The following is a 47,166-nucleotide window of genomic DNA, read 5'->3' as shown; positions in this document are numbered from 1 at the left end:
TCGGCGGCTGCTTCAGTTCCGAGATCACCGGCAAATCCGTCAACGCGGCCGCTTCCAATCGCGGCGAGTTCGGCGACCGCGCGATCGACGGCGTCTTGGGTCCGCCCATTGACGATGACATGGGCGCCCTCGCGAACAAGAGTTGCCGCGATTGCATGACCGATGCCGGCGGTGCTGCCGGTAACGAGAGCCAGTTTACCGTTGAGTTCGAGGTTCATAAGAATTCTCCGATGAAAGACACAACAGATGGAATGAGCATAAAGAGCGCGTTACCCGAGAGGCGGCGTCGCCACCTTAAGGCAGATCCGGTTGGTGGACCAGTTCGCCTTCTTTGGTAACGATGGTCGATCCATAGGGCTCGCGAGACGTGACAATCAGCGTATCATCCGGGAGTGCTTCGGCCAGATGCCTTGCCTCTTCCCATGGTGCTTGCATCCAAACGTCGGTTCTCGACACCGAAGATCGGTAGGCTTTGCAATTCTGACCGGACAGCTTCACCCGGTACTTGCTCTTGTCGTCGGTGACTTCGGCGATCATCCCCGTACACGCCATTCGGCAATCGACCCAAATCAGCCGCTCCTTCCAGGCAAAGTCGATGTCCGCTACTGAGGAATTTCAGATCGATGGCATTTGCAAGAACTGGTCGTCGGTTCAGATCCTTTCAAATTCGCTCAAGGTGTCATTTGTTCGAATACTGTTCCGGACAGATCGATGTCGGGTAATCTCGCTATGATCGTACCTTCGGTGCGGATTTGCATCAGGGACAGCCAGAGCAGCCTGCATATTCATGAGCCGATGCCACTCAAACTCGCAACAGCGACCTGCACCAGCCCTGCGGTGGCGGCGAATGCGAGGATACACAGTATGAGGCCGACCAGAGTCACAAGCCCATCTCGTGCCATCAGGGCGATGGAAATGACGACGAGTGCAAGAACCGGCAGAAAGTTGCCGAACGGGATTGGCAGCGCGATAACAACCGCCAACACGAAGATCGGAAATGCCAGTAGCCATTGCATCGTCCTGCCCGTGAACATTGCCAGTCGGCCTGGGCGGATGATCGCCTCAACTCTGGCAATGATCGGAACGCTGTAGCGGACGATGAGATCGACGACTGCCGGCGACAGTCTGCGCCGGTTGATGAAGGCCGGAAGCCACAGCGTCTGACGTCCCATGGCGATTTGTACCGCAACAAGGGCAAGCGCGCTCCCGAACACCATCCCGAAAGGTCCGGGTATCGGCGTGAGGGCAGGCAGTGCCAGAAAAAGAATGGTGAAAGCCATGCTGGTCCGGCCAAGACCGGACAGCACGTCCCTCACGCTGACGCCGCCTTGCGATTGCGCAAGCCGCGCCAATTCTTTCAAGCGAACGGATGCCATCTCTTCCTGAGGTGCCGCGCCGGTCGCCTGCTCAGTCATGTGATTTCGCCATTCCAAATCCGGGGAACGATCTGCTTTGCAATTTATCAGGTGGCAGCAGCGCTTTTCTCTTTGATGAGGCCAATGATGGCCAGGCAAGCCGGATTGTTCTTGTCGAGCAGGTCCGCCGGGTTGCTCCAGCCGGTTGCCACGCCGACAATGGTGGTGACGGTCCAGTAATTATCCTGCGATGCACGTTGCACCAGCAGCGGGACTTGCGATGACAAACAGGTCCGTGATTGCTGGACGATCTCCACCGGCAGGTTGGCGGCGGCAGCATATCGCTCGATCTCGGCCTGAATGGGAGCGATGGCGAAAGTGGCAAAGAGCCATGCGATGAAATTGGAGAGCATGTCCGTTCCTTGTTGGGCGGTTGTCGGGAGATGAGGGGCAGCGCACCTGCCGCATCGGCAGGTGCGCGGCGGGCTTTAAGCGTTGTTCGCCTGGTCGCGCGTCTTGAACAGGCTCCAGACCACGCCGCTTGCGATGATCGCGAAGGTGATCCCGAGCGAGAGGGCAGCCGGAAATTTTTCCAGGCCCAGCATGTCGGCAACGAAGATCTTCGAGCCGATAAAGACCAGCACGATGGCCAGAGCCGGCTTCAGATATTTGAAGCGATGAATCATGGCCGCCAGCGCGAAATAGAGGGCGCGCAAGCCGAGGATGGCGAAGATGTTGGAGGTGTAGACGATGAAGGGATCGGTCGTGATCGCGAAGATGGCGGGAACCGAGTCCACGGCGAAGATGACGTCAGCCACTTCGATCAGCACCAGGGCCATGAAGAGCGGGGTGATGAACCAGACGGTCTTGCCGGTCTTCGGATGGGCCTGCTTCACGAAAAACCGCTCGCCGTGATGCGTGTCGGTGACGTTGAACCGGTTTCGCATGAAGCGGACGAGGGGATTGTTGGAAACGTCGGGTTCCGCGTCCTTCATCACCAGCATCTTGATGCCTGTGATGATGAGAAACGCCGCGAACACGTAAAGCAGCCACGAAAATTCGGCCACCAGCGTCGCGCCGACACCGATCATGATGGCACGCAACACGATCACGCCGAGAATACCCCAGAAGAGTACCCGGTGCTGGTAGAGGCGCGGAACGGCAAAGAAGGCGAAGATCAAAGCGATGACGAAGACGTTGTCGAGCGCCAGGGTCTTTTCGACGACGAAACCTGTCATATAGGCAAGGCCGGAGTCAGCGCCGAGGTACCACCAGACCCAGCCGCCGAAGGCGAGGCCGAGAGAAATGTAAAGGGCGGAGAGCTTGATGCTCTCGCCGACGCCGATCTCCCTGTTTTGCTTATGCAGAATGCCGAGATCGAACGACAGGATGGCGATGACGAGGGCAATAAAACCTGCCCACATCCAGAGCGGCTTTCCCAGCCACTCGACGAAAAACAATGATGTTTCCACGAAGGACAACCTCAGTCGGCGCACGGTGTCGGAAAAGGTCCGACATCGCAAGAGCGCCGACGGCTCTCACCAGAGGGGCCCGGACCAGCGGGTTGAGCCGGAGATAGGTGCCGTGTTGCCGCAGTTCAAGGGCGAAGGTAGATGCCACGCAGAGCTTGTGCATCGGCAGGTCAAATATCTGAACAAAGTCGTCGAGGCCGATCATGGCAAGTTGAAACAATTGATCAAGCCGGTGAGAGGGTTCAAGACGTTGAAAACGGCCTATGCGACGATCAAAGGTTTCAAGGTCATGCGGGCTTTACGCAAAGGTCAGGCTGCAATCTTCAACCTGACAAACGACCTTCGTGGGGAAGCGCGGATCGTTGAGCGTGCCTTTGGCATCGGACCGAATGCGCTGACAGAGGCAGTAACTTTGTTCGCTCAGGAGCGCGAAAGCCGGGAGGCCGCTGGATAATCGATGTCCCGATAGACGGCATTCATAACCAAAATGGAAATTTGCAACAGAGCCATCTGCAATGCCAGCTTAAAAAAGCGCCGAATCCAGATCGAGATCCTCGGTCGCGCTGACATCAGCGGCACCGTCATTGATATTCGCATCGAAGACCTGTGCGTGGACCGTGCGCTCCGCAGCCATCGTGTAGATCTTGGCGATCATCGGGCCGATGTCCGCCATCGCCTCCTCGATGCCCGTCAGATCCGCATGGGTCGGGCTAGCAAGCAGGCTCGCCTCTTTCGTACAGTCGCTCAGGACATCCCCCAGCCCGGATTTGAAGTCGAGCGTTGAGAGTGACGACAGAACCTTGGTGCTGACATCCTGCCCACAGGTGCGAAGCGTATCTATATGATCCTCCATTCGGCCGGCGATGCCGTCTATGGAAGAAAGAGCGTCATTGAGCCGGTCTCCGAGGGGGACTTCGGACACCCCATTTGCAGCGCTCTCTCCAAGCTTGCGCGCATCCGCTTCCAATCCTTGCAATTCTTCAATGACACGCTGGGCCGAGTCATCAAGATTTGCGGAAAACAGACGCAGCTCCGATGTCACGACGTTGATGGCGCGACCTTCCTCTCCGAGTTTGCCGCAGCGCAGATTGGTATTGAGTGCCATATAGTGGATATCGGTCCGTACCTGTTTGATCGTTGCGACCTCGTCGAGAAGGACGTGGATCGTCTGGATCGTTTCTTCGCTTAACCGGTTTGCCTCACTGGCCGCTTTGTCGATATCGCGGACGATGCCGTGAACGGACGTAATATCCGCACCCACCAGTCGCATGGCGCTCGCAGCGGTCGTGCCGTCCTGCCGGTTCATCCGTTCATGGAGAAGGAGCAGCGCCTCGATATCCGCATTGAAGCTTAGAAGCGTACTGACGACAGTGGCGCATTCCCGATCGAAATCACTTGTCAGCTGTGACAGCTGCGCGTGCACGAGATTGTGTACGGCGCCCCTGAGGGTCTCCCGCTGCTCCTCATCAAGGGCACTGCCCCTGGAAGCGGCGAGATAATCGTCAAGGATGGCGATCGCCTGCTGGCAATGCTCGATGCGTTGGCGCGTGATATCTCCGATCTGCATCGCTGAAAGGGTGATGCCGATCTTCGTCTGCACCTTGCGCGTCTGGGCGTTGACTTCGACCGCAAGTTTGGAAAGCTCGCCCTGGCGTTCGATAAACTCCGCTATATTCCCGTTCAACCGGCCGACCAAGGCAGGAACCGCCTGCCGGTAGTCGTTCAAGGTTTGTTGTCCGCTCGTCGACGCACGGCCAAGAATGCCGTCCAGTGCTGAAATTGTATCGGAGAGGAAACTGATGTGTTTGGTGCCCTGCTGTACGCGCTCGATGATCTCGTCTGCGAATGTCGAGAAATCCGGGATGTGTGAACCGGTGATCTTCGCGGTGGTCGCAAAGGTTCTCAGATAGCGCAATGTCTCCTGCATGTCGGCGACATGCGTGCCGAGCGCCTGCTCGCACTTGGCGACCGTCGCGACCCGCAACTGCCGCTCCTGCTCAAACTCGGGCAAGGCGGATACGTCATTGACGGTGCTGCCGAGCTGTTCGAGGCTCGAACGCGCGGCCTCGTCGTCGAGCAGCTTGGAAAAGTCGTCAAGAGCAGAAATCAGTCGATTGAGGACATCGAGGACGGACAGCAGAGTGCCTCCGCCATCGAGAAAACGCTGCTCGATCCGCGAGCTTACGCCGTCGAGTCGATCGGCAAGCGATGGATCGGCGGAGGGGCGGGGAAGATACGCAATACCAGATTTGCCAGCCACGTTTTCACTCTCGATGTAAGTCCAGACACCGCACACTACCGACCATTTGAGAATGGCCGGTAAATAACATTGAGGATTCTGCTTTCCTGTCGCGATTTGATGCCAATCCCGTCAGGAATTTGCGACAAGACCGTTAGGAGTGTGTTTCCGTTAGCTGGGTGTTAACCTTAACATCCTAGTCTGAAACCGACCCACCATGCCCGAACGGTGGCGCTCAGAGCGATGATAAGGCTCGATAATTCCTGTGGAGCAGGGACGATGCCCGTCATCACATTTGCGAACACCAAGGGCGGTGCGGGAAAGACCACCGCAGTTCTGCTGATCGGCATTGAACTGGCGAGAATGGGGCATCGAGTGACGATACTCGATGCGGATCCGCAGCAATGGATCACGCACTGGAAGGAAGCGACGGCCGAGGGCCTCGCTCACATCAACGTAATTCCATATGTAACAGTCGCCAATATCGGCCGGTACATTCTCGAGGAGCGCCAAAAATGCGACTACCTCCTGATCGACCTGCCGGGCGCGCGCAATACCCTTCTTGCGACGGCGGTGGGCTATGCCGACCATGTGCTGATCCCGATCCAGGGATCACACATGGATGCGCAGGGTGGCGCCCATGTCATCGAGCTTCTACAATATCTTCGGGAGAAATCCGGCATTCGGATTCCCTTCTCGGTGATCCTCAGCCGCGTTAATCCGATGGTGACGACACGCGCACTCGGCGCGGTCAAGGACCTTCTCAGCGAGCGCGGCGTGCATATTCTGGATACGCCGATCATCGAGCGCGCGGCCTACAGGGATGTCTTCGGCTCCGGCGGTACGCTCTACACAATCGATCCCGGCAAGACCAGCAATCTCATCAAGGCACAGGACAATGCCCGCATGCTGTCTCTCGAGGTAGCGCGCCTCGTACCCGTGCGGAATTACCCGACGGAGTTGACCGGTGAGCCGTTCTCGTCGGCAGCGTAAGTGGAACTGGCGAGCTTGAAGCTCGCCTCGGAATTCTCGTTTCGATAGCGAACTATCGCCTCCTTGAAGCGGCAGGCGATGACTTCAACGGTTGCCTGTAATGGGTCGCGCACGCTGAGCGGGCAATGCATCCACGGGAAACCTATGCCCCTCGGTGTGAGGGACGAATCGTGGGAAGGCAAGGAATTGAGCAACGGCCATCAAACACTGCTTTTGACCGGTGATCTGACGATAAAGTCGTCGAAGCAGACAAAACAGCGCGTCGAAGAGGCGCTTGCCGGAGCCGCGGTCGGCATGGCGACGCTGCTGGTCGATATCGCCGATGACCATGACGCCGATCTGACGCTGGCGCAGCTGTTGCTGTCGGCGAAGAAAACGGCGGAGCGGGCGCAGGTCACCTTTCGCCTGAGGCGCCCCGTAGCCGGCAGCTTGCTCGCGGTGCTAACGCGCGGCGGCCTGATCGACGCTGGCTCCCCTGACAATGAGTTTTGGTTGCATGAAGGAGTAACACAATGACCGCCAGCATTCTCACCGTAGACGATTCCGCAAGCATCCGGCTGACGACCAAGATCGCGCTGTCGAATGCCGGCTATACCGTCACCGAAGCCATTGATGGTGCCGATGGACTGGCGAAAGCCAAGGCCGGCCGGTTCGACATCATCGTGACCGATCTCAACATGCCGAACATGAACGGCCTGACGATGATCGAGGAGCTGCGCAAGCTGCCGGCCCATATGGGGGTCCCGATCATCTTTCTGACTACCGAGTCGGACGCTGCTCTCAAGAGCCAGGCCAAGGCCGCCGGCGCAACCGGCTGGCTCACCAAGCCGTTCGATCCGGAAACCCTCGTAAAAATTGTACGGAAAGTGCTAGGGCGATGAGCACGCTTGACCCGATTGCCGTCTTCCGCACCGAAGCTGCCGAACTCTTCGAGCAGATCGAGGCTGGACTTCTCGACCTTACCCATAGCCTGGATGACCGGGACCTTGTCGACGCCGTCTTTCGCGGCCTGCACACCCTCAAGGGCTCCGGCGCGATGTTCGGTTTCGAGGCGCTTGCCGCCTTCACCCATCATTGCGAAACGGCCTTCGACCGTGTCCGAAAGGGCGAGGTTCCCGCAACGAGCGAACTTGTCGCCGCAGTCCTTGCGGCGCAGGATCATATGCGGGCTCTAGTCGACCAGCCGAACGCGGATCATGGTGACACGGGTCAAACTCTTCTCGCCCAATTGCAGGCGGCGGTTAGCGGCAAAGGCGAGCCTCGGCCCGCGACTGTGCCTGTTCTCCCGGCTGCCCCACAGCCGCCTGCCAAACATTTGACCAGCTGGCGAATTCGCTTCAGCCTTCCCGCCAACAGCATGGTCAATGGCACCAATCCGCTTGGTCTTCTCGACGAGCTGCGCGATCTGGGAGACTGCATCATTCGCGCCGACACGGCTGCCATTCCTCTGCTTGATGCGCTAAACCCGACTGATCTCTATCTTGCCTGGGACGTCACACTGACGAGCGAACAGGGCCGCTCGGCGATCGACGATGTCTTCATCTTCGTGCTCGACGACATGGTGCTTGACGTTCAGGAGGATGACACATCGCCGCCTGCCAGCATCGAACCGCTCGCGCCCTCGGCTGCGCCGCAGCTCGTGGCGGCCGTCGCGATAGCTGACGTCAGCGACGTTGCCGTTCCCAAACGCGAATCGCAGCCGGTAGCAGTCGAAACCCGCCAGACGAAGGCGGCGGAAAATGTTCGCGTTCCCGCCGAACGTCTCGATGAGCTGATGGATCGTGTCGGGGAACTCGTTATCGCCCAGTCCCGCCTCAGCCAGCTTGCGAATACCAGTGCTGATCTTGCCCTACGCGCCGTGTCGGAAGAAATCGAACGGTTGTCGGGTGAGCTTCGCGACACGATGATGGTATTGCGTATGGTGCCGGTTGCGACCTTGTTCAGCCGCTTTCGCCGGCTCGTTCACGATCTGGCGCGCGAAACCGGCAAAGTCATTGAGCTCGTCACCGAAGGCGAGAACACCGAGGTCGACAAGACCGTCATCGAACGATTGGCGGATCCGCTCATCCATCTCGTGCGTAACTCGATCGACCATGGCCTCGAGACATCGCAGGATCGCGTTGCGGCCGGCAAGTCCGAAGCCGGCACCGTGACGCTGTCGGCCAGTCAGGCCGGTGGCGAGGTCATTATCGCGATCAGGGACGATGGCCGAGGCATCAATCGCGAGCGGGTCCGTGCCAAGGCCGAAGCCTCAGGCCTCATCCAGCCGGGCCAATCGCTTTCCGACGCCGAGCTTTTGCAACTGATCTTTGCGCCGGGGTTTTCGACCGCTGCCCAGATCACCAATCTTTCCGGCCGCGGCGTCGGCATGGACGTTGTCAAAAGGACCGTCGAAGCTCTGCGAGGCACGATCGATATTGCCAGCGTCGCCGGCCAGGGGTCGGAAGTCACGTTGCGCATCCCGCTGACACTGGCGATCATCGATGGCTTGCTCGTCCGCGTCGGCGAGGGGCGGTATGTCATACCGCTATCCGCCGTCGAAGAATGCCTCGAGCTGTCGCTCGAAGAGGACCTGCGCTCACGCGGTCGCAGCTTCATCTCGCTGCGCGATGCCCTCGTTCCCTTCCTGCGCCTGCGCGACCTTTTCCGCACCGGCACGAAGCCGGACGTGCATCAAAAGGTGGTCGTGATTTCGACCGGAGCGGAGCGGGTGGGGCTCGTCGTCGACCAGATCATTGGCAACCATCAGACCGTGATCAAGTCGATGTCGAAACTGCACAGCGACGTCGCGACCTTCTCCGGCGCCACGATCCTCGGCGACGGTAGCGTCGCCCTGATCCTCGATGTCGGACACCTTGTCGTGGCCGGCCAGAAACAGGAGGCGCAATTGCGGGTGGCAGGATGAGCAAGATAGCTGCTGAAAGAGATGTCAGCCATTGGCACTATCCCGAGGAAGTCGAAGTTTTGACCTTCGACCTCAACGGCGAAACCTTCGCCCTGGAGGCGGTTCTCGTCCGGGAGATCCTGGATCTGTTACCGGAGACCACGGTCCCGGGCAGCCAGCCCTTCGTCGCCGGCGTCATCAACTTCCGTGGAAAGGTCATCCCGCTCGCCGACCTGCGCCTCGCCTTCGGCATGGAGGCGACCGAGACGACAAGCGACAGCCGCATCGTCGTCATCGAACTCGATCTCGATGGCGAGCCGACGCTGGTGGGGTTGCGGACAGACAAGGTGAACGAAGTGACCACGCTTGCAAGAGCGTCAAGTGAAGCGCCGCCCCGCATAGGGATGCGGTGGCGTGCCGACTATATCCGCTGCCTGGTCAGGAACGGAGGCGAATTCATCATCCTCCCAAATCTCCAAGCCATATTTTCCGCCCGAGACGATAGAGCCTTGTCCGCCTAATTGCGGCGAGCTGTGAAGAACGAGAGGATTTTTGCGATGCGCCTAACCATCAAAACCAAACTGGTCGGGGCTTTTGCCTTCATTATTCTCATGCTGATCGGCACCGCCGCTTACGGTATCCTGAGCCTCAGTGCGTTCAACGAGACGATCAGCGATGTGCTTGAAGGACCGGCAGCGCGCCTCGAACTCACCCAACAGGTCAATATCTCGCAGCTGCAGGTGATCCGTCAGCAGAAAAATCTCCTGTTGGCCCTCACCGACGACGACGCAAAGGCCGCCATCGCGGCTGGCGATAGTGCTCGCGTGGCCCTGACGAACGCCCTGACCGCCGTCGACAAGATCGCCACGGGAGAGAACCGGGCGCAGTGGACCGAGATCGAGACCACGGTGACACGCATCTTCCAGTCGGATGACAAGATCCGCCAGCTGCTCAATGCCGGCGACAAGGCTGGCGCGAATACCGTATCGGTCACCGATGCGCGCAAGACGGCCAACGACATTGACCATGCGCTCGGCCAAATGCTGACGATCGAAAAACAGAAGATGAAGGACGCCGACGATAACTCGGATACTCAGTACGCGAACACCCGAAACATGATGGTGGGCGTGGCCGCTGCCGCGCTCCTATTCGCCGCCATCACGGCCTACTGGATCGCCAGCACCATCAGCAAGGGACTGGCGCGCGCCAATACCGTCGTCCGGGAGGTTGCGGAAGGTGACCTCACAAAAACGGCGCAGATCACAAGCCAGGACGAAATCGGCACAATGCTTCGCAACGTCAATGTGATGATCGAGCGGCTGCGTGGCGTCGTTGCCGATGCGCTTGGCGCGTCCGACAATGTCTCTTCCGGCAGTCAGCAACTGTCGGCAAGTTCCGAGCAGGTCTCTCAAGGCGCCACCGAACAGGCGGCTTCGGCCGAGGAAGCCTCCGCGTCGATGGAACAGATGGCCGCCAACATCAAGCAGAACGCCGATAATGCCGCCCAGACGGAGAAGATTGCCCGCCAATCCGCCCGCGATGCGGAGGCAAGCGGTGAGGCTGTGACCCGTGCGGTCGGCGCCATGCGTACCATCGCCGAGAAGATCGGCATCGTTCAGGAAATTGCCCGCCAGACCGACCTTCTCGCCCTCAACGCGGCGGTCGAAGCCGCACGCGCCGGAGAACATGGCAAGGGCTTTGCGGTCGTTGCCTCGGAAGTGCGAAAGCTCGCCGAGCGCAGCCAATCCGCCGCCGCCGAAATCAGTGCCATGTCGAGCGATACCGTCAAGGCAGCCCAGGACGCCGGCGATATGCTCGGCCGGCTCGTGCCCGATATTCGCAAGACCGCGGAGCTTGTTTCCGAGATCAGCGCCGCTTGCCGGGAGCAGGATATCGGCGCCGCCCAGATCAACGAGGCGATCCAGCAGCTCGACAAGGTGACCCAGCAGAACGCCGGCGCGTCCGAGGAAATGTCGGCGACCTCCGAAGAGCTGGCGGCGCAGGCCGAGGAGCTTCAGGCGTCGATTGCCTTTTTCAAAGTGGAAAACGGCAACAAGACCACCAATCGTGCGGCTGCGGCCAAACCGATCGCGCGATCATCCGCCCCACTTTCTCGCGGCAAGACCATCGTCAACCAGGCGAACACCGTCAGCGGCCAGCAGGCCCGGCTGAAAGGCTACGCACTGGATCTCTCCATGGGCGGCCCCGACGCGGGCGATGCCGAATTCAGGGAAAGCGCCTAGCGCTGCCCCTACTAACTGATGCGTCGGTCCGCTCCGGTGGACCGGCTAACCTGCACGTCTAGGGCATTCAATAGGGTGCCCGATCGGAAATATCCGGCGCATGTAGCGCCTCAGAGATTCATGACGAGTCCCGTTCGACAGCAGCGGTAAAGCTGTCGCAATGATCATGAATTCTCCGGAGGGGAACCTCCAAACAGAGGACAACCAAATGCGGCTCACCATCAAACTGAAACTGGCATTGGCATTCGGATTGATCATCCTGATGACGTGCGGCATGTCGGCGATCGCGATCGTCAATCTTTCGTCCCTGAACGATGCAATCAGCGACATCGTAGCCGGGCCAGCCACGAACCTGCGCCTCTCGGGCGACCTGTCCGATGCGGTCTATCTTTCGATCCGTGCTGAAAAGGACGCGATTATCAATACGGACGCCAAGGAAATCAGCAGCTATGTTGACGAGATACAAAAGCAGCGCTCTGATATAACGGACATACTCGCGAATCTGGACAAAGAGACAAACCCCGCCATAAGGGCAAAGTTGGCCGACTTCCGCGGCGCCTATCCCGACTGGATGAAGATGCAGGACGGCATCATCTCCCTGGCGAAACAGAATTCGGCGGAGTCGAATACACAGGCAGGCGTCCTCTCCATGGGTGACGGAGCGAAGATAACAGCTCGACTGCTCAAGGCATTGAACGAGCTGAACGCCGAGGTCGTCGCCGATCTGCAGCAGACGGACCAACTGACCAATGTGCAGTATGATACCTCGAAAAACCTCCTGATTGGTGCGGTTGCTGTGCTGCTGGTCTTCTCGGCCGCGATGGCGCTGTGGATTTCGCTCAATATCAGCCGCGGCCTGAAGCGCGCCGGCGAACTTGCCGATGCGGTGGCGATCGGCGACCTGCAGAAAGAAATCGAGCACAAGACGAACGACGAAATCCGCGATCTCGTCAACGCCATGCGCCAGATGACATCCAATCTGCGCAACACCGCCGAGATTGCCAACAAGATCTCGAACGGCGATCTGACGATCTCCCCGAAGCCACTGTCGGACAAGGATACGCTCGGCATTGCGCTGCAGCAGATGGTCGAACGTCTGCGCGGCGTCGTGGCCGACGCCCTGTCGGCCTCGGACAATGTTTCCTCGGGCAGCCAGGAGCTGTCGTCAAGTTCGGAACAGGTCTCGCAGGGCGCTACCGAACAGGCATCGGCCGCCGAGGAGGCATCGGCCGCCATGGAGGAGATGGCAGCCAACATCAGGCAGAATGCAGACAATGCCGCCCAGACGGAAAAGATCGCCCGCCAATCGTCAAAGGACGCCGAAGCAAGTGGCGAGGCCGTCAATCGCGCTGTCAACGCGATGCGGATCATCGCCGAGAAGATCGGCATCGTTCAGGAGATTGCCCGCCAGACCGACCTTCTCGCCCTCAACGCCGCAGTCGAAGCCGCACGCGCCGGCGAACATGGCAAGGGCTTTGCTGTCGTCGCCTCGGAGGTGCGCAAGCTTGCAGAACGCAGCCAGTCAGCGGCGGCGGAAATCAGTGCGATGTCGGCAAATACCGTTACGGCGGCGCAGGACGCCGGTGACATGCTGGGCCGCCTCGTGCCCGATATTCGCAAGACAGCGGAGCTTGTTTCCGAGATTAGCGCCGCTTGCCGGGAGCAGGATATCGGCGCCGCCCAGATCAACGAGGCAATCCAGCAGCTCGACAAAGTGACCCAGCAAAATGCTGGCGCATCCGAGCAGATGTCGGCGACCTCCGAAGAACTGGCGGCGCAGGCCGAGGAATTGCAGAGCTCGATTGCCTTCTTCACCGTCGAAAACGCATCGGCCCGGCCCGCCACAAGGCAAGCCGGTCGTCCGGTCCAGGTCAGACAAGCAGCTGCGACCGTGCCGGCCGGGCGTGCCGCAACGGCGCGCCAGCCGACGGCCAACACCGTGTCGGCCCAACAGGCACGATTGAAAGGCTTCGCGCTCGATCTCGCCATGGGCGGACCCGATCAGAACGACGACGACTTTCGCGAAATAGCGTAACCGCGACAGGCGGGGCGCAACGGTGCCCCGCCCTCTACTGTGTCTGGATATCGCTCTTCCCCCTGCTATGGAAAAGGCCAATGGAAACAACCTCTCTGGAAGCTCAATTCGTGACCTTCAGCCTCGGTGAGGAAATCTTCGCCGTCACGGTGGATGTGGTTCGCGAGATTCTCGATTACGCGGAAGCCTTCAAGATACCGAACGGGCCGGACTACCTGCTTGGCCTTCGCGACGTGCGCGGCCAGGGCGTCCCGACGATCGATCTTCGCATGAAGCTCGGTATGTCCAGAACGGTTCCGACGCCGCACACCCGCGTCCTTGTCCTCGACATTCCGATCGAAGGTCGCATCCTTACCCTCGGACTTGTCGCCGATCGGGTTTTCGAGGTCACGCCCTTCCGGCGAGACCAGATCGAGGCGGCGCCCGATATCGGTGTTCGCTGGCGGTCCAACTATATCGAAGGCGTCGTTCGTCGGGATTCCGGCTTCGTCGTCATCGTCGATCTCGCTCAGCTTCTGTCTCACGAGGACGTCTCACTGCCGCAGTCGGCGGCTTAAACCGGAGTGCTGCGTTCATGAGTGCTGTAATGGCGGAGATCCAGCTGCCGGGCGATCGTATAAGCCAGCGTAATTTCGATCTCCTTTCCCGTTTCATATACGACTATAGCGGCATCAAGATGCCCTCGAGCAAATTGACGATGCTGGAAGGGCGGCTGCGCCGACGCCTTCGCGCAATGCATTATTCGACCTTCGACGATTATTGCGACTTTCTCTTCAATCATGGCGGATTGGAGCAGGAAGGGATCCATCTGATCGACGCGGTGACGACGAACAAGACCGATTTCTTCCGGGAAGCCAAGCATTTCGACTATATGCAGACTGTGGCTCTGCCGGCACTCGTCGGCAAGGGAGCAAGAGTCATTCGGTCATGGAGCGCCGCCTGTTCGACAGGGGCCGAACCCTATACGATGGCGATGGTGCTTGCCGAATTCGCCGAGGGTCGCAGCGACGTCACCTATAATATTCTCGCAACCGACCTCAGCACCGATGTTTTGAAGGTGGCGCGCACCGGTATCTATGCGGAAGATCTGCTCGCGCCGGTCCCCAATGCGCTTTACCGCAAATACGTCATGACGGCACGGCATCCCGAGAAGCGCGAGGTGAGGATCGTGCCGAAACTGCGCAGCCGCATCGGTTTTGCCCGTATGAACCTGATGGATCGCAAGTACCCCATCGGCGAGCCGATGCACATGATCTTTTGCCGCAACGTCCTGATATACTTCGACAAGCAGACCCAGGTGGGCGTTTTGTCCCGGTTGTGCGATTGCCTGGCGAAAGGGGGCTATCTGTTCATCGGCCATTCGGAATCGGTTGCTGGTTTCGACTTGCCCCTGGTGCCGGTTTCGAACACCGTCTTCCAACGCGTTTAAGACAGGCTGACATGGGCAAGAAAATCCGCGTCCTCATCATCGACGACTCCGCCAGCGTCCGGCAGACCTTGAGCCGGGTGCTGACGGAGGATCCGGATATCGAAATCATGGGCGTGGCCTCCGACCCATTCATGGCGGCGCGCAAGATCCAGGAGGAGATCCCCGACGTCATCACGCTCGACGTCGAAATGCCGCGCATGGACGGGATCACGTTCCTGCGCAAACTGATGTCGCAACGGCCGATCCCGGTCGTCATGTGTTCATCTCTTACTGAAACGGGCTCGGAGACGTTGCTGCAGGCACTCGAAGCCGGGGCCGTCGATATCATCCTGAAGTCGAAGATCGGCGCGGCAGATAGTATTGCCGACGACGCGATGCGGATACGTGAAGTGGTGAAGAGCGCTTCGCACGCCCGGCTCGGAGGTGTGCGCCATGCGCCAGGCACGGTCCGGACCGCCTCAGCCTCCGCTCCGACTGCCAAGCTGACCGCCGATGTGATGCTGCCGCCTCCGACAGGACGCGCCATGGCAAAGACGACGGAAATGGTGACCTGCGTCGGGGCCTCGACGGGGGGAACGGAAGCACTCCGCCAGTTTCTGGAAGCGTTGCCCGCGAACGCGCCGGGCATGGTGATTGTCCAGCATATGCCGGAGAAATTCACTGCCGCTTTCGCCAAGCGTCTCAATGGCCTTTGTGCCGTCGAGGTCAAGGAGGCCGCCGACGGCGATCCGGTGTTGCGTGGTCACGTTCTGATTGCTCCCGGCGACAAGCATGTCCTGCTGGAACGTCAGGGCGCGCGATATCATGTGGCGGTCAAAACCGGTCCGCTCGTTTCTCGCCATCGCCCCTCGGTGGACGTCCTCTTCCGCTCGGCCGCCCGCGCGGCCGGGGCGAACGCCATGGGCATCATCATGACTGGAATGGGGGATGATGGGGCTCGCGGATTGCTGGAAATGCACCAGAGCGGCGCCTATACGGTTGCCCAGGACGAGGCGACGTCCATTGTCTTCGGCATGCCGAAGGAGGCGATCGCCAAGGGTGGCGTTGATCGTGTCCTGCCGCTCGATCAGATCGCGCGCGAGGTGCTGATCACCCAATCGAAGTTCCGGGGAGAGTAGTCGAGCTGCAAGTTTCCTATGATCCATCCGGATCACAGGCATTCAAATGAGCCGTTATGCATTTTCCTTCTCGGAAAGCGGTGCACCGCGATTGGCTCATCAGCACGTTGACGGCTGAGCCGCCGTTGGGAATCTTCGCATGGTCGTAACAGCGGGGATGAGCGGGGCGCACCGTAGTTGAGTATGCACCAACATTAGATCCGGATTGTCCTATGGAGATAATGTTGAGTTCCATGTCCTTTTCACCCCGATTATCATTTCGCGAGGATCCATCAAACCAGCCGCGAACCCCTACTGCGCTTTGCGTGATTCATATCGGTCGTGGTTTGCCGTAGACGGAAATATGGATGAAAAGGACATGGAACTTAATATACGCGGTTTTCGCGGAAAATCTCAGTGGTTCAACGGAACGGTGGACCGGAAGTTCAAATCCGCTCAAGAGCAGCGAGTGAACCTCTAATCTGGGCCGCTATCCAAGCGGCGCGCGTCGCCGAAGATGAAACCTTCACCGTCGAGTTTGCCAAGCAGAATCGCGGCATCGAGGTCAGGCCCAACCAGACAGTCCTCTCTTGCGCCAAGAAATCGGGTACGAGATCCCGTCCTCGTGTTCAAATGGCCTTTGCGGCACCAGCAAGTCAAAGCTAGCAAGCGGAGCCGTTGATATGAAACACAGCGGTGTTATCCGGTAGCGCGAGAGCGACACCGGATTCTTCCTGCCGTGCTGCTCGCGGCCGCTCAGCGACTTGGTGATCGACCGCTAGTGCAAGCTTTCATAAATTTCACGAGAAGTCGTCGCCGACGCAGATAGCCATCGCTTCGCCCGAGGAGACTGTGTTTTTCCAGAATAATTAATGTGTACTTAGATTATACAATTTTGTTGACTCGTTCGCTGTCGGATGTAAGTTCGCCCCAACGGCCGCAGACTTCCTTCCGCGGCCCTTGGCGAGCGAACCCGGAGTTCACGGTGAAAAGCAGCAAAAATAGTCTCTATGACGATCTGAAGCGTCAGATCCTGACGATGGAGCTCGATCCGGATGAAGACCTGGACGAGGTTAGTCTGAGCGAGCGCTACGGGCTTTCGCGCACGCCGGTCAGGGATATTTTTCGTCGTCTCGCTGGCGAAGGATACATCGATATCCGGGAGAACAGGGGCGCGCGCGTAAGCCCGATGAACCATTCGACGCTCCGGAATTTCTTCCAGGTCGCGCCGATGGTCTACGCCGCTATCGGCCGCCTGGCTGTTCAGAATTTCAAGCCGAAGCAGCTGGTCGAGCTGAAGAATACCCAGTCATTATTCCGAGACGCGAGTGAGACTGCCGATCTGGAAGCCATGGTTCTGAAGAACAATCGTTTCCATGAGATCATGGGAGAGATGTCCGGAAACGTCTACTTGCAGCCGAGCCTCGGTCGCCTGCTCATCGATCATGCCAGAATCGGCCACACCTTCTTCCGCCCGCGCAATGACGACATGAAAAGCCGCCTCAGGGCTTCGGTCGATCACCACGATGGCTTCATCGCGGCCATCGAAGCCCATGATGAGGATGCGGTCGTCGACCTCGTGTTCGAGCACTGGGAGCTGTCGCGCGAGAACATGGAAATGTTCATCGCTCCCGAAGGAATGAAAGCTGACGCGCGTGTCGACGGAATGGTCGCCGCGTTGATGGAGAAGTCGTCGTGAAGTTCCAAGGTATCTATCCCCCGGCTGTTACGCCCTATGCAGCGGATGGCACTGTCGACAAGGCGGCATACGCCGATGTCCTCGAGTCCTTGATCGAAGCGAAAGTCCACGGCATCATCGTGGGTGGTTCGACCGGAGAATACTACGCCCAGACGACGCAAGAGCGCTTCGACCTGGCATCCACGGCCAAGGACATCGTCGGCAGCAGGATGCCGCTGATCATCGGGACCGGCGCGACGCGCACCGAAGATTCGATCGAATATGCCAAGGCCGCCAAAGCCATCGGCGCGGATGCGATCCTGGTCTCGTCACCGCCCTATGCGATGCCGACCGAGCGCGAGAACGCCGTCCATGCCCTGGCGATCGACCGTGCGGCCAACCTGCCGATTATGCTCTACAACTATCCCGCCCGCATGGGTGTCTCCATGGGTGAGGAATACTTCTCCCGCGTCGGCAAGTCGAGGAACGTCGTCGCCATCAAGGAGGCCTCGGGCGATATGGCGCAGGTGCATATGCTGGCCCGCGAGTTTCCGCACATCAACCTTTCCTGCGGTTGGGACGACCAGGCCCTCGAATTCTTCGCCTGGGGTGCTCAGAGTTGGGTCTGCGCCGGTGCGAACTTCCTCCCGAGGGAACATGTCGCACTCTACGAAGCCTGTGTCCTCGAAAAGAACTTCGATAAGGGCCGCAAGATCATGTCGGCAATGCTGCCTTTCATGGCTTTGCTCGACGGTGGCAAGTTCGTGCAGTCGATCAAGTTCGGCTGCGAGCTCGCCGGCCTGAAAGTCGGTCCTGTGCGGGCTCCGCTCCGTCCTCTCAATTCCGAAGAAAAACGCGCCCTGCAGACGGTCATCACGAATCTCAAGCGCACCATCGCGCAGATCACCTCGGGAGCCAACAATGCATGAAGTCCTGACCGCGGGCGAGTACGCAGCGATAGCCGAAACCGTCATGCTTCCCGGAAACGCCTTCATTAACGGCGCATTCCGTCCGGCTGCATCCGGAAAGACCTTTGATACGATCAACCCTGCCACGGGCAAGGTACTAACTGCGGTCGCCGCCTGCGATAGCACCGACGTCGACTTCGCAGTCAGCAAGGCGAAAGAAGCCTTCGACGACGGGCGTTGGCACCGTCTTTCGCCGAACGAGCGGAAGACTGTTCTTCTCAAGTTCGCAAAGCTGCTCGAAGAAAACAGCCACGAACTCGCCGTGCTGGAAAGCCTCGACAGCGGCAAGCCGGTCCGCGAGTGCCAGACCATCGATGTTCCGGATACCATCCACACAATCCGTTGGCACGCCGAACTGATTGACAAGATCTACGACAGCACCGCCCCGGTCGGCGCAAACGCTTTGGCGCTCGTCGTTCGTGAGCCGATCGGCGTCGTCGGCTGCGTGCTGCCCTGGAATTTTCCGCTGCTGATGCTTGCTTGGAAAATTGGACCGGCTCTTGCTGCCGGCTGCTCGGTCATCGTCAAGCCAGCCGAGCAGACGTCGCTGACCACGTTGCGTGTGGCCGAAATTGCCTATGAGGCGGGCGTTCCGGCCGGCGTGCTGAACATCGTCACCGGCACCGGCAAGGACGTCGGCGAGCCGATCGGCCTGCACAATGACATTGCCATGGTCAGCTTCACTGGCTCGACCGTGACAGGGCGACGCTTCCTTCGTTATGCAGCCGACAGCAATCTGAAGCGCATCGTCCTTGAATGCGGCGGTAAAAATCCCGCCGTCGTCATGAACGACGCGGAAGATCTGGATCTGGTTGCCGAACAGGTCGTCTCCGGAGCCTTCTGGAACATGGGTGAGAACTGCTCGGCGACGTCAAGACTTCTCGTCCATGCCTCGATCAAGGACGAATTGCTCGGCCGCATCGGCGCATACCTGCGAGACTGGAAGATGGGCGATCCGCTCGATCCGGAAAACCGCGTTGGCTCGCTGGTCAGCCCTGAGCACTTCGAGAAAGTGAAGTCCTATCTCGACCAGGCCATCACGGAAAAGCTGTCGGTGGTCCACGGTGGCCAGACGGATAAATCGATCTTCGTCGAGCCGACCGTCATCGACGGCGTCAGCTCGGAGAGCCGCCTTTTTCAGGAGGAAATCTTCGGACCGATCCTGTCGGTGACGACGTTTACCTCGATTTCGGAAGCCATTGCTCTTGCGAACGACACCCCTTATGGCCTGGCAGCTTCCGTTTATACCGGGAGCCTCCGGAACGCGATCAAGCTGTCCCGCGAGATCCGCGCCGGTGTCGTGACCGTCAACTGCTTCGGCGAAGGCGACGCCACGACACCATTCGGCGGGTTCAAGGAGTCGGGCTTCGGCGGCAGGGACAAGTCGATCTTTGCCCACGACCAGTACACCGAGCTGAAGACCATCTGGATCGACACCTCCGAACGTTCGATCGACGAGACGGTCAGATGAACTCGTCGGTGAGGCGATTGCCCGTCGAAAATGGCAGGTCGGGATGGGAGGCCATCAGTGATCGCAGCGCTCCCGTCCGTTGTCTCGATGGCAACGTCAAGGCCGACTGGCTGATCATTGGCGCGGGCTTCGCGGGTCTTTCGGCAGCGCGCCGGCTTCGGCAACTTCTTCCGGGCGACAAAATCGTCGTCCTGGACGCAAGCGAGGTCGGCAAGGGCACGTCCGGCCGAAACTCCGGCTTCATGATCGACGTTCCGCACAATCTGTCGTCGGGTGAATACTCGAGCGCAGGTGCGGCCGCCGCCAGACTGGAGATGGCCGAGAACAGATTGGCGATCGCCTTCGCGGCAAACGCTGCAGCCGAATATGGAATGTCGAAGGAAACCTTCGATCCCTCTGGCAAGATCAACGCGGCAGCGACGGCGCGCGGCCTGGAGCTCAACAGAGCTTTTGGCGCATCGTTGCAGGGCGCTGACGAACCACACACCATCCTCGATGCCCGAGAAATGCGCGAGTTGACAGGATCGGACTATTATCTCGGCGGTCTTTACACACCGGGCGCAGTGCTGATCCAGCCCGCCGACTACATCCGCGGCCTTGCTGCGGGGCTTGCGCCCAAAGTCGACATCTTCGAACGGTCACCCGTCACCTCGCTGAAGCGGGAGAGCGGTATCTGGACCGCATCCTCGCCGAACGGCACCGTAAAGGCATCCAAGGTGATCCTCGGCGTCAACGGTCATATCGACGACTTCGGGCATTTCGGTGGGCGGCTGATGCACATCTTCGCGTATGCGTCGATGACAGCGGCAATCGATGCCAGCCGTGTCGGAGCGAAGGCTTCGGGCCGCGAACGGTGGGCGCTGCTTCCGGCCGACGCTATGGGCGCGACGCTTCGAAAGATCACATCACAGGGCCAATCACGCCTCATCATCCGCACCAAGTACACCTACGAGACCTCGGTCATCGTCAGCGAAAAGCGTATGGCGAAAATGGCGGAGGAACACCGCAATTCGCTTGAAGCCCGGTTTCCTGGTCTCAAGGGAGTGCCCTTCGAATATAGCTGGGCCGGGCGCCTGTGCCTCAGCCGAAATCACGTGCCCGCATTCGGTGAAATCGAGGAGGGCCTGTTTTCCGCTTGCTGCGAAAATGGCCTTGGAACCGTCAAGAGCACGCTCGCCGGCATGATGGCCGCCGATCTGGCGACCGGACAGACGTCCGACAGCCTTCAGAAATATCAGGATCAGCCGATGCCAGCCAAGCTTCCGCCGAAGCCTTTGGCGTGGCTTGGAATCAATTCGGTGATCCGATGGCAGGAATTGCGTGCCGGCCGCGAGGGATGATCCTTCAGGCAACGTGATAACGGGGACCCAAGCAGAACCGCAGGTCTTCGACAAAATGGGAACAGAAAACTAGGAGATCAACCGTGAAGACATTGTGGAAAGCATTATGCGCTGCTGCCATGGTCGCGATGACCATGCTGCCGGCGCACGCCGAAGAGAAGACCATCACGATGGGAACTCTGTCCTGGGAAGACCTGACGCCGATCACCGGCATCACCAAGAAGGTTCTCGAGGATGCAGGCTACACCGTCAAGGTGACCGAGTTCTCTGAATGGGGCATCGCCTACGCCGCGCTCAGCAAGGGTGACATTCAGGTTCTCGCCTCCCAGACCGACTACGTTGCCCAGGACTACTGGGACAAGAACAAGAACCGTCTCGAAAAGCTTTCCCCGGTCTCCCACGGTCTCTTTCAAGGACTGGCCGTGCCGAAATACGTGCCAATCAACTCGATCGATGAACTGAACGCCAACGCCGACAAGTTTGGTGGCAAGATCGTCGGCATCGAGCCTGGCTCCGGTCTGATGCGCGACACGGCCAACGTTGTAAAGGCCTATGATCTGAAGCTTCCGCTAGTCGAGGGCAGCACCGCCGCAATGACCGCAGCGCTCAAGTCCGCGGTCGACCGCAAGGAATGGATCGTTGCGACAGTCTGGACGCCATCGTGGATGGCACAGAAGTTCGACATGAAGTTCCTCGCGGACCCTAAGGGCGTGTATCCTCCTCCGCAGGGCTACTACTGGATCGGCCATAAGGGCTTTTCTGCCGATTACCCGCACGCACGCGAAGTGATGGCCAGCGTCTACATCCCGATCGACGACATCACCAACATGAATAGTGAAGTCAAGGACGGCAAGACCATGGACCAGGCCGTGAAGGATTGGACGGATAGCCATGCCGATCTGATCAAGCGTTGGGAAAACATAAAGAAGAACTAAAGGACAAAACGACCGCTCGGCTCGAAACCGAGCGGTCGTCTCCCATCAATCGAATTGAGAAGCCGGCATCGAACTGGCTCCAGGGGATCGAGATGAGCGTATCCGATATCGCAAATGGCGAATTGCTGATTGATTGTCAGTCGGTCTGGAAGATTTTTGGCGACAAGGCCAACGCTGCTGTAAAGGCCGTGGTGGAAAGAGGGCTGACCAAGAAGCAGGTCCTTCAGGACTACAACTGCGTGGTGGGCGTCGCCGATGCGAGCATTCAGGTCCGTCGTGGCGAGATCTTCTGTATCATGGGATTGTCCGGTAGCGGAAAATCCACGCTCATCCGGGTTCTCAACAGATTGATCGTACCGAGCCTCGGCAAGGTAATCGTAAAAGGGCACGACCTTGCCACATTGAGTGCCGCGGACCTCCGTCAGACCAGAGCTCGTCACATCGGAATGGTGTTTCAAAGCGTAGCCCTTCTACCGCACCGAACGGTTCTCGAGAACGCCGCATTTGGGTTGGAAGTTCAGGGAATCGGCAAATCGGAGCGCAACAAAACAGCGACCGAAGCACTTGAGAAAGTGGGGCTTGCCGACTGGCTGTCTCGTTATCCTGCAGAGCTTTCGGGTGGCATGCAGCAGCGCGTGGGACTGGCGCGCGCGATTGCCGCCAACCCGGAAATCATCCTTATGGATGAGCCGTTCAGCGCACTTGACCCTTTGATCCGCCGCCAGCTTCAGGATGAATTTCGGCAGCTTACCAAGGACCTCGGTAAATCGGCTGTCTTCATCACTCATGATCTTGATGAGGCGATGCGGATCGGTGACCGGATCGCAATCATGAAGGACGGCATCATCATCCAGGTCGGTACGGCCGAGGAGATCGTTCTCAATCCTGCGGATGACTATGTAGCGGAATTCGTGGCTGGGATATCACGCCTCCATCTCATCAAAGCGCATTCCGTCATGGGCTCCGTTGCCCAGTATCAGCAGGCCCAACCGAATTCCGATGTCAGGACATTGATCACCACCACACCGGAAGCGGATATCGATGAATTGATCTTGCTAACCATGCAATCGGATCGTGATGGCATCGCAGTCGTCAACGACGGCGCGGTCGTCGGGGTGGTCACAACCCGCGATCTTTTGCGCGGGGTCAAAGGTACGCAAACTGGTGAACTGGCTACGGCATAGTTGACCTCTTTTATTGGAGCGTTCCGAAATGGACAGTTCAGGCTTTGCAGATGCTTTCGATCTGACAACCGATAGTGCTCTCGAATGGCTCGGTGACAATGCACAGTTCATATTCGACTTCGTGCGGGCAGTGCTCGAAGGCGTCTATGGAGGTGTCCTCTGGGTGCTAAACGTTTCGCCATTCTATACTGTTGCAATCGTCTTTGCTGTGCTGGGATGGCGAGTGGTAAATCTATGGTTCGGCCTGTTTGCGGGCTTGGCCCTAACGTTCTGCGCAGTGATTGGCTTATGGCCTGAAACCATGAGCACGCTGGCTCTCGTTATCACCGCCACGTTCATTGCATTATTTCTGGGAATTCCAGCGGGGGTCGTTGCGGGGTTCGTACCGGCGTTGGACCGAGCACTCGAACCAGTGCTCGACCTCATCCAGACACTGCCACCGTACATCTATCTGCTGCCGGCAATCGCGCTTCTTGGATACGGACCGGCAACAGCCTTGGTCGCCACCATTATCGTTGCCGTTCCGCCGGCCTTCCGTCTGACATCTCTTGGCATCCGGATGACACCGAACGAGTTCTTGGAGCTCGGTCATGCAAGCGGCATTACGGGCGTGAAAATGTTCTTCAAGATCCGGCTCCCGTTCGCAATGCCGAGTATCATGGCGGGGATCAACCAGAGCCTGATGATGGCCTTCGGCATGGTCGTGATCGCCGGCATCGTCGGGTCTGGTGGACTTGGCGAGACGATCTATGGTGCGATCCGCACACTCGACATCGCCAAATCCATCAATGCTGCCATCGCAATCGTCATTCTGACTATGGTTCTCGATCGGCTAGCGCAAGGTGCGGCGACCCTCGGCTATGGAGCGAAGACATGAATCCGAACATTCTCGCATATTCGCCCGGTGTTCTACTCGCTCCATGGGTTGACTGGCTCAACACGAACTTTCATCCGGTGTTTGAGGCGATCAGTATTGTTATCGAGGCAGTTCTGAACACAATCGAGAAGGCATTACTCTATCTCCCGCCATATGCCGTCATCGTCGTGGTCGTTTTGCTGGCAGTCGTGCTGGCAGGTTGGCGCGTCGCAATCCTCGCGGTTCTCGCATTGGGGTTTTGCCTGGCTGCGAACCTCTGGACACCCTCCATGCAGACGGTCGCGCTGGTCACGGTGTCGGTGTTTATTTCGGTGCTGATCGCCTTTCCGCTTGGCATCATTGCCTCGCGCCACAAGGCGATAGAGGCTGGCATTCGTCCCATTCTTGATATCATGCAGACCGTGCCGCCTTGGGTCTACCTGATCCCTGCCGTCATGATCTTCAGCCTGGGCCGCGTGCCGGCGATCATTGCCACGATCGTTTACGGCGTGCCACCCATGCTGCGGCTGACGACGCTGGCGTTCAAGCAGGTGCCAAGCGATCTGAAAGAACTCGGCCAGGCGATCGGTGCTTCGCCCATGGCAGCCCTTGTGAAGATCGAAATTCCCTCAGCCAAGCCAACGCTCGTCGTCGGGCTGAACCAGTGCATCCTGCTTTCCCTGGCGATGGTCGTTCTGGCTGGCCTCGTCGGCGCCGGCGGCCTTGGGGCCGAGGTGACGAGAGGTCTGACCCGAATGGAAATGGGTCTCGGTCTTCGCGCTGGTCTCGCCATCGTGGCGGTCGCTCTTCTTCTTGATCGGCTTTCCAGGGGCGCGCTGCAACGTAACCGTGACCCAGGTCCGGCCTGACCCGACAAAGCAAATAAGAACGTGGCTGACACGTCACGCACCTTAATGAACAGAAGACGACGGAGATTGAAATGAATGAGATCGGACGCATTGGTATCATTGGTGGCGGCGGATGGCTTGGTTCGGCCTTGGCCAAAGCGTTGATCGGTGGCGGGACGGTTGCTCCGAATGAGCTGACCTGCTCATACAGGAGTGGAACGCCTGACCCAGCGATCGGATGCCATTGGACGAAGAACAACATGGAGTTGGTGGCCCAGTCCGATGTCGTCATTCTTTCCGTTCGGCCGGCCGACTGGAAAGCCATCAAGATCGCTGCCGCCGGCAAGTTGATCATCTCGGTCATGGCGGGGGTCACGCTGGATCAGATTCGCCGCGACACAGGAGCAGACAGGATCGCCAGGGCTCTGCCGAATGCCGCCGCCGAGCTTGGTTTCTCCTATACGCCCATTTACCTCGCTTCCGATCGAGATGACGATTTGCAAATCGCCCGCACTATTTTCGAAAGCTGTGGGCAAGTCGACATCGTCGATCGAGAGGATCATATCGACTACTTCACCGCAATGTCGGGTTCCGGGGAAGCGTTTCCTGCACTGCTGGCGAATGCGATGGTGTCAGACGCGGTATCGCGAGGCATTTCGGTCGCGATGGCCAACCGTGCCGCCCAGCAGGTCGTCATCGGTGCAGGTCGCCTTCAGGAGCGACACGGGCAGGCTCCTGCCGATGCTGTCGAAGCATTCGTGGCCTACAACGGCACGACGGCCGCGGGCATCGTGACGATGCGAGACAAGGGGTTTGAGACAGCCGTTCACGCCGGCCTCGAAGCCGCCTATCGAAAGGCGCTGGCGCTTTCAGAAGGTTAAGTTCCGCGATCTGAAGGCCGCTCATGTCCGAGAAGTGCAATCTATCAATCCGATAGAGCAGGAGTTCCAAATGCGATCGGCAGAAAAGAAGGACGACAATCGCCTTACGATAGGTTTCATTCTGGCGCGGTCTTTCACGCTGTCTGCTTTCTCCATGTTTGTGGATGCGATCCGGCTTGGCAGCGATGAGTTTGACAGATCCGGCCGCGTGTTCGCGGACTGGCAGGTGATGGCCAGTACCCCGCACCTGATAACGTCGAGCTGCGGCGTGAAGGTGGCGCCCACGTCCGCCCTCAGTTCGCCCGACAAGTTCGATTACATCGTCGTGGTCGGCGGATTGCTCAACGTCGAGTCTCCTCTCGACGCTGAGACCCGAGCCTACCTAATGCGGGCAGCCAAGCTTGATGTCACGCTGATCGGTGTGTGCACGGGATCGTTCATCCTCGCAGACCTCGGGCTGATGCGGTCCCACAAATCCTGCGTAAGCTGGCTGCACTACAAGACCTACCGGGAACGATTTCCGGAAAACCCGGTCGAGTCCGAGCGGATATACGCTCTCGACAAGAGCCGCGGTTCCTGCGCGGGTGGCAGCGGCTCCGCCGATATGGCCGCCCATCTGATCCGGTTGCACATCAGCACGGACGCCGAGCGCAATGCGCTGGAAGTGTTGCAAATCCAGAGAGCTCGCGGGAAGTCCGATGTTCAACCCCGACGGCCTTTGGCGGAAAATTTCCAGGACCCTCGCCTTTGCTCGGCGTTGATCTTGATGGAGCAGCACATCGACGACGAGCTCACCATCGACAACATCGCCGATGCCGTCGGGCTCTCTCGTCGCCAATTGGAAAGATTGTTCATGGTCGAGGCCGGAACCTCGCCCGCGCAAGCCTATACCAAGCTACGGATGAAAAAAGCCCAGTCTCTCGTGAAGCATACGAATGCAACTTTCGTCGATATCGCCAATGACGTCGGCTTCAACAACGCCTCCCATTTCAGCCGCGCCTTCAGGCGGCTCTATGGAATATCACCTTCGAAAGTCAGGGCTGAGGCCAAATTGCGGGAAACACCACTATGAATCAGAGAGGCAAGGACCTGCAGCAGTTCGTAGACGCGTGCTCCGCGGCTTACGACCGGTTTGCACCCACGGGCGAGGGGCAGCGGTCAATCTCCGAGATCTTCGGCCTGCTGAACGAGCCGCAATTGCCATCTGAGCGATCAGGCAGTCGATTGCCGGCTTGTGCATACCTGGAGGCCGCCCTCGATTTGGGAACGGAGGATCCCGTACTACAAGAGCTAGTCGATCGGTTCAGGGTAATCGAGCCCCTCCTGGAATGGCGTAGGCGACCCACCTACGACAAGCTGACCGCCAGCGAGAATTTCGTCGATGGGCATGCCAATGCCATGATCCTTGGTCCTGGCGGGATAGAGGAACGGCAGGATATCTGGCTGGGCGTAACACTGCTTGCGCCAAACGTCCGCTATCCGGATCACACTCATACCCCTGAGGAAGTCTACCTCGTTCTGTCAGAAGGCGAATTCCTGCAGGACGAGCGCGGCTGGTTTACACCCGGTGTTGGTGGATCATTCTACAACGTGCCGCATATCCGCCACGCCATGCGGTCCGGCGACAGGCCGCTTTTTGCATTCTGGGCGCTCTGCGTTTCGACGGGTATATAGACTTTGTGAAAGCTCCGAAAACTGCGTGACCCCAGTGTCGAAGTAGCCAATATGCCGGGCGGACGGCTCGATTATTGTGATTATGGCATGCGTTCTTGCTTCGTCGGATGTCGTCCGGTCCGCGACAAACACCCGGCCTGCCCGTAGGGAATCTCTCGCGTCCAGCTTTCACAACGCCCCTGGCAAAGTGTGAAAAAGCATCCAAGAGTGACCCGTTGATGATGGGCTCTAAGCCGTTGAAATATATTCCATTCTGTGAAGAAAGTGGCGGTCACGCCAGCATCACACATGACCCCGTGAGTGTTCCGATTTTCCTATCAATTTCAAATTGTTGCAGAGTATATCAACGGGAGCATTGTTCAGAGCCGGTTCACAGCCAAAAGGCCATAACGGGAATGAGCTTTCCCTTGCTTCCTTATCGAACCACAGTTATACCTTTTCCGATAAAAGGTATAGTTTGACCGCGAAAGCAATGCATCACGGCATTGGATTATGCAATGCCGCTTCGGCCACTTGGCATCTTCTGCGACACAGCATTTCATGCAAAACGGCGAGGCACTTAACCAGCTAGCGTGGGTAACGCACGTCTCAAGCTCCAGGAAGCAAACCGGCAATGAAGCTTGTCGATCTCATGTACCAAACGATGCTAGCCGAGCTTGACCAGCGCTCACTCGACGCCGCATGGACCGCCGACTTCCCTTCAGAGGGGCGCTTCACACCTGTGGCCGTCAAGGGGCGCCGATATTGGTATTTCGATCTACCTGACGGGCAAGGAGGTAGGACCCGTCGCTATGTTGGGCCGGACAATGATCCGGACATTGCCAAACGGGCTCAACTCTTCAGGCGAGAAAAGGACGATCGCCGCGCCCGCCGCCGCCTGGTTTCATCGTTGACGCGCGAAGGTGGCCTGATTGCCCCGGACAAGATGTCAGGTGACGTTGTCGAGGCGCTGGCGGCCGGGGGCCTCTTTCGGCTCCAGGGTGTTCTAGTTGGCACGGTAGCGTTCCAGACCTATGCGGGTATCCTAGGGGTTCGGCTCCCGATGGCAGCACTCTTGACTGGAGACGCCGATCTTGCGAAGGACTACGCCATCTCATCAGAGGTTGAAGACAGCCTTCCGCCCGTTCTCACATTACTCCGTAACGTCGATCCAACCTTTCGGCCGGTGCCTCATCGATCCGGAGCGGCGGCGTCCTCGGCGTTTGTCACGGATCGCGGCTATCGCGTCGAGTTCCTGACATCCCATCGCGGATCTGACGATTACACCGACCAGCCAGCCAAGGTGCCGGCCCTTGGGGGCGCCAGCGCCGATCCGTTGCGCTTCCTCGATTTTCTAATTCGAGATCCTGTCCGAACTGTCCTGCTCCATAAGAGCGGCGTCTCCGTGACCGTGCCGGATCCGTCTCGGTACGCCGTCCATAAGCTCATTGTGGCGTCTCGCCGTCAGGCTGACGGGCAGAGCATCGCGAAGCGAAGCAAGGATATCCGTCAGGCTGCGCTTCTTTTCGAAGCTTTGCTGCTGACGAGGAGGGCATCAGACCTGGCTCTCGTCTACAACGAAGCCTGGGAGCGTGGTCCGGCATGGCAAGACGGCATCAGGGCGGGAGCAGGGATGCTCAGCGAGTCCGACAGGCATGTTCTGCGGGACTGCCTTACTGCCGGCGCGATAGAGAACCGTGAAGACATCACTATGCCGTTCTAAGAGTAAATTGCTGTCTCTTGGATTTTGGCTATCCGCTACGCGCGTGATCTCCAACACCGATATGACGGCGCTTGGCGCGGCGGAGAAGAAGTCATCGTGATCGAGAGCAACGATTTCATCTTTAGGCTGGCTGGGAAGATTGACGACCTCATCGTCACCTATGATGGTCTGCGGCGGGTAATAATCCGCAGCGCGATTGAGAGGTAGCATCACGCCCTGCATGCGCTAACGATAGTTCTCCCTGTGCGTGATTTCGGATCTGATCACCATGGCGATATCCTTTCCGCCAGAAGGGGATAGGCAGCACCGCCTACGGTGCCATCACACGTCGTCACTATTTGGAAATGTGCTTCGGACAGCACATGAATCTATCAATCATATTGGCTGAAATGCTTCTGCAAATTCTGCAGGCTCTCGTCCATCGCATATGTTTTCGACAGATAGGGGATGCCGAGATGGCCATAGGTGATGGAAAGCTGCTGTGCGGCCGCCTTTGCATCCATGCCGGCAATTTTCTGGCTGTATATAACGGCGACAAGACCGGTTCTGTCCGCGCCCGCCTGACAGTGGATGAGGATGGGCTTTGGTGCCGAGCGCAGGATATCGACCAGTTGCTCGGCCCTGTCGGGCGTCATGATTTTCCGTGCGGACATTTTAAAGTCGATATGTTCGATTCCCAGGCGCTGCGCTGTTTTGACCTCCTTATTGTACCAATCATGTTTGACGTTCTCGCCACGCAGATTGACGATCGAGCGAATGCCGTTCTCGCGCACGTAAGTCTCGATCTGCGTCGGCGAAAGTTGAGCCGAGCGATAGAGCTCGCCGGGGATGACGGCGTGAAAATTGCCGTCCCAATGCAGCACGGCGAGATAGATGCCGAACGCCGCGGCCGGAGCGGTTAGCATTGCGGTCAGGAGGCCGGCTAGTTTCGCATTGCGTGATCGCAGCCACTGCCATCTTGTGCTCGCCTTCCTTGTCAGCGTGACACCGGGATCTTCCGTTGGACAGAGAGCAGTGCCGACCGCGGGAGCGATCGCTGCGGATGACGGACAGTCGATGCCAAGCACGGACCTGATGCGGGAGGTCAGCTCGCCAAGACCGAACGGCTTGACCAGATAGTCGGCCGCGCCGAGTTGGCGGCTCTTCTGTCTGTCGGCGATGTGATCGCCGGCGGAAATAATGATCGTGGATGTCGTGAATGAACGTGCCCGCAAATGCTTCAACAATTCCAGCCCGCAGCCGTCAGGCAAGCCAGGATCGAGAAGGGCCAACGAATAGGAGGTCGCGTCCACTGCACGCATTGCCGCGTGGAGATCGACCACCCAGTCGATGTCCCAGCCTTCGGCGGCGACATGATCGCGCAAGGCATTCCCCAAGATCGCATCGTCCTCGACCAATAGTATTCGCACGTCCATCTCCAGCTCGCAGACCTGCGTGATCCATGCCGCTCTTTGCTGACATGCACCTGAATTACATGTTGAATTGTATTATACTAAAGTAACTAAAGGCTTATATTTCTGAGGGTGAGTTGCAACCGGCAGTACGGCTCACGAAAGATGCCAGGCGTCATGACAGGGACGATCCCGCCGGGGTCAGCAAAGCCCCTTCAACCGATTGCGGCTCAAGGGACCATGCTGATCAAGGTGGGCTGTCCTACATCAGGGTATGGATGCTCGATACCGTCGCTCTGCCGGTTTTCGAGGTGAAGTAGTGGACCTTGACCTTCTCGCCAGCCTTAAAGCGTTCCACTTCGATCTGCTCCGGCAGTCTGAGCACTTTCCCGCTCATCAGCGTGATCGTGTCGGCTTTTCTGTCGACACTCTTGATCGTGCCGGTAACGCCCTGAGCGAGGGCTCCCGTTGACGATGCGACCACAAGGATGACCGCAGCGATGATGACTGATCTTTTCATCTTCTTGATCCAGTTCGAGTTGATGGTTTCAACAGGGACCTTACCGGTATCAACGGCAAAGCCGGCACTTCGCGCGCTTAATCTCGATGGGCATGCCGAGGTGATCAGCCCAAGCTAAACGGGCTAATTCTCTGCCAGATTGCCTGGATCATACGGATGCGTAACCCCGTAGGATCGCGCGCGCGCCGTACAGCCGTCGACGACGGGCAACAGTCTGCTTTTTCACCGTAATGCTGCATCGGTCGGATCGGAAATCTTGCTGTGAAGGAACAATAGCGAGCCTCGCTCGCGTCGGCATGACCTTCGGCATCTCGAACCTTACGAAATCGTATCCTGACGGCAAGGCCGTTGTAGGAGCACTGGGCTAGATCGTTAGCCCACCGGCAAGAACGATATTGCCGGGCGATCGATCGGGCTGCCGGCCTCGACGATTGTCTGCGAAAACACGAAGGACTCTCCGATGAAAAAGCTTATCGCCGCTACGTTTATTACCGCCATCGCAAGCCTTGGATCCATCGTCCCCCAGGCCCATGCCGCAGCGGCCGCCCCTTGCGAGGATACGCTGAAGACCATGCGTGCCGCCAAGGCAACGGCCAAGCTCAGCGACGCCGACATGGCCAAGGTCAACGACCTCGAAGCCAAGGCCATCGAGCGCTGCAATGCCGACGACGACGTCCGCTCGGACAAGTTTCTGGCCGATGCGATGAAGATCATGGGCAAATAGGCCCCGCGAACTGGAGATATCCTATGACTCATATTCAAACGGACCCGGTTCAGCAGAACCGGGTCCCCGAGGTCACCGTCGAATTCTGGCTGATCAAGCTGATGGCCGTGACCATGGGTGAGACGGCCGCGGATTATCTTGCGGTCAATCTCGGTCTTGGCCTGACCGCCACATCCTTGCTGATGACGGCCGTGCTGATCGTGGCCCTGGTGTTTCAGTTCGCGCAAAGGCGCTATGTCCCACCCTATTATTGGGCCGCCGTGGTTCTGATCAGCATCGTCGGCACGTTGGTGACCGACAATCTCGTCGATAATTTCGGCGTGGCGCTCCAGACAACGGCCATCGGCTTCACCATCGCACTCGCCGTGACCTTTGCGGTCTGGTACGCGGCCGAGAAGACACTGTCGATCCACTCCATCTTCACGACACGCAGGGAAGCCTTCTACTGGCTGGCCATCCTCTTCACCTTCGCACTCGGAACCGCCGTGGGCGACCTGGTGGCGGAAGTCTTCGCCCTTGGCTATCTCACCACGGGCCTCCTCTTTGGAGGCATCATCGCGGTGATCGCGATCGCCTATTATGTCTTCAGACTGAACGCCATCCTGGCCTTCTGGCTGGCCTATATCCTGACGCGGCCTCTCGGCGCCTCGTTCGGCGATCTCTTGTCGCAACCGCAGGAATATGGCGGCCTGGGTTTCGGCACGATCGTCACCAGTGCGCTCTTCCTTGCTGTGATCATCTGCCTGGTGATTTACATGACGCTTGCCCAGAAACCTGACGAAGTGAACCTCGAGGCTTCCCGCCAAATCTGACCGATCGCTGGTCATACTGCGCTGTCCTCCAAAGGCGGCCCGGCAACCGGACAAGTGCGGCTTACGAAACCGTATGGTTTCGGAAAAAGACCGGCGATGTTCCCCCGATACAAACACCAAGCTCTGCCGCCGCCTTCGTGGCCTGCATCCAAGACGAGGACGCGGCAGGGCTTCGTGCAAAAGGAAATCGAGCGGCTTTGGAAGGAATATTATGAACGCTGCCAGCCTTCGTCTGAATATATCCGCCAACTTCGAAAACCTTCCCGTCGAAAATCCTCCCGATATGCATTGGTCGGATCCGGTCACCCTTCGACTGAAGACCTATCTCATCAATCTCGACCGCGCCGAGGATCGTCTCGCCTTCATGAGCGAGGAGTTGTCCCGCGCGCGGCTGCTGTTCGAGCGTGTGTCGGCGATAGACGGCCGGAATATCGCTTTCCCGATCCCGGAATTTGACGCGGCGGCATACCGTAGATGTCATGGGAGACAGGCAAACCCATCCGAAGTGGGTTGCTACCTCAGCCATATCGAGTGCGCGAAACGTTTCCTCGCCTCCGGCGAGCCACATGCCCTCATTCTTGAGGACGACCTGACCTTTCCGGAGGATTTCGGCGATCTGCTGCGTGCCTCGCTGAACGCCGCGGCGACATGGGACATCCTGCGTCTCTCGACAGTCAACACCGGCCGGAAATATCCCTTTCTGGATATCACGCAGAAGCGGTCTCTTGCCGTCGCGCTGACACGGGAGAAAGGGTCCGGTGCGTACATCATCAACAGGCGTGCAGCCAGATGGATGGTCGAGAAACTGGTGCCGATGAGGTTGCCTTACGATCTCGCCTACGATCTTGAACATCTCGCCGGATTGCGGGCAGTTTTCGTCACCCCGGTGCCGGTCGACCAGATGACCAATTTCCCGACACAGATCCAGCAGGGACGACGGCAATATCGGCTGCCATGGTGGCGTCGCCTCGGCATCTACCCATATCGTGCCTGGTTTGAAGCAACACGCTTTCTGTTTCGGGCAGGAATTCTGCTATACTTCAGGTTGATGAAATGAGTTTGCAGTATCCTCGCAGGCATAAGATTGCACCGCGACGGACGGGGTCGCTTCAAAGCGATGCCATTTCACTGCCGGCATGGGGAACGGATTGTCTTATGCGTATACTGCTCATAGAGGACGACATCAAAACGGCGGATTTCATCGGGCGCGGCCTGCGTGAAGCGGGTCATGTATGCGATGTATTGCCGGACGGGCAGGACGGACTTTTCCATGCCATCCGCGAGACCTATGATATTTATGTCGTCGACCGGATGCTGCCGGGTCTCGACGGCCTGTCGATCGTGCGCTCGATGCGCGCCGCCGGCGTCAAGACGCCGACGCTTTTCTTAAGTGCTATCGCCGGCATCGACGACCGGGTAGAGGGTCTCGAGGCGGGAGCCGACGACTACCTCGTCAAGCCGTTTGCGTTTTCCGAACTCCTGGCCCGCGTCAACGCGCTTGCCCGCCGCCCGCCTGCGGTTGCCGAGAAGACCGTGCTGCAAGTCGCCGACCTGACAATGGACATGATGAAACGCCGCGTCACCAGGGCAGGGGTCGAGATCGAACTGCAACCGCGCGAATTCACGCTTCTGGAGGTGCTCGCCCGTAACGAGGGCAGGGTTCTCACCCGCACGATGCTCCTCGAGCGCGTCTGGGATTTCCATTTCGATCCGAAGACCAGCGTGGTCGAAACGCATATCAGCCGGCTGCGCGGAAAGATCGACAAGCCCTTCGACGTTCAGCTCCTTCATACGATCCGAAACACCGGTTATTCGTTGCATGCGCCGCGATAGCATTCTGCGCAGCTCATCGTTTCGCCTGGCGCTGATCTTCTCGCTGATGTTCATCAGCGCCTTCATCGTCACGGGCATGATCGTCTATCAGCTTGTCCGATGGGAACTCCAGCAGCGCCAGGACCAGACCATTCAGGAGACCTTTGCGGTGATCGCCGCCGCCTATGGCGATCAGGACATCACGGACCTGCTCGATACGGTACAGACCTATATCAAGGCGGCCGGCGACCGCCAGCGGGTGTTCTCGCTCGTCGACCCCTCGGGAAAGGTTCTTGCCGGCAATATCCCAGACCTCAAGTTTCCAGAGGGCTGGAGCAGCATCGATGGCGATGAGATGCAATTGCCCGACGACCGGCAATACCGGATTTTTTCGGGCGCCGTCGATGGAAATCGCCTGACCGTCGGTCTCAGCCGACGGGAAACCGAGAACATCGAAGCGATCATGCTGCAGAGCTTCGGCTGGGCCTCCATCATCGTGCTGCTGCTGGCGGTTTCCGGCGGCGGATTGATTGCGCTGCGCGTGCAACGGCGCTTTGGCGCCGTGCGAAGCACGATGGAGCATGTAGCTCGGGGAAACCTGAATGCCCGGATTCCGATTGTCGGGCGTGGGGATGACGTTGACCTGCTGTCCCATGACATCAACGACGCCCTTGCGCGCCTTGCGGCCACCGTCGAGGGCATGCGGCAGGTCAGCACCGATATAGCCCACGACCTGAAATCCCCGCTCAACCGCCTCAAGATGACCGTCGACGAGGCGCTCGCCAAGCAGGAGAGCGGCCAGGCGGTCATCGCGGAGCTCGAGGCTGCAAGCGCCGAGGCAGACCGCATCAACGAAACTTTCGAGGCGCTGTTGCGGATTGCCCAGATCGAGGCCGGGGCGCGTAAGTCGAGATTTGGCAGGGTCGACCTCGGCGATATCCTGCAATCTCTTGCCGATATCTATTCCAGCGTCGCCGAGGATAACGGCCAGCGGCTTAAAAGCAGCCTGGACCAGCCCGGCGAGATTATTTTGGGCGATCGCGAACTGCTGACCCAGATGTATGCCAATCTCATCGAGAACGCCATTCGCCACTGCCCCGCCGGAACCGATATCGTGATCCGCAGCAAGGCGGATGCCGAGATGATCACGACCTACGTCGAGGACAACGGCCCCGGCATTCCTGAACGGGAACATGGCAATGTCTTCCGCCGCCTCTACAGACTGGAAAAAAGCCGCACGTCCCCCGGCAGCGGGCTTGGGCTCAGCCTGGTAAAGGCCGTCGCCGACCTGCACGGCGCGCGGATCCTGATGGAAAATTCCGAACCCGGTTTGCGGATAAAGATCGTGTTTCCGAGGGTTGATCAATGAAGGCTGACATGGACTGCAACTTTCGCGCCTGGCATTCGAAACATCGCTCACGCGTAACCATCGTCTTGCTGACATTTATGGTTCTGCCGGCGACATCATCCATGGCGCAGGACGCCACGAAGTCCACGTCGGACACCTGGGTCGTGACACTCGGCGCCACGGTGGAATACGGTCCCAATTATGAAGGCTCGAAGCATTATTCCTTCAGCGCCTTGCCTTCCTTCGACTTTTATCGCTTCGGTGAGACCCCTGAATACAGCGCCCCGGACGACAATTTCGACTATACGCTCTTCGATCTCGGCAATCTCGAAATCGGCCCCGTCGTCGGCTTGAGGGATGATCGCCTGGATCTCAACAATCTGCATCTGCAGAGTGAGCGTAGGGTGCGCTGGAATTTCGATGCCGGCGGCTTTGCACAATATTGGCTGATGGACAATCAGCTTCGGTTCCGCACGGAAGTGCGCCAGTCCCTTTGGGGCGGCGACGGCCTGGTCGCTGACCTTGCGCTCGATTGGTTTCAGCCGGTTGGCGACAACTTGGTTCTGTCCGCCGGACCGCGCATGTCGCTGGCAAACTCGACCTACATGCGCAGCAACTTCGGCATCTCTGCGGGTCAAGCCGCAAGAAACGGCCATGTCAGGGCCTTCGACGCCGGTGGCGGCCTGAAATCGGTCGGCTTCACGGTGGCTGCGACCTATACGATCACGCCCGAGTGGAGCGTGCAGGTCTATGAGAAATATAACCGTCTGGTGGGCGACGCCGCAGACAGCCCGATCACCTCGCAGTTCGGCTCACCCAACCAGAATATGATCGGCTTTACCCTCAACAGAACCTTCAACATCAACTTTTGAGGCGCTACGCGCTTCACGGTCGGCGATGTCGTCTATGGAAACGCTCCTGACATGCACCGGCATTTTGTGGATGACGGCTGGCAATGAGCGATATCCCAGCTTTTTACCGGTCAGACATGAGAGGTTTTCCAGGGTTTCTCTTCACGAGCCGCCCTTCAGCTCACTGAAAGGTTGCTGGTGCAAGTCTCTCCCGCTTCAGGAGGGAGCATCTGCCGATGTGGTGCCTTTTTGGTGCCGCCGGCAGCAAACGGGAGGAGACATCAATGCGTTCGACAGGCATTCTCTTGTATTCTGCGGCCCTTTCCCTTGCAACGACCGCTGTCTTGCTGACGGCGACAACGACACAGGCAGCCGACAAGATTTCCATCATGGTTGGCGGCTATGAAAAGCAGATCTATTTGCCGGCCAAGCTCGCTGAATCGCTCGGCTACTTCAAGGATGAGGGTCTCACCGTCGAGCTTCTCAACGAGCCCGCCGGCGTGGACGCGGAGAACGAAATGCTTGCCGGTGCCGTCCAGGGTGTCGTCGGCTTCTACGATCACTGCATCGATCTTCAAGGCAAGGGTAAATTCGTCGAGTCCGTCGTGCAGTTCAGCCAGGCGCCCGGCGAAGTCGAGCTGGTGTCCAGCAAACATCCCGAGATCAAGTCGCCCGCCGATTTCAAGGGCAAGAGCCTTGGCGTCACGGGTCTCGGCTCGTCGACCAATTTCCTGACGCAGTATCTGGCGGTCAAAAACGGCCTGAAGCTAAGCGATTTCACCTCGGTTCCGGTCGGCGCCGGCCAGACTTTCATCGCTGCCTTGCAGCAGGATGCAATCCAGGCCGGGATGACCACCGAACCGACGATCTCGCACCTGCTGAAGACCGGCGAAGCCAAGGTCCTGATCGATATGCGCACCATGGCCGGCACCAAGGCCGTCCTCGGTGGCACCTATCCGGCCGCCTCTCTCTATATGCAGGCCTCGTGGATCAACGATCACAAGGCGGAGACACAGAAGCTTGCCAATGCCTTCGTCAAGACGCTGCATTTCATCAACACCCATTCCGCCGCCGAAATCGCCGACAAGATGCCGAAGGATTTCTACATTGGCGACAAGGAAGGCTATGTGAAAGCGCTCGAAAACGGCAAGGCGATGTTTACGCCCGATGGCGTCATGCCGGAAGACGGTCCGAAGACCGTTCTTACCGTTCTTTCAGCGTTTTCGAAGAACGTTCAAGGCAAGTCGATAGACCTGTCTAAGACCTACACGACGGAGTTCGTCAAGGCCGCCAAATAAGCCGGCTGTGCTACGTGAGAGCAGACGGAAATAGTTTCAGTGCCACCGCGAAATATCGCCGCGGTGGCCGGAACCACCCATTTCCTGCGGAGAAAAGTCAGGACCTGCGGGCGACACCGCTCGCGATCACCGGACCGGTGGGTAAGCCAGTCGGCGAGCCGCCATATGGTTCGAGGCTGACGGCAAATGTCGCGCCCTCGGCCATACTACCCCGGAGATCGGCCGGGATCACAATTTCGCCGTCCGCGCCCGGCTGGAAGACGCCGAGCGACCTTGGATTGCCGCTGCCCGGCACCAGCCAGAGCTGCAGTGACTTCTCCCCGGTCCCGCTGGCTGCGACCGGCACGATGCGCAGACGGCCGCTTGCGGCATCATAGGACGCCAGCAGATTGACCTGATTGTTGGGGGCGGAAAGTTCCGCCACCAGTGGCGTCGCACTGTGCGTCGTTGGAACGACACCGGACGTATAGACCAAGGCGATGACGGCGATGGCAGATGTCGCGAGCCACAGCCGGCGCCAGAAAATAGCGGAATTCCAAAAGCCATGAGATGGCGCGGCCGACGCGGCAGGACCGAACAGGCGCCGCTCGATCTGCGTGAAGACGGCGGCACTCGGCGCGACGTCCTCATAATCGTCGTTGAACGAGCCAAAATCCATCTGCCATCGCTCAATGACAGCGGCAAAGGCTCGATCGGTCGCGATACGCTGCTCGACCCGGCGCCGCGCGTCGATCGACAGCACGCCGAGTACATATTCGCCGGCCAGGATTTCGTCCTGCGCGCGTCCACCTTGACCTTGATCGCCCGATGTCATCGCTGCATGCACTCTCTGAGTTTGAGTAGGCTCCGGCGCAGCCATGTGCGCACGGTATTCAAGGGAACCTTCAATTCCTCCGCCAGCTCGAGATAACTCAAACCGTCGACATAAGCGCTCCGAACCGCGCGGGCGCGCACTGCATCCAGTTCCCGCATGCAGCTATCGATCCGACGGCCTTCGTCAGCGATCACCACCTGCTGCTCCGGATCGGGGCTATTCTCGTCCGCGAGATCATAGGCCTCGTCAAGATCGTCGGCCACAGGCTTTCTTGCCCTGATAGTATCGATCGCATGATTGCGTGCGATCGCAGCCAACCAGACGGATGGCGCCCCTGCACTCGTTGCAAAGGTTTTCGAGCGCTGCCAGACCTTGATATAGATTTCCTGAAGAGCTTCCTCCGCGTCCGTTCTGTCCTTCAGAATACGAAGACATATCGAGAAAAGTTTCGGGTTCGTCGCCCGATACAATGTTGCAAAGGCCGCGCGATCTCCCATCGCGACGTGATTGATCAGAGCTGCGATCTCATTGCTTTGCATTCGGAAAGAACCTTCTCGCTCTCTGTATATAGAGACCGGAGATCTGGAAAAACAAGCCGCACTCGTCGTGAAAACACGGCGTTGAGGGATGGCGAAGACTGGCTGCGTCAAGTCGCGAGCGTCAGCCATCAAGGTTGTCCGCGTGCTGTCTTATAGCACCGTCGATCCCACTCGTAATCCATTGGCCGGCGCCGGAGGCGAACGCAGAAAGAAGAGTGCCCCAGATGAGATCCGCCACCGTGAGTGTCGTCGACCAGTTCTTCAGCGTCGCCTGATTGGTAAGATCATAGGCGGCGTAGGCCGTGAAGCCGAGTACCGCGCCATGGAGAATTGCCTTACGCAACGAGCCGGATACCAGCCCCGGCCGAACAGCAAGGAACGTCAATCCGGCGACATAGACGAGATAGAAGAGCACGGCGGGCGCAAGCCGGAAATCCTGGGCCAGCATATCACCCATCACTGGCCGATAGAGGCGGTCTGCCATGGTGCCGAGCCAAACGCTGTCGATCGCCACGAAGACCGCCAAAGTGACGACATAGGCGATGATGTAAGTTTTCATGGAAAGCTTCGGCATGGCTGCACTCCGTTTGGCTAGTTGATGCGCGCCCAATTGACGTCCTTGCAGAGGAGCCCCGCGAGCACGCAGCCTCTGGTCGTCATCGTATCCCCCTTGACGCTCACGCTTATCTTGTAGGTCAGGTTACGCTGCGGATCGAAGGCCGTGCCTGAATATCCGCCGTCGGCAACCGGCTTGATCGTCATCGTCAATATGTCTCCGGCCTTCTCGCTCGGAGTGCCGGGCTTGATCCAGGTGTTGGTGGCGCAGATGTTCGATCCACACGGCGCGATCCTGACCTTGGCATTGCCGTCACCACGCGCCCACTGGCCATCCATACCGGCAGCGTTGGCCATGGTTGCAGAACCCAAGCTCAACATTGTCGCGACCGTTACAATCCACTTGAAGTGCATGTCTCGCCTCATCGCTAGCCCCTTAAACCTCGGAATGTTCGATCGTGTAGAACCCGACGTTGATCGCCCCCTCTTCGAAACCGGCCTCGCAGTAGCAAAGGTAATAGTCCCAAAGCCGTCTGAAGCGATCGTCGAAACCGAGGGCGGCGATGGCCGGCCAGCGGGCATGGAAGCGCGCCCGCCACTCGGCGAGCGTGCGAGCATAGGACTTGCCGAAATGCTCGGTTTCGATGAGTTTCAGGCCAGCTTTGGCGACCTCAGCCGCAAGTGCGGAATCGGACGGCAGGAAGCCGCCGGGAAAGATGTATTTCTGGATGAAATCCGTATCCCGGCGATAGGTTTCGAAACGGCGTTCCTCGATGGATATGATCTGCAGAACCGCCCGTCCGCCCTGCTTCAGGCACCGCTTCAGCGCCTGGAAGTAAGTGGGCCAATAGGCCTCACCGACCGCCTCGAACATCTCGATCGAAACGATACGGTCAAACTGTCCGTTCGTATCGCGATAGTCCTGCAGCCGAAGATCGATCTGCTCGTCCTGGCCGGCCTTAAACACCACATCTTTCGCCCAGGAGAGCTGCGAGGGCGAGAGCGTGATGCCCGTCACATTCGCATCCGCTTCACAGGCAAGATGCATGGCAAGAGCGCCCCAGCCGCAGCCAATCTCGAGAATTGTCTCACCGCCACTCAAAGCGAGCTTTTCCCGAACCTTCTCAAGCTTGCGCTGCTGGGCGGCTTCCAGCGTCGGCGTGGTTTTGTCCCATACCGCCGATGAATAGAGCATCGAAGGGTCGAGCCATTCCTTGTAGAAGTCATTCCCGAGATCGTAATGCGCCTCGATATTCTTTCGGCTGCCGCGCTTCGTATTGGCGTTCAGCAGATTTCGTAGACGATAGAGGAGCCGCATCAAAGGGGTTCCATGGATCGCCGGCGCGAGTGCCTCACTGTTCCTTGCCGCAAAGCGGATGGCCGCCGTCAGGTCAGGCGCTGTCCAGTCTCCATGGATATAGCTCTCGGCAAATCCGATGTCGCCGCCGGTCAGAAGACGGCGCAGCATGCGCCAGCGTCTCACGATAATCGTGGCGTCCGGCCCGGGCTCCGATCCGGTTTTCTCGATCAATCCGCCTGATGGCAGCTCTATTCTCAGCCGTCCATAGCGGATATTGCCAAGCAGCCGCTCAAACAACCTACCACCGAAACCGAGCCGGTCCGTTTCGGTGGAAACATCGAGCGGAATACCGGGGAAATCTTCAAGCGAGCTCATGAACCTCGACCTTGCTGTGTGTGGGCGCTGTGTGCGGATGGGGGGCGAACGAAGGAGATGGGCATTTCCGGCGGACGCGGGTGCTCACGCAGACGGATGCCTTTCAGCCAGATCTTGAGGGCCTCCCAGTGGATGCCTCCGATCACCCTGAGCGTCAGGAACGGGATGGCGACGAAGGCTTTGAGCAAGGCGACATCCGAAAGCTCCACGCGCCGCGCGACGTGCCGTGCCGTCAGCACCAGTCCTTCGCTATCGAACGTATCGATCCGGATCGCCAGCTTGTCGGTGGGCAACGAAACATGGAACGCGTAGCGCAGGTCCATATCCATGAACGGCGAGACATGGAACACCTTGTCGCAATACTGGACGATCGCGCCGCCGACTTCATCCTCGACGGGGATTATGTAGCCATGGCGCTCGCCGAAGGTGTTGTCGACTTCCCAGAGGATGGCCTTGATCTGCCCGCTTCTGTCGTAACAGAAGAAGGCACTGAGCGGATTGAAGGCCCAGCCGAGAAGCCGCGGCATGGTCAAAAGCCGGATCGGGCCGCCGTCCGGTTCCACACCGACCGCGCGCATGGAGTGTTCCACCTGCGTACGAAGGTCCGAGCCCGAGCGGTCACCGCGATCCCTGCGGTAAAATGAAAAGAGATTGAATCGATCGACGGAGAACCAGCGCAGCCGCCGATCGAGCTCATCAAGTTCATCGAGATCGATCAGCAGCGAATAGATGCGATAGGCGAGCTTATGCACCTTCGGCGTCAATCGCGCATGCGTCACATGGCCAGGAAAGAGTGCTGATTGCAGTTCTGCCTTCATGCCAACACCTCTTGCGCGGTGGAGGCGACGACCGGCTTGCGGATGATGCGGGCACTTTCCTGCGCCACCTGCCAGGGCCGGCGCAGGCCGCCGAGGTCTTCAGCCACGGCAAGTCCCGCCTGCATCCCGTCCTCATGAAAGCCGGAACCGAAATGGGCACCGCAGAACCATGTGTTTCGAACGCCCTGCAGCGACCAGATTTCCTGCTGCGCCCGCTCCGTGCCCATGTCGAAGACCGGATGTTCGTAGACCTGGCGGCGGATAACCGTCTCCTCGCGCGGCGCGTAGCGTGGATTGAGCGTCACGAAGACCGGCGGCGCCTGGCCGAGCGGCTGTAGCCGGTTCATCCAATAGGTGATTGACGGTTGGGTCGGAGCCTCGCGCGTGTCGGCGAGATAGTTCCAGCTCGACCACGCGGCGCGGCGCTTTGGCATCAGACCGGTATCGCCATGCAGGACCGCTTCGTTGCGGGAATAGGAGAAAGCCCCGAGGATGCGCTGCTCCTGCGGGCTTGCGTCGATCAGCATGCGCAAAGCCTGGTCCGCATGGGTGGCGATCACCACATCGTCGAAGGTATTCCGTTTGCCACCGGCGTCGATGATCTCCACGCTACCGGTATCGCGGCGGATCGCCTTTACCGGCGTCGAGAGACGGATACGGTCGGCGAACCCGCTCGTCATCCGCTTCACATACTCACGGCTGCCACCCTTCACAGTGCGCCAGATCGGCCGGTTCCAGAGTTCCAGCAGGCCGTGATTGCGGCAGAATTTCACGAAATGCGCCGCCGGATACCGGCCGACCTCCATGGCCGGCGTCGACCAGATGGCCGCCGCCATCGGATAAAGGTGGTCCTCGCGGAAGGCATGCCCATAGCCGTTGCGCACCAGATAGTCGTCGAGCGAGATATCTCCCATGCTCGGCAAGTCGCGCGGCGCATTGCGATAGAACCGCAAGAGGTCGCGCATCATCGACCAGAAGCGTGGGTTGATGATGTTGGATTTTTGCGCAAACAGACCGAACCCGGTGCCCCCGGAATATTCATAGGCGCCGTCGTTGAGCGATACGGAAAACGACATGCTGGAGGCAGCCGTCGGGACATCGAGCGTGCGAAAAAAGGCCGTCAGATTGGGATAGGTAGCCTCGTTGTAAACGATGAAGCCGGTATCGACCGAGACACGGCCGACCGGACTTTCGAAATCCACCGTATTGCTATGGCCACCGACGCGATCGGCCGCTTCAAAGACGGTGACGTCATGGCGCTGCGACAGCAGCCACGCCGCCGAGAGACCTGAAATGCCGGTCCCAACGATTGCGATATTCAGACGCCTGCCGCCCGTGTTCCGGTCGTAGTACCCCATGAAATCCTCTCTTCCGCGCGATGATCCCAGCCGTGTCTTCGACGGCCTCCAAGCAGTTACGAGAGGTTTCGATGACGAGTTTCACGAAGCAGACGTTTTTTGATCGAAATTTTTGAGCCAGGACGAAACTAGTTTCTCCTGCCCTCCGTAGATGCGGGAACAAGCGCGATGACGCATTCCGCAATGCGAGGGGTTTGATGGACTACCTTCTTCTGGCTTTCATCGCGATCTGTCTTTCTCTTGCAATGACGGGCGCCTGGACAGTGCAGCGAGAGACCGGCGCGAGCGGCTGGATCGATACGATCTGGTCCTTCGCGGTTGGGCTCGGCGGCATTGGCGCGGCGGCCTTCGCCGGCGGCGCGTTTGACCGGCGCGTCGCGGTCATCACCATCGTCGCCGCCTGGTCGCTCAGGCTCGGCTGCCATATCGCAGCCCGGACCAGAGCCGGTGGCGAAGATCCGCGCTATGCCAAACTGATCGAGGAATGGGGCGATTCCTCTCCGTGGCGTCTTTTCGTCTTCCTGCAGGTCCAGGCGCTTGCTGCCTTCATACTCGTGCTCGCCGTCTATCTTGCCGCCGCCAATACCGCGCCCTATCCGCGCGCATGGGATCTCATCGCCATCCTCGTCGCGGTCTTAGCGCTTGGCGGCGAAGCGGCCTCGGACATACAGCTTGCTCACTTCCGCAAGACACCCGGCGCCAAGACTGCAGTTTGCCAGACCGGGCTCTGGCGCTATTCCCGCCACCCCAACTACTTTTTCGAATGGCTCGGCTGGTGCGTCTGGCCGCTCTTCGCCCTTACATTAAACCCCTGGAGCTGGCTTTCCCTGCTTGCACCCGCGCTGATGTATTGGCTGCTGGTCCATGTCTCCGGCATCCCGCCGCTCGAAGAACACATGCTGAAATCGCGCGGCGAGACGTTCCGCGCGCTGCAAACCCGCGTCAACGCCTTTTTCCCCGGACCCCGCAAACCCTGCTCCCGCAAACAAGGAGATTTGCAATGAACATGCTGGCTTTTGCCATCAACACCGCGGAGCGAGCTCCGCTCACCGACGGCATGACGCTCGCAGCCATCGATTTCCTCTGCGGCCGTACCAAGCGCAAATTGGCTGCCGCGCCCCAGGAAGCGGAGCGTGCTTTCCTTGAGACGATGACGCATTTCCCCGTCGCCACCCATGCCGATGAGGCGAACCGTCAGCACTACGAAGTGCCGGCCGAGTTCTTCTCCCTGGTGCTCGGACCGCAGCGGAAATATTCAAGCTGCCTCTATTCGAGTGCCGATGCGACGCTTGCCGAAGCGGAAACTCATGCGCTCTTGCAGACGGTGAAGCATGCCAACATCCAGGACGGTATGAGCATCCTCGAACTCGGCTGCGGCTGGGGTTCCTTGTCGCTCTACATGGCGCGGCGTTTCCCGAATGCCCGGATCACATCCGTCTCCAATTCGGACTCGCAACGCCAATATATCCTGCAGCAGGCGAAACAGCGCGGTTTGGGCAATCTCTCCGTCATCACCGCCGACATGAACGATTTCTCGGCCGGTCAGACCTATGACCGGGTCGTCTCGGTCGAGATGTTCGAACATATGTCCAACTGGCGCACCCTTCTCGAACGGGTCCACAGCTGGTTGAAGCCCGAGGGAAAGCTTTTCCTGCACGTCTTCACGCATAGGGATCGCTCCTACCGCTTCGATCATTCCGACCCCGCCGATTGGATCGCCCATCACTTCTTCACTGGCGGCATCATGCCGGCTTTCGACCTGCCGCACCGCTTCGGCGATCTCTTCAAAGTGCAGCAGGATTGGCGCTGGTCGGGCACGCATTACCGCCGCACGGCTCTCGATTGGCTCGCCAACTTCGACCGGGAGATCGACCGCATCCAGCCAATTCTCAAAAGCGTCTACGGCAGGGACGCTTCGCTATGGCAGCGCCGCTGGCGCCTGTTCTTCCTGGCAACCGCCGGCCTGTTCGGCCATGACAACGGCGATGTCTGGGGCGTCGGCCACTATCTTCTGACGCCAGTCGCCTGATGTCAGCGCTTAGAACATCACCGGATCCTCTCACCCGGGCGAGCGTCACGATCGCCTGGGTGATCATGGCGAACAAGCCCTTCTACCCGCTCTATGTCTGGTGGCTCGCAGGAAATGGCGTTGTGGCTTCGCTCGGCACGCTGATTGCAGCACCTTTCTTCCTGGCCATCCCGTTTCTTGCAAACCGTTCGCCGCTCGCAGCGCGCCTCGCGCTGCCTCTTATCGGCACAATCGATACGCTCTTCGAGATAAAGCTGTTCGGCACTGGATCGGGCACTGCGCTTTTCCTGGCCCCCTGCATCATGCTGGCAGCGCTGTCATTTCATGCCGAAGAGAAATGGTGGCAGCGCGGCATGACCGCCTTCATCTTTCTGGTTTTCATCATCTCTCGAATGTCTATCGGCGAACCATTTCACACCTGGACGGACGCGGACCTATCGACCTTGCTGAACCTCAACGCCTTCGCGGTCGCCAGCCTGACGGCTTTCATCGCGCTTCGTTACGCTGGCGTCCGATAAATTTCATTTCTGTGGCTAGGTAACAGGTCCATGTTGGTTAGATCTGTGGGTGGCTGGTCTAGACCTTCTTGCTTTGGCTGCTCCCGACGACACTCAGGACCAGAACCAACGCGAGCGCGATACCGAAGCCGATGGCGGTCGACTCGGCCGCCTGTGAAGCGGCTCTTAAGGCTGATCGCGTTGAGGACGGAAGCGCAAAGCATTGATTCTATTACGCAATTACGCGCTAAAGCGGGATTGTGGCCGGCTCGGGGATAACCCCACTCAAGTTCTAAATTTTCACTGCGTTTCCAAATTGTTGTCGCGGATGTCAATGGGGTGAACGTTCGGAGCCGATTCACATTGTGAGGGGGAATTGTTTATGCCCACCTCGACGATGATCATTCCCTTTCGGAAAACATTGTCACACAACTGAGAAGTTCCTGACCTAACGAAGCTTTTGGGTTTCCACTGAGTGCAGCGGTCGATCGGGAGTGATGAAATGTTGAGACGAGTTGGCAACGGATCCGAGACCCAGGTAATAGACCTTGGCTTCGGAGACGTGACCAATCGTCCGGCATCGCCGAAAACCCTCGACGTCAGCGCAATACGCAAGATCAGCCCCGCCGGCGACGGGCAGGTGACAGACATCTCTGCTGCGCGGTTGGGTTTCATCTGGTCTACGCCGACCAAAAGCGGTGGCTCCACGATACTGATCGATGCAAAGGCAAGCACGATCGAAACCCGTTCGGACACCGATCTTAAGATCGACCTGGACGGTTTGAAGAGGGTTGCGGCTTCCGAGTTCGGCAGCACCGTCCCCAACAATATCACCCACCTG

At 58.9% G+C, this 47,166-nt stretch carries 46 protein-coding genes and 4 pseudogenes; 35 read left to right on the top strand and 15 right to left on the bottom strand.

From position 1 onward, the window contains the following. The 5 genes and pseudogenes from AC1RO0_RS31085 to AC1RO0_RS31065 form a co-directional block, all read right to left on the bottom strand. Positions 1–218: SDR family NAD(P)-dependent oxidoreductase (locus AC1RO0_RS31085; protein ID WP_498596370.1), on the bottom strand; the 218-nt coding region annotated here is incomplete at its 3' end. Positions 219–294: 76 nt separating this feature from the next. Continuing rightward, positions 295–447 (bottom strand): annotated as a pseudogene (locus AC1RO0_RS31080) (SOS response-associated peptidase); the annotation flags it as partial. 338 nt (positions 448–785) lie between these two features. Further along, entirely contained in the window at positions 786–1,415 is a 630-nt protein-coding gene (locus tag AC1RO0_RS31075; protein ID WP_498596369.1) for an exopolysaccharide biosynthesis protein, read from the bottom strand. A 47-nt stretch (positions 1,416–1,462) separates the two neighbouring features. Then, complete coding sequence (locus tag AC1RO0_RS31070) at positions 1,463–1,768, bottom strand: hypothetical protein (RefSeq protein WP_498596368.1); 306 nt, start codon at positions 1,766–1,768, stop codon at positions 1,463–1,465. A 75-nt stretch (positions 1,769–1,843) separates the two neighbouring features. After that, positions 1,844–2,779 (bottom strand): TerC family protein, encoded by a 936-nt coding sequence (locus tag AC1RO0_RS31065; protein ID WP_498596374.1) that lies wholly within the window; start codon positions 2,777–2,779, stop codon positions 1,844–1,846. Positions 2,780–2,948: 169 nt separating this feature from the next. On the opposite strand from AC1RO0_RS31065, the pseudogene AC1RO0_RS31060 reads away from it, so the two are divergent. Then, positions 2,949–3,281, top strand: a pseudogene (locus AC1RO0_RS31060) (DDE-type integrase/transposase/recombinase); the annotation flags it as partial. Between the two features lie 69 nt (positions 3,282–3,350). Here the strand turns inward: AC1RO0_RS31060 and AC1RO0_RS31055 are convergent. After that, entirely contained in the window at positions 3,351–5,087 is a 1,737-nt protein-coding gene (locus AC1RO0_RS31055; protein WP_498596367.1) for a hypothetical protein, read from the bottom strand. A 258-nt stretch (positions 5,088–5,345) separates the two neighbouring features. Between AC1RO0_RS31055 and AC1RO0_RS31050 the strand changes: the two genes are divergently transcribed. The 23 genes and pseudogenes from AC1RO0_RS31050 (at position 5,346) to AC1RO0_RS30940 (ending at position 29,284) form a co-directional block, all read left to right on the top strand. Continuing rightward, positions 5,346–6,059 carry an AAA family ATPase gene (locus AC1RO0_RS31050; RefSeq protein ID WP_498596366.1) on the top strand — a complete coding sequence of 238 codons (714 nt, stop codon included), beginning with the start codon at positions 5,346–5,348 and terminating at the stop codon, positions 6,057–6,059. A gap of 144 nt (positions 6,060–6,203) precedes the next feature. After that, positions 6,204–6,575 carry an STAS domain-containing protein gene (locus AC1RO0_RS31045; RefSeq protein WP_498596365.1) on the top strand — a complete coding sequence of 124 codons (372 nt, stop codon included), beginning with the start codon at positions 6,204–6,206 and terminating at the stop codon, positions 6,573–6,575. Further along, entirely contained in the window at positions 6,572–6,940 is a 369-nt protein-coding gene (locus tag AC1RO0_RS31040; protein ID WP_498596364.1) for a response regulator, read from the top strand. Before AC1RO0_RS31045 ends, AC1RO0_RS31040 begins: the two co-directional genes overlap by 4 nt. Continuing rightward, positions 6,937–8,964: a chemotaxis protein CheA gene (locus tag AC1RO0_RS31035; RefSeq protein ID WP_498596363.1), complete on the top strand. Its 2,028-nt coding sequence runs from the start codon at positions 6,937–6,939 to the stop codon at positions 8,962–8,964. The genes AC1RO0_RS31040 and AC1RO0_RS31035 overlap by 4 nt, the downstream gene beginning before the upstream one ends. Next, positions 8,961–9,464: a chemotaxis protein CheW gene (locus tag AC1RO0_RS31030; RefSeq protein WP_498596362.1), complete on the top strand. Its 504-nt coding sequence runs from the start codon at positions 8,961–8,963 to the stop codon at positions 9,462–9,464. Before AC1RO0_RS31035 ends, AC1RO0_RS31030 begins: the two co-directional genes overlap by 4 nt. 36 nt (positions 9,465–9,500) lie before the next feature. Further along, on the top strand, positions 9,501–11,186 hold the full coding sequence (locus AC1RO0_RS31025; RefSeq protein ID WP_498596361.1) for a methyl-accepting chemotaxis protein: 1,686 nt from the start codon (positions 9,501–9,503) through the stop codon (positions 11,184–11,186). A 208-nt stretch (positions 11,187–11,394) separates the two neighbouring features. After that, positions 11,395–13,221: a methyl-accepting chemotaxis protein gene (locus tag AC1RO0_RS31020; RefSeq protein WP_498596360.1), complete on the top strand. Its 1,827-nt coding sequence runs from the start codon at positions 11,395–11,397 to the stop codon at positions 13,219–13,221. An 80-nt stretch (positions 13,222–13,301) separates the two neighbouring features. Next, complete coding sequence (locus tag AC1RO0_RS31015; RefSeq protein ID WP_498596359.1) at positions 13,302–13,778, top strand: chemotaxis protein CheW; 477 nt, start codon at positions 13,302–13,304, stop codon at positions 13,776–13,778. A gap of 17 nt (positions 13,779–13,795) precedes the next feature. Beyond that, a complete protein-coding gene (locus AC1RO0_RS31010; RefSeq protein ID WP_498596358.1) occupies positions 13,796–14,650 on the top strand; it encodes a CheR family methyltransferase in 855 nt (284 codons plus the stop codon). Positions 14,651–14,661: 11 nt separating this feature from the next. Then, on the top strand, positions 14,662–15,768 hold the full coding sequence (locus tag AC1RO0_RS31005; RefSeq protein WP_498596357.1) for a protein-glutamate methylesterase/protein-glutamine glutaminase: 1,107 nt from the start codon (positions 14,662–14,664) through the stop codon (positions 15,766–15,768). A 504-nt stretch (positions 15,769–16,272) separates the two neighbouring features. Continuing rightward, positions 16,273–16,529: pseudogene (locus AC1RO0_RS31000) on the top strand (2Fe-2S iron-sulfur cluster-binding protein); the annotation flags it as partial. A gap of 203 nt (positions 16,530–16,732) precedes the next feature. Beyond that, the gene (locus tag AC1RO0_RS30995; RefSeq protein WP_498596356.1) at positions 16,733–17,446 is read left to right on the top strand and encodes a GntR family transcriptional regulator; all 714 of its coding nucleotides are present in this window, start codon (positions 16,733–16,735) and stop codon (positions 17,444–17,446) included. Beyond that, the gene (locus tag AC1RO0_RS30990) at positions 17,443–18,354 is read left to right on the top strand and encodes a dihydrodipicolinate synthase family protein (protein WP_498596355.1); all 912 of its coding nucleotides are present in this window, start codon (positions 17,443–17,445) and stop codon (positions 18,352–18,354) included. Before AC1RO0_RS30995 ends, AC1RO0_RS30990 begins: the two co-directional genes overlap by 4 nt. Then, positions 18,347–19,864: an aldehyde dehydrogenase gene (locus tag AC1RO0_RS30985; RefSeq protein WP_498596354.1), complete on the top strand. Its 1,518-nt coding sequence runs from the start codon at positions 18,347–18,349 to the stop codon at positions 19,862–19,864. Before AC1RO0_RS30990 ends, AC1RO0_RS30985 begins: the two co-directional genes overlap by 8 nt. After that, entirely contained in the window at positions 19,861–21,204 is a 1,344-nt protein-coding gene (locus AC1RO0_RS30980) for an NAD(P)/FAD-dependent oxidoreductase (RefSeq protein WP_498596353.1), read from the top strand. The genes AC1RO0_RS30985 and AC1RO0_RS30980 overlap by 4 nt, the downstream gene beginning before the upstream one ends. A gap of 83 nt (positions 21,205–21,287) precedes the next feature. Continuing rightward, positions 21,288–22,139, top strand: coding sequence for a glycine betaine ABC transporter substrate-binding protein (locus tag AC1RO0_RS30975; protein WP_498596352.1), 852 nt, complete (start codon positions 21,288–21,290; stop codon positions 22,137–22,139). Between the two features lie 92 nt (positions 22,140–22,231). Next, entirely contained in the window at positions 22,232–23,323 is a 1,092-nt protein-coding gene (locus tag AC1RO0_RS30970; RefSeq protein ID WP_498596351.1) for a quaternary amine ABC transporter ATP-binding protein, read from the top strand. Between the two features lie 28 nt (positions 23,324–23,351). Beyond that, positions 23,352–24,200 carry an ABC transporter permease gene (locus AC1RO0_RS30965; protein WP_498596350.1) on the top strand — a complete coding sequence of 283 codons (849 nt, stop codon included), beginning with the start codon at positions 23,352–23,354 and terminating at the stop codon, positions 24,198–24,200. Further along, positions 24,197–25,048 carry an ABC transporter permease gene (locus AC1RO0_RS30960; protein ID WP_498596349.1) on the top strand — a complete coding sequence of 284 codons (852 nt, stop codon included), beginning with the start codon at positions 24,197–24,199 and terminating at the stop codon, positions 25,046–25,048. The genes AC1RO0_RS30965 and AC1RO0_RS30960 overlap by 4 nt, the downstream gene beginning before the upstream one ends. 71 nt (positions 25,049–25,119) lie before the next feature. Next, positions 25,120–25,908, top strand: coding sequence for a pyrroline-5-carboxylate reductase family protein (locus AC1RO0_RS30955; RefSeq protein WP_498596348.1), 789 nt, complete (start codon positions 25,120–25,122; stop codon positions 25,906–25,908). A gap of 70 nt (positions 25,909–25,978) precedes the next feature. Next, positions 25,979–26,980, top strand: coding sequence for a GlxA family transcriptional regulator (locus AC1RO0_RS30950; RefSeq protein WP_498596347.1), 1,002 nt, complete (start codon positions 25,979–25,981; stop codon positions 26,978–26,980). Beyond that, positions 26,977–27,582 (top strand): dimethylsulfonioproprionate lyase family protein, encoded by a 606-nt coding sequence (locus tag AC1RO0_RS30945; RefSeq protein WP_498596346.1) that lies wholly within the window; start codon positions 26,977–26,979, stop codon positions 27,580–27,582. The genes AC1RO0_RS30950 and AC1RO0_RS30945 overlap by 4 nt, the downstream gene beginning before the upstream one ends. A 613-nt stretch (positions 27,583–28,195) precedes the next feature. Next, positions 28,196–29,284, top strand: a complete 1,089-nt coding sequence (locus tag AC1RO0_RS30940) for a nucleotidyltransferase family protein (protein WP_498596345.1) — start codon at positions 28,196–28,198, stop codon at positions 29,282–29,284. Positions 29,285–29,655: 371 nt separating this feature from the next. On the opposite strand, the gene AC1RO0_RS30935 is transcribed toward AC1RO0_RS30940, so the two are convergent. Then, on the bottom strand, positions 29,656–30,693 hold the full coding sequence (locus tag AC1RO0_RS30935) for a response regulator (protein ID WP_498596344.1): 1,038 nt from the start codon (positions 30,691–30,693) through the stop codon (positions 29,656–29,658). Between the two features lie 244 nt (positions 30,694–30,937). Then, positions 30,938–31,195, bottom strand: a complete 258-nt coding sequence (locus tag AC1RO0_RS30930; protein WP_498596343.1) for a DUF1344 domain-containing protein — start codon at positions 31,193–31,195, stop codon at positions 30,938–30,940. Between the two features lie 460 nt (positions 31,196–31,655). On the opposite strand from AC1RO0_RS30930, the gene AC1RO0_RS30925 reads away from it, so the two are divergent. The 7 genes from AC1RO0_RS30925 (at position 31,656) to AC1RO0_RS30895 (ending at position 38,040) form a co-directional block, all read left to right on the top strand. Further along, positions 31,656–31,919, top strand: a complete 264-nt coding sequence (locus tag AC1RO0_RS30925; protein ID WP_153370449.1) for a hypothetical protein — start codon at positions 31,656–31,658, stop codon at positions 31,917–31,919. A gap of 23 nt (positions 31,920–31,942) precedes the next feature. Continuing rightward, positions 31,943–32,731: a COG4705 family protein gene (locus AC1RO0_RS30920; protein WP_498596342.1), complete on the top strand. Its 789-nt coding sequence runs from the start codon at positions 31,943–31,945 to the stop codon at positions 32,729–32,731. 211 nt (positions 32,732–32,942) lie between these two features. After that, positions 32,943–33,788, top strand: a complete 846-nt coding sequence (locus AC1RO0_RS30915; protein WP_498596341.1) for a glycosyltransferase family 25 protein — start codon at positions 32,943–32,945, stop codon at positions 33,786–33,788. A gap of 98 nt (positions 33,789–33,886) precedes the next feature. After that, a complete protein-coding gene (locus tag AC1RO0_RS30910; RefSeq protein WP_498596340.1) occupies positions 33,887–34,564 on the top strand; it encodes a winged helix-turn-helix domain-containing protein in 678 nt (225 codons plus the stop codon). Then, positions 34,551–35,912: a sensor histidine kinase gene (locus tag AC1RO0_RS30905; protein WP_498596339.1), complete on the top strand. Its 1,362-nt coding sequence runs from the start codon at positions 34,551–34,553 to the stop codon at positions 35,910–35,912. The genes AC1RO0_RS30910 and AC1RO0_RS30905 overlap by 14 nt, the downstream gene beginning before the upstream one ends. A gap of 77 nt (positions 35,913–35,989) precedes the next feature. Next, positions 35,990–36,763: a MipA/OmpV family protein gene (locus tag AC1RO0_RS30900; RefSeq protein ID WP_498596373.1), complete on the top strand. Its 774-nt coding sequence runs from the start codon at positions 35,990–35,992 to the stop codon at positions 36,761–36,763. A 263-nt stretch (positions 36,764–37,026) separates the two neighbouring features. Further along, positions 37,027–38,040 carry an ABC transporter substrate-binding protein gene (locus AC1RO0_RS30895; RefSeq protein WP_498596338.1) on the top strand — a complete coding sequence of 338 codons (1,014 nt, stop codon included), beginning with the start codon at positions 37,027–37,029 and terminating at the stop codon, positions 38,038–38,040. Positions 38,041–38,137: 97 nt separating this feature from the next. Here the strand turns inward: AC1RO0_RS30895 and AC1RO0_RS30890 are convergent, their stop codons facing one another. The 7 genes from AC1RO0_RS30890 to AC1RO0_RS30860 form a co-directional block, all read right to left on the bottom strand. Continuing rightward, entirely contained in the window at positions 38,138–38,854 is a 717-nt protein-coding gene (locus AC1RO0_RS30890) for an anti-sigma factor (protein WP_498596337.1), read from the bottom strand. Further along, on the bottom strand, positions 38,851–39,393 hold the full coding sequence (locus AC1RO0_RS30885; protein WP_498596372.1) for a sigma-70 family RNA polymerase sigma factor: 543 nt from the start codon (positions 39,391–39,393) through the stop codon (positions 38,851–38,853). The genes AC1RO0_RS30890 and AC1RO0_RS30885 overlap by 4 nt, the downstream gene beginning before the upstream one ends. Positions 39,394–39,514: 121 nt before the next feature. Beyond that, positions 39,515–39,952, bottom strand: coding sequence for a DUF2177 family protein (locus tag AC1RO0_RS30880; protein ID WP_498596371.1), 438 nt, complete (start codon positions 39,950–39,952; stop codon positions 39,515–39,517). Positions 39,953–39,984: 32 nt separating this feature from the next. Beyond that, positions 39,985–40,305: a DUF2147 domain-containing protein gene (locus AC1RO0_RS30875; protein WP_498596336.1), complete on the bottom strand. Its 321-nt coding sequence runs from the start codon at positions 40,303–40,305 to the stop codon at positions 39,985–39,987. Positions 40,306–40,384: 79 nt separating this feature from the next. Next, a complete protein-coding gene (locus AC1RO0_RS30870; protein WP_498596335.1) occupies positions 40,385–41,623 on the bottom strand; it encodes a class I SAM-dependent methyltransferase in 1,239 nt (412 codons plus the stop codon). Then, a complete protein-coding gene (locus tag AC1RO0_RS30865) occupies positions 41,620–42,441 on the bottom strand; it encodes a DUF1365 domain-containing protein (RefSeq protein ID WP_498596334.1) in 822 nt (273 codons plus the stop codon). The genes AC1RO0_RS30870 and AC1RO0_RS30865 overlap by 4 nt, the downstream gene beginning before the upstream one ends. Beyond that, on the bottom strand, positions 42,438–43,799 hold the full coding sequence (locus AC1RO0_RS30860; RefSeq protein WP_498596333.1) for an NAD(P)/FAD-dependent oxidoreductase: 1,362 nt from the start codon (positions 43,797–43,799) through the stop codon (positions 42,438–42,440). The genes AC1RO0_RS30865 and AC1RO0_RS30860 overlap by 4 nt, the downstream gene beginning before the upstream one ends. Positions 43,800–43,996: 197 nt before the next feature. Here AC1RO0_RS30860 and AC1RO0_RS30855 point away from each other — a divergent pair, with 197 nt between their 5' ends. From AC1RO0_RS30855 to AC1RO0_RS30840, 4 genes and pseudogenes are all read left to right on the top strand, one after another. Continuing rightward, positions 43,997–44,803, top strand: a complete 807-nt coding sequence (locus tag AC1RO0_RS30855) for a DUF1295 domain-containing protein (protein ID WP_498596332.1) — start codon at positions 43,997–43,999, stop codon at positions 44,801–44,803. Continuing rightward, the gene (locus AC1RO0_RS30850) at positions 44,800–45,828 is read left to right on the top strand and encodes an SAM-dependent methyltransferase (RefSeq protein ID WP_498596331.1); all 1,029 of its coding nucleotides are present in this window, start codon (positions 44,800–44,802) and stop codon (positions 45,826–45,828) included. Before AC1RO0_RS30855 ends, AC1RO0_RS30850 begins: the two co-directional genes overlap by 4 nt. Next, positions 45,828–46,346 (top strand): hypothetical protein, encoded by a 519-nt coding sequence (locus AC1RO0_RS30845; protein WP_498596330.1) that lies wholly within the window; start codon positions 45,828–45,830, stop codon positions 46,344–46,346. Before AC1RO0_RS30850 ends, AC1RO0_RS30845 begins: the two co-directional genes overlap by 1 nt. 481 nt (positions 46,347–46,827) lie before the next feature. Beyond that, positions 46,828–47,166 (top strand): annotated as a pseudogene (locus AC1RO0_RS30840) (hypothetical protein); the annotation flags it as partial.

Source organism: Rhizobium sp. GW821-FHT14E12 (genome assembly GCF_058803745.1).
The sequence above is the reverse complement of the archived record's forward strand: the minus strand, read 5'-3'. Positions and strand labels throughout refer to the sequence as shown.

What these genes read in the sequence shown, in the direction of transcription:
- AC1RO0_RS31045 (WP_498596365.1), top strand. Translation starts at nt 6,204, where the DNA reads ATGCCCCTCGGTGTGAGGGACGAATCGTGGGAAGGCAAGGAATTGAGC.
- AC1RO0_RS31015 (WP_498596359.1), top strand. Translation starts at nt 13,302, where the DNA reads ATGGAAACAACCTCTCTGGAAGCTCAATTCGTGACCTTCAGCCTCGGT.
- AC1RO0_RS30865 (WP_498596334.1), bottom strand. Translation starts at nt 42,441, where the DNA reads ATGAAGGCAGAACTGCAATCAGCACTCTTTCCTGGCCATGTGACGCAT.
- AC1RO0_RS30900 (WP_498596373.1), top strand. Translation starts at nt 35,990, where the DNA reads ATGGTTCTGCCGGCGACATCATCCATGGCGCAGGACGCCACGAAGTCC.
- AC1RO0_RS30885 (WP_498596372.1), bottom strand. Translation starts at nt 39,393, where the DNA reads ATGCAAAGCAATGAGATCGCAGCTCTGATCAATCACGTCGCGATGGGA.
- AC1RO0_RS30880 (WP_498596371.1), bottom strand. Translation starts at nt 39,952, where the DNA reads ATGAAAACTTACATCATCGCCTATGTCGTCACTTTGGCGGTCTTCGTG.
- AC1RO0_RS31065 (WP_498596374.1), bottom strand. Translation starts at nt 2,779, where the DNA reads ATGTGGGCAGGTTTTATTGCCCTCGTCATCGCCATCCTGTCGTTCGAT.
- AC1RO0_RS31025 (WP_498596361.1), top strand. Translation starts at nt 9,501, where the DNA reads ATGCGCCTAACCATCAAAACCAAACTGGTCGGGGCTTTTGCCTTCATT.
- AC1RO0_RS30945 (WP_498596346.1), top strand. Translation starts at nt 26,977, where the DNA reads ATGAATCAGAGAGGCAAGGACCTGCAGCAGTTCGTAGACGCGTGCTCC.
- AC1RO0_RS31035 (WP_498596363.1), top strand. Translation starts at nt 6,937, where the DNA reads ATGAGCACGCTTGACCCGATTGCCGTCTTCCGCACCGAAGCTGCCGAA.
- AC1RO0_RS30970 (WP_498596351.1), top strand. Translation starts at nt 22,232, where the DNA reads ATGAGCGTATCCGATATCGCAAATGGCGAATTGCTGATTGATTGTCAG.
- AC1RO0_RS30915 (WP_498596341.1), top strand. Translation starts at nt 32,943, where the DNA reads ATGAACGCTGCCAGCCTTCGTCTGAATATATCCGCCAACTTCGAAAAC.
- AC1RO0_RS31070 (WP_498596368.1), bottom strand. Translation starts at nt 1,768, where the DNA reads ATGCTCTCCAATTTCATCGCATGGCTCTTTGCCACTTTCGCCATCGCT.
- AC1RO0_RS31030 (WP_498596362.1), top strand. Translation starts at nt 8,961, where the DNA reads ATGAGCAAGATAGCTGCTGAAAGAGATGTCAGCCATTGGCACTATCCC.
- AC1RO0_RS30850 (WP_498596331.1), top strand. Translation starts at nt 44,800, where the DNA reads ATGAACATGCTGGCTTTTGCCATCAACACCGCGGAGCGAGCTCCGCTC.
- AC1RO0_RS30980 (WP_498596353.1), top strand. Translation starts at nt 19,861, where the DNA reads ATGAACTCGTCGGTGAGGCGATTGCCCGTCGAAAATGGCAGGTCGGGA.
- AC1RO0_RS30920 (WP_498596342.1), top strand. Translation starts at nt 31,943, where the DNA reads ATGACTCATATTCAAACGGACCCGGTTCAGCAGAACCGGGTCCCCGAG.
- AC1RO0_RS30910 (WP_498596340.1), top strand. Translation starts at nt 33,887, where the DNA reads ATGCGTATACTGCTCATAGAGGACGACATCAAAACGGCGGATTTCATC.
- AC1RO0_RS31075 (WP_498596369.1), bottom strand. Translation starts at nt 1,415, where the DNA reads ATGACTGAGCAGGCGACCGGCGCGGCACCTCAGGAAGAGATGGCATCC.
- AC1RO0_RS30955 (WP_498596348.1), top strand. Translation starts at nt 25,120, where the DNA reads ATGAATGAGATCGGACGCATTGGTATCATTGGTGGCGGCGGATGGCTT.
- AC1RO0_RS30890 (WP_498596337.1), bottom strand. Translation starts at nt 38,854, where the DNA reads ATGACATCGGGCGATCAAGGTCAAGGTGGACGCGCGCAGGACGAAATC.
- AC1RO0_RS30965 (WP_498596350.1), top strand. Translation starts at nt 23,352, where the DNA reads ATGGACAGTTCAGGCTTTGCAGATGCTTTCGATCTGACAACCGATAGT.
- AC1RO0_RS30870 (WP_498596335.1), bottom strand. Translation starts at nt 41,623, where the DNA reads ATGAGCTCGCTTGAAGATTTCCCCGGTATTCCGCTCGATGTTTCCACC.
- AC1RO0_RS30930 (WP_498596343.1), bottom strand. Translation starts at nt 31,195, where the DNA reads ATGAAAAGATCAGTCATCATCGCTGCGGTCATCCTTGTGGTCGCATCG.
- AC1RO0_RS31020 (WP_498596360.1), top strand. Translation starts at nt 11,395, where the DNA reads ATGCGGCTCACCATCAAACTGAAACTGGCATTGGCATTCGGATTGATC.
- AC1RO0_RS30875 (WP_498596336.1), bottom strand. Translation starts at nt 40,305, where the DNA reads ATGGCCAACGCTGCCGGTATGGATGGCCAGTGGGCGCGTGGTGACGGC.
- AC1RO0_RS31050 (WP_498596366.1), top strand. Translation starts at nt 5,346, where the DNA reads ATGCCCGTCATCACATTTGCGAACACCAAGGGCGGTGCGGGAAAGACC.
- AC1RO0_RS31040 (WP_498596364.1), top strand. Translation starts at nt 6,572, where the DNA reads ATGACCGCCAGCATTCTCACCGTAGACGATTCCGCAAGCATCCGGCTG.
- AC1RO0_RS30950 (WP_498596347.1), top strand. Translation starts at nt 25,979, where the DNA reads ATGCGATCGGCAGAAAAGAAGGACGACAATCGCCTTACGATAGGTTTC.
- AC1RO0_RS30905 (WP_498596339.1), top strand. Translation starts at nt 34,551, where the DNA reads ATGCGCCGCGATAGCATTCTGCGCAGCTCATCGTTTCGCCTGGCGCTG.
- AC1RO0_RS30940 (WP_498596345.1), top strand. Translation starts at nt 28,196, where the DNA reads ATGAAGCTTGTCGATCTCATGTACCAAACGATGCTAGCCGAGCTTGAC.
- AC1RO0_RS30845 (WP_498596330.1), top strand. Translation starts at nt 45,828, where the DNA reads ATGTCAGCGCTTAGAACATCACCGGATCCTCTCACCCGGGCGAGCGTC.
- AC1RO0_RS31010 (WP_498596358.1), top strand. Translation starts at nt 13,796, where the DNA reads ATGAGTGCTGTAATGGCGGAGATCCAGCTGCCGGGCGATCGTATAAGC.
- AC1RO0_RS30960 (WP_498596349.1), top strand. Translation starts at nt 24,197, where the DNA reads ATGAATCCGAACATTCTCGCATATTCGCCCGGTGTTCTACTCGCTCCA.
- AC1RO0_RS30925 (WP_153370449.1), top strand. Translation starts at nt 31,656, where the DNA reads ATGAAAAAGCTTATCGCCGCTACGTTTATTACCGCCATCGCAAGCCTT.
- AC1RO0_RS30860 (WP_498596333.1), bottom strand. Translation starts at nt 43,799, where the DNA reads ATGGGGTACTACGACCGGAACACGGGCGGCAGGCGTCTGAATATCGCA.
- AC1RO0_RS30985 (WP_498596354.1), top strand. Translation starts at nt 18,347, where the DNA reads ATGCATGAAGTCCTGACCGCGGGCGAGTACGCAGCGATAGCCGAAACC.
- AC1RO0_RS31005 (WP_498596357.1), top strand. Translation starts at nt 14,662, where the DNA reads ATGGGCAAGAAAATCCGCGTCCTCATCATCGACGACTCCGCCAGCGTC.
- AC1RO0_RS30855 (WP_498596332.1), top strand. Translation starts at nt 43,997, where the DNA reads ATGGACTACCTTCTTCTGGCTTTCATCGCGATCTGTCTTTCTCTTGCA.
- AC1RO0_RS30895 (WP_498596338.1), top strand. Translation starts at nt 37,027, where the DNA reads ATGCGTTCGACAGGCATTCTCTTGTATTCTGCGGCCCTTTCCCTTGCA.